Origin of the sequence: Pseudomonas caricapapayae, assembly GCF_001400735.1 — a bacterium.
Classification (GTDB): Bacteria; Pseudomonadota; Gammaproteobacteria; order Pseudomonadales; family Pseudomonadaceae; genus Aquipseudomonas; species Aquipseudomonas caricapapayae.
Genome location: NZ_LJPW01000188.1, coordinates 56,305 through 107,493, shown reverse-complemented (window position 1 = coordinate 107,493; position 51,189 = coordinate 56,305). Strand labels below are relative to the sequence as shown.

The 51,189-nt window shown below is 59.1% G+C and carries 38 protein-coding genes and 1 pseudogene (1 of these 39 only partly in view); 17 read left to right on the top strand and 22 right to left on the bottom strand.

Translation table 11 applies throughout. The features are described 5' to 3' along the window. Positions 1–79 precede the first annotated feature (79 nt). Positions 80–805, top strand: coding sequence for a 4'-phosphopantetheinyl transferase family protein (locus ALO80_RS28240; RefSeq protein WP_055011357.1), 726 nt, complete (start codon positions 80–82; stop codon positions 803–805). Here the strand turns inward: ALO80_RS28240 and fhuF are convergent, their stop codons facing one another. The 3 genes from fhuF to ALO80_RS28225 are packed head-to-tail and all read right to left on the bottom strand — an operon-like array spanning position 806 to position 3,868. Then, positions 806–1,552 carry a siderophore-iron reductase FhuF gene (gene fhuF / locus ALO80_RS28235; RefSeq protein ID WP_055011356.1) on the bottom strand — a complete coding sequence of 249 codons (747 nt, stop codon included), beginning with the start codon at positions 1,550–1,552 and terminating at the stop codon, positions 806–808. After that, positions 1,510–3,120 (bottom strand): ATP-binding protein, encoded by a 1,611-nt coding sequence (locus ALO80_RS28230; protein ID WP_055011355.1) that lies wholly within the window; start codon positions 3,118–3,120, stop codon positions 1,510–1,512. Before ALO80_RS28230 ends, fhuF begins: the two co-directional genes overlap by 43 nt. 4 nt (positions 3,121–3,124) lie before the next feature. Continuing rightward, positions 3,125–3,868, bottom strand: a complete 744-nt coding sequence (locus ALO80_RS28225; protein WP_083493443.1) for a response regulator — start codon at positions 3,866–3,868, stop codon at positions 3,125–3,127. Positions 3,869–4,577: 709 nt separating this feature from the next. On the opposite strand from ALO80_RS28225, the gene ALO80_RS28220 reads away from it, so the two are divergent. Both ALO80_RS28220 and ALO80_RS28215 read left to right on the top strand, forming a co-directional pair. After that, on the top strand, positions 4,578–7,490 hold the full coding sequence (locus tag ALO80_RS28220) for a ribonucleoside-diphosphate reductase subunit alpha (RefSeq protein ID WP_055011353.1): 2,913 nt from the start codon (positions 4,578–4,580) through the stop codon (positions 7,488–7,490). 264 nt (positions 7,491–7,754) lie between these two features. Then, complete coding sequence (locus ALO80_RS28215) at positions 7,755–9,002, top strand: ribonucleotide-diphosphate reductase subunit beta (protein WP_055011352.1); 1,248 nt, start codon at positions 7,755–7,757, stop codon at positions 9,000–9,002. 111 nt (positions 9,003–9,113) lie between these two features. Here the strand turns inward: ALO80_RS28215 and ALO80_RS28210 are convergent, their stop codons facing one another. The 3 genes from ALO80_RS28210 to ALO80_RS28200 all read right to left on the bottom strand — a co-directional run bounded on the left by ALO80_RS28210 (position 9,114) and on the right by ALO80_RS28200 (position 13,874). Then, positions 9,114–10,904, bottom strand: a complete 1,791-nt coding sequence (locus ALO80_RS28210; protein ID WP_055011351.1) for a hypothetical protein — start codon at positions 10,902–10,904, stop codon at positions 9,114–9,116. Between the two features lie 115 nt (positions 10,905–11,019). After that, entirely contained in the window at positions 11,020–12,324 is a 1,305-nt protein-coding gene (locus ALO80_RS28205) for an McrC family protein (RefSeq protein ID WP_055011350.1), read from the bottom strand. Positions 12,325–12,326: 2 nt separating this feature from the next. Further along, the gene (locus tag ALO80_RS28200) at positions 12,327–13,874 is read right to left on the bottom strand and encodes an McrB family protein (RefSeq protein ID WP_055011349.1); all 1,548 of its coding nucleotides are present in this window, start codon (positions 13,872–13,874) and stop codon (positions 12,327–12,329) included. Between the two features lie 656 nt (positions 13,875–14,530). On the opposite strand from ALO80_RS28200, the gene ALO80_RS28195 reads away from it, so the two are divergent. Then, complete coding sequence (locus tag ALO80_RS28195; protein WP_055011348.1) at positions 14,531–15,106, top strand: BRO-N domain-containing protein; 576 nt, start codon at positions 14,531–14,533, stop codon at positions 15,104–15,106. A gap of 51 nt (positions 15,107–15,157) precedes the next feature. Here ALO80_RS28195 and ALO80_RS28190 read toward each other — a convergent pair whose 3' ends face one another. The 5 genes and pseudogenes from ALO80_RS28190 to ALO80_RS32755 form a co-directional block, all read right to left on the bottom strand. Then, positions 15,158–15,448, bottom strand: a complete 291-nt coding sequence (locus ALO80_RS28190) for a DUF2059 domain-containing protein (RefSeq protein ID WP_055011347.1) — start codon at positions 15,446–15,448, stop codon at positions 15,158–15,160. A gap of 393 nt (positions 15,449–15,841) precedes the next feature. Beyond that, a complete protein-coding gene (locus tag ALO80_RS28185) occupies positions 15,842–18,958 on the bottom strand; it encodes an autotransporter serine protease (protein ID WP_055011346.1) in 3,117 nt (1,038 codons plus the stop codon). Between the two features lie 94 nt (positions 18,959–19,052). After that, the gene (gene eprS / locus ALO80_RS28180) at positions 19,053–22,058 is read right to left on the bottom strand and encodes an autotransporter serine peptidase EprS (protein WP_055011345.1); all 3,006 of its coding nucleotides are present in this window, start codon (positions 22,056–22,058) and stop codon (positions 19,053–19,055) included. A gap of 523 nt (positions 22,059–22,581) precedes the next feature. Beyond that, positions 22,582–23,616: a methyl-accepting chemotaxis protein gene (locus ALO80_RS28175; RefSeq protein ID WP_428842118.1), complete on the bottom strand. Its 1,035-nt coding sequence runs from the start codon at positions 23,614–23,616 to the stop codon at positions 22,582–22,584. A 249-nt stretch (positions 23,617–23,865) separates the two neighbouring features. Continuing rightward, positions 23,866–24,135, bottom strand: a pseudogene (locus ALO80_RS32755) (PAS domain-containing protein); the annotation flags it as partial. 260 nt (positions 24,136–24,395) lie between these two features. Here ALO80_RS32755 and ALO80_RS28170 point away from each other — a divergent pair. Then, positions 24,396–24,746: a topoisomerase DNA-binding C4 zinc finger domain-containing protein gene (locus tag ALO80_RS28170; protein WP_055011343.1), complete on the top strand. Its 351-nt coding sequence runs from the start codon at positions 24,396–24,398 to the stop codon at positions 24,744–24,746. Positions 24,747–24,782: 36 nt separating this feature from the next. Here ALO80_RS28170 and ALO80_RS28165 read toward each other — a convergent pair whose 3' ends face one another. The 3 genes from ALO80_RS28165 to recQ form a co-directional block, all read right to left on the bottom strand. Next, positions 24,783–26,981 (bottom strand): FimV/HubP family polar landmark protein, encoded by a 2,199-nt coding sequence (locus ALO80_RS28165; RefSeq protein WP_055011342.1) that lies wholly within the window; start codon positions 26,979–26,981, stop codon positions 24,783–24,785. A 95-nt stretch (positions 26,982–27,076) separates the two neighbouring features. Next, complete coding sequence (locus ALO80_RS28160; RefSeq protein WP_054984328.1) at positions 27,077–27,511, bottom strand: MarR family transcriptional regulator; 435 nt, start codon at positions 27,509–27,511, stop codon at positions 27,077–27,079. A 93-nt stretch (positions 27,512–27,604) separates the two neighbouring features. Next, the gene (gene recQ / locus ALO80_RS28155; protein ID WP_055004841.1) at positions 27,605–29,734 is read right to left on the bottom strand and encodes a DNA helicase RecQ; all 2,130 of its coding nucleotides are present in this window, start codon (positions 29,732–29,734) and stop codon (positions 27,605–27,607) included. A 176-nt stretch (positions 29,735–29,910) separates the two neighbouring features. On the opposite strand from recQ, the gene ALO80_RS28150 reads away from it, so the two are divergent. The 3 genes from ALO80_RS28150 (at position 29,911) to ALO80_RS28140 (ending at position 31,323) form a co-directional block, all read left to right on the top strand. Continuing rightward, positions 29,911–30,498: a UPF0149 family protein gene (locus tag ALO80_RS28150; RefSeq protein ID WP_055004842.1), complete on the top strand. Its 588-nt coding sequence runs from the start codon at positions 29,911–29,913 to the stop codon at positions 30,496–30,498. 10 nt (positions 30,499–30,508) lie between these two features. Beyond that, positions 30,509–30,910, top strand: coding sequence for a YbaN family protein (locus tag ALO80_RS28145; RefSeq protein ID WP_055004843.1), 402 nt, complete (start codon positions 30,509–30,511; stop codon positions 30,908–30,910). A gap of 170 nt (positions 30,911–31,080) precedes the next feature. Then, entirely contained in the window at positions 31,081–31,323 is a 243-nt protein-coding gene (locus ALO80_RS28140; RefSeq protein WP_144434260.1) for a hypothetical protein, read from the top strand. A gap of 52 nt (positions 31,324–31,375) precedes the next feature. Here the strand turns inward: ALO80_RS28140 and pap are convergent, their stop codons facing one another. Beyond that, the gene (gene pap, locus ALO80_RS28135; RefSeq protein WP_054984323.1) at positions 31,376–32,872 is read right to left on the bottom strand and encodes a polyphosphate:AMP phosphotransferase; all 1,497 of its coding nucleotides are present in this window, start codon (positions 32,870–32,872) and stop codon (positions 31,376–31,378) included. A 162-nt stretch (positions 32,873–33,034) separates the two neighbouring features. On the opposite strand from pap, the gene mnmC reads away from it, so the two are divergent. The 8 genes from mnmC to ALO80_RS28095 all read left to right on the top strand — a co-directional run bounded on the left by mnmC (position 33,035) and on the right by ALO80_RS28095 (position 44,943). Next, positions 33,035–35,032 (top strand): bifunctional tRNA (5-methylaminomethyl-2-thiouridine)(34)-methyltransferase MnmD/FAD-dependent 5-carboxymethylaminomethyl-2-thiouridine(34) oxidoreductase MnmC, encoded by a 1,998-nt coding sequence (mnmC, locus tag ALO80_RS28130; RefSeq protein ID WP_055011340.1) that lies wholly within the window; start codon positions 33,035–33,037, stop codon positions 35,030–35,032. 92 nt (positions 35,033–35,124) lie between these two features. Continuing rightward, complete coding sequence (locus tag ALO80_RS28125; RefSeq protein ID WP_054984321.1) at positions 35,125–35,793, top strand: ABC transporter ATP-binding protein; 669 nt, start codon at positions 35,125–35,127, stop codon at positions 35,791–35,793. Continuing rightward, complete coding sequence (locus tag ALO80_RS28120; protein ID WP_055011339.1) at positions 35,793–38,270, top strand: FtsX-like permease family protein; 2,478 nt, start codon at positions 35,793–35,795, stop codon at positions 38,268–38,270. The genes ALO80_RS28125 and ALO80_RS28120 overlap by 1 nt, the downstream gene beginning before the upstream one ends. Beyond that, positions 38,260–39,339, top strand: a complete 1,080-nt coding sequence (locus tag ALO80_RS28115) for a lipocalin-like domain-containing protein (RefSeq protein ID WP_055011338.1) — start codon at positions 38,260–38,262, stop codon at positions 39,337–39,339. The genes ALO80_RS28120 and ALO80_RS28115 overlap by 11 nt, the downstream gene beginning before the upstream one ends. Before the next feature lie 509 nt (positions 39,340–39,848). Continuing rightward, positions 39,849–41,621 carry an N-acetylglutaminylglutamine amidotransferase gene (locus ALO80_RS28110; RefSeq protein WP_055011337.1) on the top strand — a complete coding sequence of 591 codons (1,773 nt, stop codon included), beginning with the start codon at positions 39,849–39,851 and terminating at the stop codon, positions 41,619–41,621. Positions 41,622–41,624: 3 nt separating this feature from the next. Beyond that, positions 41,625–43,373 carry an N-acetylglutaminylglutamine synthetase gene (ngg, locus tag ALO80_RS28105; RefSeq protein WP_055011336.1) on the top strand — a complete coding sequence of 583 codons (1,749 nt, stop codon included), beginning with the start codon at positions 41,625–41,627 and terminating at the stop codon, positions 43,371–43,373. 78 nt (positions 43,374–43,451) lie between these two features. Further along, complete coding sequence (locus ALO80_RS28100; protein ID WP_002552559.1) at positions 43,452–44,648, top strand: osmoprotectant NAGGN system M42 family peptidase; 1,197 nt, start codon at positions 43,452–43,454, stop codon at positions 44,646–44,648. Positions 44,649–44,715: 67 nt separating this feature from the next. After that, positions 44,716–44,943, top strand: a complete 228-nt coding sequence (locus tag ALO80_RS28095) for a YheU family protein (protein WP_003314533.1) — start codon at positions 44,716–44,718, stop codon at positions 44,941–44,943. 43 nt (positions 44,944–44,986) lie between these two features. Here ALO80_RS28095 and csrA read toward each other — a convergent pair whose 3' ends face one another. The 4 genes from csrA to ALO80_RS28075 all read right to left on the bottom strand — a co-directional run bounded on the left by csrA (position 44,987) and on the right by ALO80_RS28075 (position 48,003). After that, a complete protein-coding gene (gene csrA, locus ALO80_RS28090; protein WP_055011335.1) occupies positions 44,987–45,181 on the bottom strand; it encodes a carbon storage regulator CsrA in 195 nt (64 codons plus the stop codon). Positions 45,182–45,350: 169 nt separating this feature from the next. Then, positions 45,351–45,683 (bottom strand): YnfA family protein, encoded by a 333-nt coding sequence (locus ALO80_RS28085; RefSeq protein WP_055011334.1) that lies wholly within the window; start codon positions 45,681–45,683, stop codon positions 45,351–45,353. A 1,023-nt stretch (positions 45,684–46,706) separates the two neighbouring features. Then, positions 46,707–47,522, bottom strand: coding sequence for an SDR family oxidoreductase (locus ALO80_RS28080; RefSeq protein WP_055011333.1), 816 nt, complete (start codon positions 47,520–47,522; stop codon positions 46,707–46,709). 103 nt (positions 47,523–47,625) lie between these two features. After that, complete coding sequence (locus tag ALO80_RS28075) at positions 47,626–48,003, bottom strand: DUF2784 domain-containing protein (RefSeq protein WP_055011332.1); 378 nt, start codon at positions 48,001–48,003, stop codon at positions 47,626–47,628. 317 nt (positions 48,004–48,320) lie between these two features. Between ALO80_RS28075 and ALO80_RS30265 the strand changes: the two genes are divergently transcribed. Continuing rightward, a complete protein-coding gene (locus tag ALO80_RS30265; RefSeq protein ID WP_002552554.1) occupies positions 48,321–48,479 on the top strand; it encodes a DUF3309 family protein in 159 nt (52 codons plus the stop codon). A gap of 115 nt (positions 48,480–48,594) precedes the next feature. On the opposite strand, the gene ALO80_RS28070 is transcribed toward ALO80_RS30265, so the two are convergent. From ALO80_RS28070 to ALO80_RS28060, 3 genes are all read right to left on the bottom strand, one after another. Then, positions 48,595–50,253, bottom strand: coding sequence for a cation acetate symporter (locus ALO80_RS28070; RefSeq protein ID WP_055011331.1), 1,659 nt, complete (start codon positions 50,251–50,253; stop codon positions 48,595–48,597). Beyond that, the gene (locus tag ALO80_RS28065) at positions 50,250–50,561 is read right to left on the bottom strand and encodes a DUF485 domain-containing protein (RefSeq protein WP_002552552.1); all 312 of its coding nucleotides are present in this window, start codon (positions 50,559–50,561) and stop codon (positions 50,250–50,252) included. Before ALO80_RS28065 ends, ALO80_RS28070 begins: the two co-directional genes overlap by 4 nt. 235 nt (positions 50,562–50,796) lie before the next feature. Then, positions 50,797–51,189: the end of a glycine betaine ABC transporter substrate-binding protein gene (locus tag ALO80_RS28060; protein ID WP_055011330.1), read on the bottom strand. Its footprint extends 462 nt past the window's final position; the window shows 393 of its 855 coding nt (coding positions 463–855); the start codon falls outside the window, past its right edge; the stop codon is at positions 50,797–50,799.

The window sequence follows — 51,189 nt, the reverse complement described above, 5'->3', positions numbered from 1 at the left end:
GCGTCGCACGATAGTTGATGAGGGCGCGGATGTTACCAGTGCCCTTCCCTCAAACCCGTTCCCCCGGCAAAATGCCGCCATGACTCAATTAGCCGATCTTCCCGCCTGTTGCCCCGAACTCGTCCAGCACTGGCCGTTACCGCATGCACTGCCGGGTGTGGTGCTGGTCAGTGGGCGTTTTGATCCGCACAAGCTGGTTGAGGGTGATTTTCAGCGCTGTGCGGTGCAAACGCCTGCGAGCATTCAGCGTTCTGTCGCCAAGCGCCAGGCTGAATTTCTCGCCGGTCGGCTCTGCGCTCGCAAAGCCCTGCGCCAGCTGGACGGGCGCCAACACACCCCGTCTCTGGGCGAAGACCGTGCGCCGGTATGGCCGACTGATGTCTGCGGGTCGATTACCCACAGCACCGGCTGGGCCGCCGCTGTGGTTGCGCACAAGCCACAATGGCGCGGGCTGGGGCTGGACACGGAGAACCTGCTGAGCCATGACCGCGCCTCGCGGCTGGCCGGGGAAATCCTGACGGCTGCCGAGCTGGCCGACATGGCAGCAGGCCCGCAGGATCAGGTGGCGTTACGTGTGACCCTGACCTTTTCGATCAAGGAGGCGCTGTTCAAGGCGCTCTACCCTATCGTGCAAAAGCGCTTCTACTTTGAAGATGCACAACTGCTGGGATGGTCCGCCGATGGCAGCGCCCGGCTACAGCTGCTGATCGACCTGTCCCGCGAATGGCATGCAGGCAAGAAACTCGACGGTCAGTTCAGTGTGCTGGGCGATCATCTGCTCAGCCTGATCGCCGTCGAAGGCTGATCAGCCGGGCAGCGGACAATGCTCGCACCGCCCGACCCACTCGACTCGATGACTCAGGCAGCACACACGTCGCTGCCTGCGCGGTTCGCCGCCCTGCGCCTTTGGGATATAACGCACTGCCTGAAACAGAGGATTGGCGCGTCCATCCGGTCTTTTTCTCTCGCTTAACAGCGCCAGCCCTGCGGCCAGTGGTACATCGCTGCAAGCGGCCAATTGAACAAGGCCCTTTTCCAGATAATCCCCGGCGCTGACCCACAACACCCTGTCGGCCAGCCCGCCATAAGCGCTCAATGCAGCAATAAACGGCTGCAGGTTGTGATCGAGCAACCCGGCAAACCGCTGAAACGGTTCCACCGGACTGTCTCGCCAGACCTCTCCCTGTTCCGTCAGCCTGACGCCGGTCGGCACGCCACGCTCATCCAGCGCCAGTGCTACCTGATCAAGCCGTAGCGGCCAATGCCAACCATGCACCAGGCTGCCAACCAGTACCGGAGGAATCAGTTGCATGAAATAAAACTTGGCCCACTGTGACACCAGCACCGGCAGTTGAGCGGGCATCAGTTGTGGCCCGTAAAGCGTCAGCAGCAATTGATCGAGGCGCTCGCGGCGCAGCAGATCGGGCAACGCCACGACCGGGCGTGGATCATCTACGGCCAGCAGCGTCTGCCCGAAGCGCTCGAACGGGCCACTGAACAGTTGCGCACTCAACGCGGCACCTGCGTACGCGGCCAGGACAGGCTGAAACACGCACCGCCCAGGCTCTCGCTGCGCCCGATCAGCGCGCGGCCTTCATGCCAATGGATAATCCGCCGCACAATCGACAGGCCCAGCCCGTGCCCACCCGAGGCTCGGGTGCGGCTGTCATCGATGCGCATGAACGGCGTGAAGATCTGCTCCCATGCGTCTTCCGGAACGCCGGGGCCGTCGTCGTCCACGTCGATACGGCACTGCTGCGCGTCCAGCCGGTAGCTGATACGCACCTCGTTCTCTGCGTGGCGCAGTGCATTGCTGACGAGGTTCTGCACCGCCCGGTGCAAGTATCGGGGCTCGGCCTCGACCCAGGCAGCCTCATCCTCTTCAGCGGCCAGGCATTCGCCCCGCGACACCCGCACATCGGCGCGCAAGGGTGCGAGCTCGGCGATTACCTGATCGATCAGCGCCTGCAGATCGACACGCTGGAAATTCAGGGTCGGCGCGCCTTGCTCCAGGCGCGCGTACGTGAGCATTTCATCGACCAGCTTGTCGAGGTCCTGAATATCGCTGTCCATACCGCGCATGTACTTGAGCCGCGCCTCGGGGGTGGTGGCGTCGCTGACCATCTCCAGACCGAAACGCAGGCGCGCCACCGGCGTGCGCAGCTCGTGAGACACCGCACGCACCAGTTCGCGCTGGATCATCAACGAACGCTGCAGGTTCTCGGCCATGCTGTTAAAGGCTGCCGCCACCCGCCCTACCGAGTCGGAACCCTCGGTGGGCACTCGGGTTTGCAGGCTGCCCTGAGCAATCTGCGTCGCGGCGGCCTCCAGCTCCAGCACCCGCCGTTCCAGACGGCGTACCAGCAAATACACCACCAGACCGATCAGGCACAGGCCCATAAAGGCAATCAACAGCAGCCAATGCAGTGGATAAGGGTTCATCTGGTACAGCGGACCGATCTCCAGCACCCAGTTGGTGTCGACAATCCCGGCCAGCACGCGGATCGAATCACCGCCCTTGCCCAGCGCCATCACCGTATCGCCTTCATAAATGCGGCGGCGCTGGTCATCGTCCAGATCGGCCTGATCCAGCGCCAGCAGATGCAGGTCGAAACCGAACCCTTTGTCGATGCGCAGGGCTTGCAGGCGCGCCGGTTGCTCATCGACCGGAAAGCGCACCAGCTCATCGATCAGCAGGTAGATAGTCGCTCGCGCCAGTTGCTCGGTGATCTGCTGCACTTCGCCGGTCAGCAACAGCGGCTCTTTGTCGCTCAACTGACGATAAACCCTGGCGGCGTGTGGGCCGATCTGTTCAACCACCACCTGCCCGCGCGCCAGCCGACCGCGCGCGCCGCTGTCCAGCCGGGCCTGCTCGATACGTTGCAAACTCAGGGGAATGCCCAACAATCGCTCCCAGATCGCCAAAGCGCGGCGGCGTTCGATGTCGTCGAGCGACAGCAGGTTATCGGCCATCACTGTAAAAGTGCCGTGGGCCAGACGCTCACGGTATTGCTCGCCGCGTGACTGATTGAGCACATGCAGGGCCAGCACGCCGAGCAGCGCGACCAGCACCAGCACGCCGAGCATGCCGCCGTAGATTCGCAGGAAGATCGAGTTCATCAGGTCAGCCGCTGAACACGTTGCCGCTCATGTCCTGCGCGGCTTCGGGCACAAACAGATAGCCCTTGCTGCGCACGGTCTTGATCAGACGCGGGTGGATGGGGTCGTCACCGATTTTCGGACGGATACGCGAGATACGTACATCGATAGAGCGGTCCTGGCCGTCGTAACCCACACCGCGCAGCGCAGTGAAGATCTCTTCGCGGGACAGCGTGCGCCCGGCGTTGGCCACCAACAGCCACAGCAGATCGAACTCGGCACCGGTCAGCTCGATGCTCTGCTCGCACAACCAGGCCTCGCGCAGTGCGTTGTCCACCACCAGCGGCCCGAACACCAGACGCCGCAGTTCTGCAGCCGGGACCTGCGGCGCCTCGCTCCGGCGCAGCAAGACATGAATGCGCGCCAGCAGCACGCGGGGATGCACCGGTTTGCAGACGAAGTCGTCAGCCCCGGTATCGAGGCCCTGAATGTGATCGGTGTCATCGGTGCGCGCGGTGAGCATCAGAATCGGCCCGTCGTAACGGTCACGCGCCGTGCGGCAAATGCTGAAACCGTCCTCGCCGGGCAGCATCAAGTCGAGAATCACCAAGTCCGGCTGCTCATCGACGATCCGCGCCGCCGCCAGCGCGCCATTGCCCTCAATGCTCACGCGCAGGCCGTTGTTGTGCAGGTAATCGCTGGTCAGTTCGGCCAGTCGCTGGTCGTCCTCGACAATCAGCACGTGCCAGGTGTGTGGCTCCAAAGCAATCTCCCCTTGTTGTCATCGCCCCCTTGTTGTTCTGAAAAGCAGGGGTTGCGGCACCGCGTCGCAGGCCAGTGTAGCAACCGTCGGGCGCATCGCACGACACGGATCGCGGCATAGCACATCACATGCCAGACAGGCCTTGTCGCAGCGTTTTTTTGTGATAGGGTTCGCGCCCTCAAAAATCAGCCACGTGCCGCCCGCCCCTACGGAAATCAGTGACAAACGGTCACAATCCAGTAGTTATGCGGCCTACACGCATGGTGTGCGATTCATACACAAACTACACACACTTTATCCACAGGCGGTGCGTTGCAATTCATGTCCAAAACGCATTATCTTGTAGCCCGGCGACGAGACACACCCTACATGTGGGGTTTTTCGCAGAAACACCAGCACAACTCAAATGGGAAATTCAAGCATTTTTGTTGCGTCTGAGGGGTTGAACTTCAAGCCCGTTTAGGCACCCAAACCGCTCGCGCTTGAGCCAGAGCCATCCCGTACACGCTTTGCAACATCGAAGCGGCATTCTTCACCAGATTTTCAAAGGATCGGGCCCAGCCCGGTCCTTTTTGGCTTCAAAACCTGGAAGCGGCAGCACACCCCGCTTCCACCTTCGTTTTGGAGCCCTTGAGTCGCCTTTTGCGACTTACTGCTCGAAACGAAACGGTGGGCAGCAATGCCCGAACAAACTTAAAGGAACGTGGAGTCACACATGCAAACAGACACAACTCGCGAGAACTCGCCGACCGGCGCGCCGCAGGCAAGCCAGGCCCCACAGGATCTGTCTGCCACCGCTCCCGGTCAACTGCGCGTGATCAAGCGTAACGGCACTGTCGTTCCTTACACGGATGACAAGATCACCGTTGCCATCACCAAGGCGTTTCTTGCAGTTGAGGGCGGCAATGCTGCTGCCTCGTCGCGCATCCACGACACCGTTGCACGCCTGACCGAACAGGTCAGCGCCACATTCAAGCGTCGCATGCCTTCGGGCGGCACCATTCACATCGAAGAAATCCAGGATCAGGTCGAACTGGCGCTGATGCGTGCCGGCGAGCAGAAAGTGGCTCGCGACTACGTCATCTACCGTGATTCGCGCGCCAAGGAACGTGCCGTTCGTGCGCCCGAAGAGCAGGTTCAGGCTCACCCGTCCATCCGCATCACCCTCGCCGACGGCAGCTTTGCGCCACTGGACATGGGTCGTCTGAACACCATCGTTACCGAAGCGTGTGAAGGGCTGGCTGAAGTCGACGCCAACCTGATCCAGACCGAAACCCTGAAAAACCTCTACGACGGCGTGGCGCTGAAAGACGTCAATACCGCACTGGTCATGACCGCCCGTACCCTGGTCGAGCGCGAGCCGAACTACTCGTTCGTTACCGCCCGCCTGTTGATGGACACCCTGCGCGCCGAGGGCCTGGGCTTCCTCGGTGTCGCCGAAAGCGCCACCCACCACGAAATGGCCGAGCTGTACGCCAAGGCGCTGCCTGCCTACGTCGCCACCGGTATCAAGTTCGAACTGCTCAACCCTGTGCTGGCCGACTTCGACCTCGAAAAACTCGGCAAGGCGATCAACCATGAGCGTGATCAGCAGTTCACCTACCTGGGCCTGCAAACCCTGTACGACCGTTACTTCATCCACAAGGATGGCGTGCGCTTCGAACTGCCGCAGATCTTCTTCATGCGCGTGGCCATGGGCCTGGCAATCGAAGAGAAAGCCCGTGAAGACCGCGCTATCGAGTTCTACAACCTGCTGTCGTCGTTCGACTACATGTCGTCGACCCCGACACTGTTCAACGCCGGCACCCTGCGTCCACAGCTGTCCAGCTGCTACCTGACCACCGTGCCGGATGACCTGTCGGGCATCTACCACGCGATCCACGACAACGCCATGCTGTCCAAATTCGCAGGCGGCCTGGGCAACGACTGGACGCCGGTTCGTGCGCTGGGCTCGTACATCAAGGGCACCAACGGCAAATCGCAAGGCGTCGTGCCGTTCCTGAAAGTGGTCAACGACACCGCCGTTGCGGTCAACCAGGGCGGCAAGCGCAAGGGCGCTGTCTGTGCCTACCTGGAAACCTGGCACATGGACATCGAAGAGTTCATCGAGCTGCGCAAGAACACCGGTGATGACCGCCGTCGTACCCACGACATGAACACCGCCAACTGGATCCCTGATCTGTTCATGAAGCGCGTCTTCGACGACGGCCCGTGGACCCTGTTCTCGCCCTCCGAAGTGCCGGACCTGCACGACCTGACCGGCAAGGCCTTCCAGGAGCGTTACGAGTACTACGAAGCGCTGACCGAATACCCAGGCAAGATCAAACTGTTCAAAACCATCCAGGCCAAGGATCTGTGGCGCAAGATGCTCTCGATGCTGTTCGAAACCGGCCACCCTTGGCTGACCTTCAAGGACCCGTGCAACCTGCGCAGCCCGCAGCAGCACGTGGGCGTGGTTCACAGTTCGAACCTGTGCACCGAGATCACCCTGAACACCAACAAGGACGAGATCGCGGTCTGCAACCTGGGCTCGATCAACCTGCCGAACCACATCGTCAACGGCAAGCTGGACACCGACAAGCTCAAGCGCACCGTCGATGTAGCAGTGCGCATGCTCGATAACGTTATCGACATCAACTACTACTCCGTGCCGCAAGCCAGGAACTCCAACCTGCGCCACCGTCCGGTCGGCCTGGGCATCATGGGCTTCCAGGACGCGCTGTACCTGCAACACATTCCGTACGGTTCGGATGCTGCCGTGCAGTTCGCCGACACGTCCATGGAGGCGGTCAGCTACTACGCCATCCAGGCGTCCTGCGACCTGGCCGACGAGCGTGGTGCCTACGAGACGTTCCAGGGTTCGCTGTGGTCCAAAGGCATCCTGCCACTGGATTCGCAACAGATCCTGATCGAGCAACGTGGCGAGAAGTACATCGATGTCGACCTGAAGGAAACCCTGGACTGGGCACCGGTTCGCGCCCGTGTGCAGAAAGGTATCCGTAACTCGAACATCATGGCCATCGCACCGACCGCCACCATCGCCAACATCACTGGCGTGTCGCAGTCGATCGAACCGACCTACCAGAACCTGTACGTGAAATCGAACCTTTCAGGCGAATTCACCGTGATCAACCCGTACCTGGTTCGCGACCTGAAGGCCCGCGACCTGTGGGACTCGGTCATGATCAACGACCTGAAGTACTACGACGGTTCGGTGCAGCAGATCGAGCGCATCCCGCAAGAGCTCAAAGAGCTTTACGCGACTGCTTTCGAAGTGGACACCAAGTGGATCGTCGACGCGGCAAGCCGTCGTCAGAAGTGGATCGATCAGGCTCAGTCGCTGAACCTGTACATCGCTGGTGCCTCGGGCAAGAAGCTGGACGTGACCTACCGCATGGCCTGGTACCGTGGTCTGAAAACCACCTACTACCTCCGTGCCCTGGCCGCGACCAGCACCGAGAAATCCACCGTCAACACCGGCAAGCTCAACGCAGTATCGAGCGGCGGCCACGGCCCGGACGACTCGGCGATCACCGCCCCGCGCCCTACCGAAGCCGCACCTGCCGGCCCGGCCCCGGTGCCAAAGGCGTGCGCAATCGACGAGCCGGATTGTGAGGCTTGCCAGTAAGGCAACCCACCTCGCCCCCACAGGAGAAATACTCCCCTGTGGGGGCGAGGGGCCAAAAAGCCTGACGCTGTACCTGTAGGAGCGGACTTGTCCGCGAAGAGGCCGGCAAGGACACACATCCCCTTGCCACCCTCCTCCTCACCCAAAGGCCTCAAAAGCCAAAAATTCATGTTCCTTGCGCGCCACACCTTAAAGCAAGCAACACCCCCTCTAGATCCAACAGGCCAGTCCACCCGACTGACCCTCAAGCAGGAGAATTACACCATGCTGAGCTGGGACGAATTCGATAAAGAAGAAGGCGAAGTAGTCGCCAAAGCGACCAACGCCGGTCATGCCAACGAAGCCAACATGGACCGCCTCGACAGCGCCGGTGGCCTCGCAGCCCAGGAAGCCCGCGCTGTGACTGCCGCCGACTCCGCTGCCCTGATCCGCGCCAAGAAAGCGCTGGATGCACTGGACGTCGCTGAAGGCCTGGCCGAACTCGAAGGCGCCAGCGCCCGCGTCGCCGTTGACGAAAAAATGATGATCAACTGCCGCGCCGACCTCAACCAGCTCGTGCCTTTCAAGTACGACTGGGCCTGGCAGAAGTACCTGGACGGTTGCGCAAACCACTGGATGCCGCAAGAAGTCAACATGACCGCCGACATCGCCCTCTGGAAAAACCCGGAAGGCCTGACCGACGACGAGCGCCGCATCGTCATGCGCAACCTGGGCTTCTTCTCCACCGCCGACTCGCTGGTTGCCAACAACCTGGTGCTGGCCGTGTACCGCCTGATTACCAACCCGGAGTGCCGCCAGTACATCCTGCGCCAGGCCTTCGAAGAGGCGATCCACACCCACGCCTACCAGTACTGCATCGAATCGCTGGCCATGGATGAAGGCGAGATCTTCAACATGTACCACGAGATCCCGTCGGTCGCCAAAAAGGCAGCCTGGGGCCTGAAATACACCCGTTCGATCTCCGATCCGAAGTTCGAAACCGGCACCGTCGAAACCGACAAGGAACTGCTGCGCAACCTGATCGCCTACTACTGCGTACTGGAAGGCATCTTCTTCTACTGCGGCTTCACCCAGATCCTCTCCATGGGCCGCCGCAACAAAATGACCGGCGTCGCCGAGCAGTTCCAGTACATCCTGCGCGACGAGTCCATGCACCTGAACTTCGGCATCGACGTGATCAACCAGATCAAAATCGAAAACCCGCACCTGTGGGATGCCGAGATGAAAGAAGAAGCCACGCAGATGATCCTGCAAGGCACCCAGCTTGAAATCGAATACGCCCGCGACACCATGCCCCGCGGCGTACTCGGTATGAACGCTGCGATGATGGAAGACTATTTGAAATTCATCGCTAACCGCCGTCTGAGCCAGATTGGCTTGAAGGAAGAGTATCCAGGAACGACGAATCCGTTTCCTTGGATGAGCGAGATCATGGACTTGAAGAAAGAGAAGAATTTCTTTGAGACTCGGGTTATTGAGTATCAGACGGGTGGGGCGTTGAGCTGGGATTGATGGGTTGGGGTTTTGACTCGTTAATTTGAAGAGGCCAGGGAGCGAGAGTTCCTTGGCCTTTTTCAATTACAGAAATTAAACCTGATCGTAAACACCATTAGCTTTTACAGATTAATTTGGCACCAATCCAGCCTCCAAAATCTTTATTCGCTCCCGCAAAATATTGTTTTCCGTTTCAAGCATGCTGAGCGACTTTCTTTCAGAATTAATATATCGAGGAATATCAAAGACCAACTCTAATTCATCCTTGTAAGGCATAACGGGCTGATACAATTGATAGAAAGCCCTACCAACTGCACCGCGAAACAACTCGAGCGCTGGCCTATTAAGGCCGACCGAAAGAACGTGATCAGTAGCAATTCCCGGATAAGGATCGATGTAGATTATCTTCTTTATACCCAACTGATAAGCTTTTTTCGCACACAATTCACAAGGGCTAGCAGTTGTGAACAATATACCACCCGACACTTTCTGCCCGCCATGCTTCGATATTTGCAAGAAAGCATTTTCTTCCGCATGCAAAGATCGAGTGTGGACTTGATTTTTTTCACCCTCAATTTCATTTTGAACACTTTTAAAACAAAACGAAAGATTGCGACCTGCATCCTTCGCAATCAAAATTAGATCCTTGTATTTATATTCAATAGCGTTATGAAAACTTTTGTTATTTAATTCATAACTACTAAAATCTTCCGGATTAGCTCGAGCAAGAAGATCACTTGCGCTCCGAAGCAGGCAGGGCGTTTGGCCTTGGGGAGTGCTATTCCATCCTACTGATTTTATACCATAGCTCGCATCAGTCACTACAGCGCCAACCTGCCTAGAAATACAACCAGAACTATGCTTAGCCGAATAAGCTATTTGCATACAGTTTTCTGCTGAGGTTGGCATAACCAAACCAGGATGGATCATTAACGTGATATACCAAGCCAACTGGCTAACTAGATCGTTATGAGAAAACTCACTGACTTTAGAGTTATGTATATGAATATCAGAATTTTCAATACATTCCTGAATATTCTGAGCGACAAATCTTTGCGCCCCCGACAGTTTATTTGGATATTCCTTTTTATCTAGCGCACCTATCTGATCATCAGATAATTTTCGAAAAGTACGTAAACTGAGTAATCGCTGAGAGTCGTTAGTATTTATAGAGACCAGATAAAAGTTGGCATACCTACGTTTTAAATAAAAAGCTTCGTACGGATTTCTAATTGCATCAATTACTATTCGACACTGAACACCTAATGATCTAGCATTTGAGCGCGCCACTTTTATTATTAAATTGATATGCTTGGGGAAATTAAATATCTCCCCAGCATCAAACCTATTATCGTCCGCACAACCCGAAGACCTTATATTATCTCCCGTACGCTGATAAAGACTGGTGAACTCCGACTCCGAAACAATACCCCTTAAGAATTTTGTAACAATTGGAATATCATTAAAATAGAGAGAGTGCCATCCAGCTGCTGCCTCAGACTTAAAATCATTCCCATGCTTAATTCTATCTAGTGCAGCGTGTCTTACAGCAGAAAACTCACCAAAAAAAGCAAGTACAACTTTATTTAAATCCTCATCAGAAGCTAATACACTTTTCAAATAGACTTCCAATTTCTCCTGAGGAAGCACTAACAAATGAAACGTTATTAATGCGCTAACTTCCAGCTTATAAAATGGCGACCAGCTGGCAGCATCAATGTATTTTTTTATTATTTTGTGCTTCTTTAATTCATTTACGGAAAGCCCCTCATAACCATCAGAAGGAATATCAAAAGTAGGAGATGCCAATTTATCAGCAGCGGTAGTGCATCCAGATCCCGTTCGACCAGTGAGCCCAATAATTAGAAATTCTTTAGTTTCTTTGTAAATGGTCGAGACTGCTAATTTTTGAGAAGTCATTTACCGTCCTTGAGTTTTAATGAAATTTATCACTTCAATGAGTGCATATCGCAACCATCAGTATCTACCAGTACGTATCGCTTTCATATACCTATTTGGAATTTTTGCAACGCACTCAAATCGGATTCTGTACTAACGAGACATTTCGCTTGAGATTGATGCCTGCCAAGTCTATAGATACTTGCGTATAACCAAACTCAAGATCAAACGGCACCACCCACAACCGCAACCTCTCCGAGAACTCAAAAACCGGCAGCGCCTCCTGAAACGCCCCGCGCTTCGGATAGATCAGCACCAAATCCCCCTGCCCGCCCAGATACTTCTGCCCATACGCAAACAGCTGATAAAAATCAGCCTGGCTCAGGCCGTAATTTTTGCTCCCCATCTCGCTGTCGAGCCGCTTCCATTTAGTGTCCAGAACCCAGCTCTTCTCTCCCTGCGTAATCATCAGATCAGGCCGTAGCAGAAAAGCCTTCTTGTCCTCATGAGTACACAGATACTCACTGCTGCGCTGGGTATGCAGGGTCGCATCTGGCGGCAGCGAATCTTTCAGGCACGCAGCCACGTAGCGTTCAAACAGCTTCTCCATCGGGAACAGTAAGCTCATGCCCTGCCATTCACCCGCAATCGCCAGTGGCGTTTGCTGTTGGATGATGAGTTCACACCACGGCTTTACCGGCTGGTAGTGAGCCATCAGCCGGTCGTGACGCCACTGTTTGAAATCTTGAGTGGTGTCTCGGCTGTATGGGATCTCTAGCAATACTGAGCGCAGTTCGTGGGAGAGGCGCCAGTTACCGGGGTCTTGAGTAGTTTTACAAACGATGTCTAACGCTGTTTTGAGAAGGCGGTTCTCGGGCCGGTCGGGCAGGAATACGTCGTGACGAATTTGGAAGTGGTGCTGTCGGCCAGGAGGTTGACGCATCTGGCTGGCGGTGTTGAGTTGACCGCGTAGATACCGCTGTTCTTCTTCCACGCGCTGGTAGTCGAAGCGAAGGCCGCGTTTGATGAGGTGGTCGAGGGCTTCTAGAAAGCTGCTCATCACCCATTCAGTCAAAGGTGCATCGAAGCGCTGCAACGCGGTTGCACCGACTTTGCGCGTTGGCAGGTCCAGTGACTTCTGAATCATGCGCCTGAGTAGAGCACGGCTCTGCTGGATACAGTCACCTTGTTCGAAATGCTTGGGCAGGATTTCGATTCGCGTGCCGCAGGGTGTTTCGAGCGCACCAACGTAATTGTCGAGTTTCAGCCAGCGACGGCCTTCAACTTGCACCAGCGCTGCGCCGGCTTTGCTAAAACGTGAACTGGTTTCGCAGAGCCAGTCGAAAGCCGAGGGCGACACTTGGGCTACATCGAGCGTCGGGTTGGGAATATTGCCGGTCGTCAGTCGGGCATATTCTCGGACCGTAACGGTAGTTTTCACCCCTACTGCTCGCTGAGAAACTTAACGATCTTGCGTCCGAGGCTTCGCGTATTCAGCTCGCTACCCGACGCGGACGTAATGGAGATGCCGTGCTTGCTCGCAAGTTCGCGCAACAGCGGCTTCGCGGGCTTAATGTGCTGACCTCCGCGATACACATCGATGCGACCATCGGCAGACTGCCTTATATCTACCCCATCCGTTCTAACGTCCTTAGCTTCCAGCGGCGCACCTACCTTTAGGTTGTGATCAATCACACCAAGATACGATTCAATCCTCTGGAACGCTGGCAGATTCAGCTCCCAACGTTCATTGCTCTGGCCAACCGTGACCGTATCCCCAAACAACGAAATGAGGTCTTGGCTCGGCTGAATCAGAAAACTATTTTCCGGAGCTTTGCGTTGGTCGTTGAGAACCCACTGGATGCGCTGCCAATCTTCGAAGAAATACTCCTGAAGCAGTGGCAGGATTTGTTCGCGGAAAATACCTTCCAACCGCGCCAACGTAGGCTCATCTTTGAGCGGCATAAAGTAAGCGTGGCCAAGGCAGTGGTCTCGATCAAGCAGGGCCGCTATGCGTTGATTCATCACGCTGAGCAATTCGTCGATGGCGATGCCATCAACTTCCACTTCATCAAGCAACTCTGGATTAGGCGGGACTTCGATGAAGGTGAAGCGACGACGCAGGGCGATGTCCAGCGCGGCCAAGGATCGGTCAGCCGTGTTCATGGTGCCGATCAAGTGGATATTGCCGGGGATGCTGAAGCGCTCCTTCGAGTAGGGCATCATGACCTCGAGAGCCTCTGATGCGCCCGCACGCTTGGAGGGTTCGATGAGGGTGATCAGCTCGCCGAAGATGCGCGAGACGTTGCCTCGGTTGATCTCATCAATGATGAGCACTTTTGGCCGTTCACTCTGAGCGACCTTTGACGTCCGGAAATCTTCATTTCGCTTGCCGAGCATGTGTTCAATCAATACGGGAACGATATTACGATAACCTTTGACCAAGTAAGGATCATGAGTAGAGTTCGGTAGTTTTTCCTCCCAATTACCTGTGCTCAAATCATTAACACTCAGTACTCCTTGAGAAACGTCATCAGCCAGAGCACTAAGTAAACTCATAGCAAGGCCAAATTTTTTGCCTTTTGGCTTTTCTAACTCAAGAATATCGTCATTTGCTCGAATTACCTTATAGCCCGTGCCGTAGCGATCACCGACCTTGAATGCACGGTACTTTCCGCTCAGTTCAGTCGCAACTGACTCGCAAAGGCTCTTGAAGACGCCAGATACCACTTCGTAACGGATCTGACCTTGCTCGTCAGTTGTAGCGCGTAGCCCTTCGACAAAATCTTCATAGCTAAAGCTCTGATGAAAGGTCACAAAGCGCACGTCGCCTGCTGCGAGCAGTTCGTCGAAACGAGCCTTCAGCGCTGATCGGCTACCAGCATTTTTAGCAAGAAAAGGCTGATCAAGGATCTGCAACGTCGCTTCGACTGTGGCGTAGGTTTTCCCCGTACCGGGCGGACCGAAGAAAATCTGATTGAGCGAAGGCATTGCCGAACGTCCTTGTAGGAAAAGTCCGACAACAGTATCTAGATTGCCAGCATGGGTAAAGCGAAGCGTCGGTGGCGTCGTGTTTATGTGGCTGCCTTGAGACTGCGACGCGGAGCGTCGCGAACTGTATTCCCACGCGGAGCGCTCATCGTTATACACAAGTCCGCTTTTGATTCTGGCCGAGGGCCGTAAGAGCGACCGGGGCGGCGATCCGCATTGTTCGCGAAAGGGCCGGATAGTCGCCGAAAATGCAGCGCCTAAAACATCGTCTTCGCGAACAAGTTCGCTCCCACGCCCTACGGGCAGAAGCCTGAATGTCCCCATTTGCGGGCTCTTCAGGACTTGTGTCTAACGATGAGCGCGGAGCGTTGGAACGATATGGGTTGCTGAGATCCGATGCACGCCTGAAAGATCGGAAACCCCTGACAGCCTCACCCTCCCCAGTCCGATATCTAAATATCGCTACCCCCCGTATCGTATGCGCCGGTGCCTAAGAAACGCCCAACGTAGACACAATGAGTTCAAGCATTAGCCACAGATTCCAGTCGTTCTGACTGAACGGGAATCTCGGCTTTGCTGAGCCACTCAGTTGGGATTTCTTACGCCCGCTCTACGTTGGTCTTTAACGTTATTTCAGCTCATACGTAGAGGTCAGCATGTTAAGCAATCTATTCCGGGGCAGTGCTCGTGAGGCACACGAGGATTTTACCGGTTTCACCCCACCCCCCTTCCACCGCCACAACCGCCCACTCCTCGCCCTCCTCCTCGAAAACCAACCCTGGTTCAGCGCCCGCGATCTGGGTCGCATGATTGGCTGGCCTTTGAACGAGCGGACGTTGCGCAAGCTGGACGCTGACCAGCACCGGATGATCACGCTCGATCTGCATGGCAAAGCAGAGCCGGAGTTGATGGTCAGTGAGTCGGGCGCGTACGCGATGATGGTGCATCACTATCACGCGGAGAATCGTGGGTTGCGGCAATGGCTTACCCATGAGGTGGTGCCTGCGTTGCGGGATGGGCAGGTGCCGTTCGATGACTGCACGCCGAACCTGAGCATGCTGCAGTGGCCGGGTTTGTCGGTGAGTATGTTGCACTGGCACAGCGAGCCGTGGATACGGTTGCGGGATATGCCGATGTTGCTGGCGCATCCGCAGATGCAGGTCGACACGCGGCCACGTAGTTTGGACAGGCCCTGGTGGCGGGCGGTTTTGCCCACCTCTCGGTTGAGTTGAATGCGGAGTGATGGCCGTGCCGTGTGGGTGACGGCCATTGCGTCTCGTCGATCAGTCTTTAAGGCGGCGCCGATAGTCGTTGATCATTTCTTTGGTAACGTCTTCCTTGTAGCAAGTCGGTTCCTCACCACCTTCACGGCTATACGCACTGCGCTTGCCGCATCTGCTGCCGTTGCGCGCAGTGTTGTAAGGGCAAGGACAGTTGCCGGAGTAGCTGTCGATGGACTCCTGGATGATGGCTTTGACGATTGAGGCGTCTGTGACCTGGGTTTCTCTGGCCTGTGCGGTGAACGCGCAGAGCAATGCGAGTATGGCGACGAAGCCTATCCCTGTCTTTTTCATGGCTATTCCTTAGCGAGTTCAGACGAGTGTCTGTTGCAAGGTTTTACCATGATGGTAATGAGCCATCAAATTTTGTTTTTTGAGGTGGTTGTTGGGGATTTGGGTTGTTTGAGGAGATATTTTTTAGAGATGTTTGAATAGCCCGATCTTGAGACTCGGTTTGCAGAGGATGTATCGCACGCATAGGTTTTACTGCCGATCCCCGGCAGATCGCGAACAAGTTCGCTCCTACGCCCTGCGGGCAGAAGCGTTGCCCGGTGCGCTTCACGGTATTTGGCCAAAAGCTTGGATTCGTGAGTTATCAGGCAGTGATGGCTTGGATTTGACGCGGAGCGGTGGGCACGCTAGGTGTCTAGAGCCTGCGGGGCGACTACACCCCGCAGGCATCACCCATCAGAACTGCCAATCCAGCGAGAGACCCACACCGTGGGTTTTATCTCGTGCGCCCAGCAAGCCGTTGTAGTCCAGGTTGATGCGTGCGTCCTTGCCCAGTGCCAGGCTGGCGCGGGCGCCGACGACGGCGGCGTCGCGGTCCATTGAGACGCTTTGCACGTTGAAGCTGTTGCCTGCGCTGGCGAAGGCTAGGTGTTGTTCGGACGAGGTGTCGCTCAGGTTGTGCTGCCAGCCGAGGCTGGCGGAGACGTCCAGTTTTTGTGTGTCGTTGAGGTTGAAGCGGTTTCCGGCGCGCATGCCCAGAGTCGAGAGCACGGTGTCGCGGGTGTCGTCACTGCCTTTGAGTGCGGTGGCACCGCCTTTTTCGGTGAAGCTGTCGCTGTCGAAGTGGACGTAAGCCAGGTTGGCGAAGGGCTCCAGTGCCAGCGGTTGCAGGTTCAGGCGGTAGGCGGCCTCGGTGAAGACCTGGCTGGACTGGGCGTCACGTTTGACCTTTTGACGGTCGGAAAACGCGCCGAATTGCAGGTCGCGTTTCACGTCGATGCGGTGCCAGCTGTGCGATGCGCCTGCGGTGAGGCGAAGTGCGCCCTGTTCGTGGCCGATGTAGGCACCCAAGTGGTAGCTGTCTGCCGAGGCCCGCGAGTGGGTGTCGTCGCCCAGGCTCAGCGAGGTGTCGCTGTAACCTGCCATCGCGCCCAAGCGGGTGTGCTCGCTGATCGGGCCGTCCACACCGGCAAGCAAGCCGCCCAACGATGAGATCGAGCTGGCGCTGTCGCTGCTGCCACTGTTTTTGCCCCAGGCACCCAGCGCTTTGACCCACACCGAGTTGTCTTCACTGCCCGGTGCCGGCTGGTCGTACAAACCTTCCACGCGCAAGCGGTCACCTACAGCGTCGCGCAGTTGGCGGCTGTCGTTGATCAATTGTGTGGCGATGGCCGGGTGCACTTCGCCCGATAGTTGGGTGAACGCACGGCGTGCGCTGGCAGTGTCCTGGCTGAGGATGATGCTCTCGTAGACCGAGTTGCCCGCATTCAGTTGCTCGATGGCCTGGGCCACGCTGCGTTGGTTGTCGGTTTGTGCGGCGCTGGCGAAGCTGTCGCCGTTACGGGCAAGGGCCAGTGTCACGCCGCTGCCGGTGTAAGCCAGGTTGCCGTCCAGAAAGGCATAGTTATCGGTCACCGAACCGAACTGACCCTGAATGCCACCCGCCGCTTGTAGCACGTTGAACTGCTGACCCAGAACGCTGCTGGTCTGGTTGTTACCAAGCAGTGCGACGTTGTCGTTTTCCAGAGACAGGGCCATGTTCGCGCCGCTCACGGTTGCAGTGCCGCCCGCCACGATGCGGTCGCTGGCGGTGGGTGAGAATTCGACCGCATAGGTCGAGCCCGGCGCCAGGTTGAGGTCGCCCGCCACTTGCAGGGTGCCGATGGAGTTGCCCGGCGCGACGGTGCCGCCCTGATTGGCGGTCAGCGATGCGACGCTGCCATTGCCCCCCAGGATGCCGCCGTTGTTGACGGTGACGGCCGAGGCCAGCGAGCCGTTGATGGCCAGGCGTCCTTGATTCACTAGAGTCGGACCGCTGTAGCTGTTGGCACCGCTCAACACCAGCGTGCCGATGCCTTGTTTGGTCAGGCCGCCGTGGCCGGAGATGTCGTTGCTCCACACATCAAGCCCGCATTGCGGCCCGGTGCAGGTGCGTTGGGTCGGTTTGCCGGCATCGACAATCGCACCGACGCCGGGCAAATCGGCAATGAACTGGCTGTCGCCATACGCGCCGTCGATACGAAACTCGGCAGGAATGTCGGCCTCGGTAACGAACATGCTCGGCCCGTTGACCGCTTTGCCGAGGTTGATCATGCCCCAACCATACAGCGCGTCGACGCCCGGTGCGCCGAGGTCAGTGGCGGTGGTTTTCAGTACCTCGGCGACCTGCGCGCCGGTCATGTAGGGGAAGCGCTCCATCAGCACTGCCATGCTGCCTGCGACGTGGGGCGCGGCCATCGAGGTGCCGTTCTTGTTGGCCCAGCCGACGGTCAGGTCTGCAAGGCTGGTGCCGTTGAGGACCGAGCTGTAGATGCGCGTGCCCGGTGCCGAGACGCAGAAGCTGGCGGTGTAGCCGCAGCGCGAGGAGAAGGTGCTCAGCGTATACGGCGTGGTCGCAGCGGCGGCAGTGTCGGGGTTTTGTTGCAGCGCAGCGACAGTCAGCCAGTTGGGGGCGATGTCCGGTACGAAATAGCCGAGCCCGGCCATCGCGTCGGGGTTGTTGAGGTTGTAGTCGTTACCTGCGGCGAAGAGGGTCACAACACCACTGCGCGCTGCGTCGATTGCGCCTTGATACGCGCCACCCGGACGCGTACCGAGGATCTGACTGATCTGATCGAACTGCACTTGTGCGTCCTGCACGGTGAAGTGCGGGAAGGCCGGGTCGCGACCGCCTTTGCTGAAACGGTCGGTGATGCCGATGCCCCAGCTGTTGTTGATGACCCGCGCGCCGCTGCTGACCAGCGCATTCCAGCCCGCTTGATACACCGCGCCGTCGTTGCCCAGCACAATGCCGTCTTCCGGGCCTGGGTCGCCGTTATCGGCGCTGATGATTTGCGCGTTGTAGGCCACGCCGTGCATCGGCCCGCCATCACGGTCGCCACCGGCGATGCCGCCCACGTGGGTGCCGTGGTTACCGAGTTTGCCACCGGAGTCCAGGGTCGGCGCGCCGTCGTAGCGGAAGGCGTCGCCCGCCTTCACCGGGATGTACGGGTCGGTGTATTCGCGAATGCCGCTGGTGACCAGATTGACCACCTTGTTGGCGCTGGAGAACTCCGGGTGCGGGGCATAGACCGGCTGGTCGAAGATGCCCAGTTTGATGCCTTTGCCACTGTAGCCAGCGGCGTAAGCCTGATCGGCGTTGATCGCGCCCAGGCCCCAGTCGGCGTTGAATTCGGCACTGCGCCAGCTGGCCGCATTGCCCGCCTGCCCTGCTTCCACATAAGGTGCGGCATGAGCCACGCCGAGTGTCGCCAGGTAGCAGGCGAGCGCGCCGCAGGAGGCACGGTTGATGGCCCGAATGGCCTGACCGAGGGGTTTGACAGAGGTGTGTCGGGTGGTGAATGCATCTTTCATCAAGCTACCGTCCTTAGTTAACGCGCACGAATCTCCGCGCGCATGCATCGGCATGCGCGTCGTTCTTTCGGTTGGGGGTTGGGTACTGCCGGGGTTAGAACTGCCAGTTAAGGCTCAGGCCGACGCCGTGACTGTTCTCACGACTGGCCAGTTGGCCGCTGTAATCGAGGCTGATCCTCGCGTCCTTGCTCAGCGCAACGCTGGCGTGGGCGCCGACCAGCGCGGCGTCACGGACCAGTGGCGAGCTTTCGATACCGAAACTGCCACCACCCGAGGCAAATGCCAGGTGCTGCTCGGAGTCGATGTCGCTCAGATTGTGCTGCCAGCCGAGGCTGCCCGACAGGTCGACCTTCTGCCGTTCGGTGATCGCGATGGTTTTCAACGCCCGTAAGCCGAGGGTGCTCAGCACCGCATCGCGGTTATCGCTACCGGCAGACAGCGCTGCCGCGTCGCCTTTCTCGGTGAAGCTGTCGGTATTGAGGTGGACGTAGGCCAGGTTGGCGAACGGCTCGAGGGTCGCAGGCTGCAAGTGGATGCGGTACGCCGCCTCGGTGAACACTTGCGTGCTCTGCGCGTCGTTTCTGGTTTTCTCCTTGCCCGCTGCGCCGCCGACCTGCACGTCGCGTTGCGCATCGATGCGATGCCAGCTGTGCGCGCCGCCGAGGGCCAGGCGCAGTGCGCCGATTTCGTGGCCGATGTAAGCACCCAGATGGTAGCTGTCCACCGAAGCCCGCGAATGCGTGCCCGAGCCCATGTTCAACGAGCTGTCGCTGTAACCCGCGACAACGCCCAGGCGCGTGTCGTCGGCAATGTTGCCATCGACCCCGGCAAGCAGCCCGCCAATCGAGGTGGTGTAACCGGCGGTATCGTCACGCGAGTCGGTTTTGCCCCAGGCACCCAATGCCTTGAGCCAGACATTGTCTTGGGCAGCGGTGTTGCCATCGGTGCCGAACACGCTCGACCCCAGACGCTCACCCACTGCATCACGGACCTGACGGCTGTCATTGATCAGCACACTGCCGATGGCCGGGTAGATCTCGCCGGACAGTTGCTGAAAGCTGTCTCGGGCAGCAGCTGCGTTCTGGGTGAGCAACAGGTTTTCATACACCGCATTGCCTGCGCCGAGTTGTTCGGCGGCAGTCGCCACAGCAGCCTGGTTGGGGGTTTGCGCCACGCTGTTGAAAGCGGACGTTTGCTCGACATTAAGCACGACGCCGGTGGCTGCGTAGTCGAGTCGACCACCCAGAAACGCGTAGTTTGAAGTCACTGAACCGAACTGGCCGTTCACACCACTGGCGGCTTGCAGCACGTTGTACTGCCGGTTTACGACGCTTTGTATCGGTGCAGAACTCAAGGCCACCGGCGTCGCGTTCTCCAGCGCCAGGGTCATGTTTGCGCCTGACACCGTTGCGCTGCCGGTGGCGACGATGCGGTCACTGGCCGTCGATGAAAGCTCCACGGCATAGGTCGACCCCGGCTCAAGGGCGACATCGCCATTGACCTGCAACGTACCGATGGAATTGCCCGGCGCGACGATACCGCCGCTGCCCGCCGTCAGTCCGCCGATCTGGCCATTGCCACCCAGTGTGCCGCCGGCGTTGACCTGCACGGCTGAGACCAGCGAGCCGTTGACTGACAGCACTCCGCCGTTGACCAGTGTGTCGCCCCGGTAGGTGTTGGTGCCTTCAAGAATCAGGCGGCCTGCACCTGACTTGATCAGGCTGCCCTGATACTGGCGTTGCGCAGCCGCGGCGGCACGAGCGGTGCCGGTGGCGTAATCGGCCTGATCCTGCTGGCTGGCGGTGCTGGCAACACCGTTCTGCCAGCCTTTGCTGATCAGCGTCTGCTGCCATGCGGCTTGCTCCACGGTGTCCTCGGCCTGACGCTGGATCAGCGCCTGATCGGAAATATTGTTACTCCACACATCAGTCAGACCCGCGCCCAGATTGGCGTCGAAGGTGCCGAGCAATTGGCCGGGACCGCGCATTGCCCGCTCAAGATCGGCCACGCCCCAGCCAACGCTGCTGGTCGGTGCCTGAGTAATCGAGCCATCGAGCTGGGTGGCGGTGGTCAGCAATACCTGCAGCGCCTGCTCGTTGTTCATATACGGGAAGCGCTCCATGACCAGCGCCAAGGCACCGGTAGCATGCGGTGCAGACATCGAAGTGCCTGACTTGATGCCGTAGCCGCCGCCAGGCACGGTGCCGTTGATCAACCGCCCCGGCATGGTGATGCACCAGTATCTGGACAGACCGCACTGGTTGTAACGCTGGCCGTTGCTGCTGTCGAGGCCCGACACGGCCAGCCAGTGGCCTTCGAGGTCTGGCTCGAAATACGGCAGCGACGCCCGGACGCTGGCATTGGCGTACCCGGTGTTACCTGCGCTGAACACGTTGATCACGCCCTTGCGCGAGACGTTCGCCGCTTCGTCCAGCCAGGTGCCGCGGTTGTAGTGCTGGGCATAAGCAGCGCGCACGCCCGCCTCGGTGGCGTAGGTGACGTCGGACGGCTGGCTGCCCCAGCTGTTGTTGATGGCGCGTACGCCGGCATCAGCCAGTGCGCCGTACACCGCCTTGAAATACTGCGGGTCCGGGCTCGGGCCGAACAGGAAACTGTCGTTCTGGTTGGTGTTGCCGACGTAGACCTGCGCGTTGTACGCCACACCGTGCACGCCGACACCGTCACGGGCCGCGCCCATGGTGCCGGTGACGTGGGTGCCGTGGGTATCGTTGTTCGGGTTGATGGCACCCGTGACGCTGAAGGGCGAACCGTCAACGTAGGTGCCGCTGGCAGTGACCGCGTGATAGCGGGACGGCGTGGCTTCCGGATGGGAAGGGTCGAAACCCGAGTCCAGCGCACCGATCCTGACGCCTGCGCCAGTGATACCGGCGGCATAAGCGTGGTCAGCCTGAATGCGACCCAGGCCCCAGTCACTCTGGAATTCTGCCGAGCGCCAACTGGCAGCATCGCCCGCTTTGCCTTGCTCGACATAGTCTGCGTATGCAGAACAGCCGACTGTAAAAGACAACGCACACAGCGCGCCGCTTGCTACAGGTTTAAACGAATAACGGACAGCACCCGAACGCTTGGACTTTCGCATCCCTGCACACCTGATAATGGTCGGCTCTTCATTGAGCGATTCCAGAACATAGTCCGCAGTTATGCACTTGGCAACCGTTTTATTTCAATTCTGATACAAGTTTAAGGACATAAGAATAATGCATCACTGGATATATAGCTCAGTGATATCCGATTGAATCTATTGAGTTTGTTTTGTTTTTTGATATGGAGAAAACTGAATTGAGTAGTGGCTATTTAGTTGCACTGCACCTTCTTTTATTCAGTTTTTAGCCGACACCTTCAGCAACTTCAGTTAAGAGACTTATTTATTCAGACAACAGAACAATTGTCCGACAATCACTGACAGTTACCTGAATGGAGTCTGCCTGACTGCAAACAGATGATGCAGAGCGTCATGAACTGCATGCCCACGCGGAGCGATGGGCACGCTAGGTGGTGGGGTCGGGATTTGTGTAAACACACGCAGGCTTAATACCCCGACTCTCGTTACCACGCTCCGCGTGGTAACGCCGCTCCGGACGCTCTGCGTCGCCTGCGCATGCTTAGCGACTGAATCGCTCGGCAAGGCTGTGCAGGTACTGCGCCATTTCTTCCAGTTCGCCACTGATCTGAGAGCCTTGTTGCGCCTGGCTGGCGCTCTCGTCGCAGAGTTGCGCGATACGGGTGATCTGCTGGCTGATGTTTTCCGCGACGTGGCTCTGCTCTTCGGACGCCGAGGCCATTTGCTGGCTCATGCCGGTGATGCGCGTCACCGACTGGCTGATGCCGTCCAGAGCCTTCTGCACCGCTTCGACGCTGGCAACGCTTTCCTGAGAGATCTGCTCACCTTTGCTGGCGGTCTGTACCGCACGGTCGGCACCGTCACGCAACGAGGTGATGATCTGCTGGATCTGCTCGGTCGAGGACTGTGTGCGAGAAGCCAGCGAGCGAACCTCGTCGGCCACCACTGCAAAGCCACGCCCCTGCTCACCGGCGCGCGCCGCTTCGATGGCTGCGTTGAGCGCCAGCAGATTGGTCTGTTGGGCGATGGAGGTGATCACGTCGACCACGCTGCCAATCGACTGAGTGGCGCTGGCCAGCTCACCCACAGCGTTGCCGATGTCAGTAACCGAGTTGGCCATGTGCCGAATCGCCAGCAGGCTTTCGTCGGCCAGACCACGGCCTTGTTGCGCCAGCTTGTCGGCTTCTTCGGCAGCGTGGGCGGTGTTCTGTACGTTGTGGGTCACTTCCTGAATGGTCGCTGCCATCTGATTGATGGCCGTGGCCGATTGATCCGCCTCGCTGCGCTGCTGATCCAGCGACTCGGCCTGACGCAGGGACAACTGCGCTGACCGCCCGGCATGCTGACGCACGCTTTCGCCGGTGTCCGCAAGACGCGTCAACGCGGTTTGCAGGCGCGCTTCTTCACTGAGCATGGCCAGGTCGAGCTGCGCCTGTGGGCCACGGTTGTCGCTATAGGTCAGTGCAACCAGCGCGCTGGTGAACGCCTTGGGGTGTTCTTCAAGGGTCTTGCGAATGCTGTTGCGATGACGCACTTCCAGAAAACCACCCAGCACAATCAATACAATCGGAATCATGATGATCGAGGCCAGGTCATCCAGCAGATAAACCCCGACCGCCAGCGCAAGCGCACACAGGATCATCGGCAACTGACGAATCAGGTGATAGGCCGCGGAGCGGGTTGTCGACACTGCCGATTTACCGGCACGCAATCGCGCATATAACGCTTCTGCCCGGCGAACCTGGTCGCGGGTCGGCAACGAGCGAACGGACTCGTAGCCAACGACACGGCCATTTTCGTACACCGCTGTCACGTAGGCACTGACCCAGTAATAGTCGCCCTGCTTGGAGCGGTTCTTGACCACGCCCATCCACGGCTTGCCCTGCTTGATGGTCTCCCACATATGGGCGAACACCGAAGCAGGCATGTCCGGATGGCGCACGAGGTTATGCGGCTGCCCGATCAGTTCTTCGCGGGTAAAGCCGCTCAGCGTGACGAAGGCGTCGTTGCAGTAAGTGATGTGGCTGTTCAGGTCGGTGGTGGAGATGAGGCGTTCAGATGCCGGAAAAGTCCGTTCAGTCTGCGTGATGGGCATGTTGACGCGCATTAAGAATTCACTCCGTGATAATGCTTGATATGCCGGGCGTGTATTGAAGGTGTAGCACACCTTTCAAGATGACATCCGGCAGTCCTCGTGCCCTGTTATCGCCCACAAAAGACAGGGCTTTAGCGTCAGGCGGGCGTTAAACCGATTGCGGCCCGGCAGGCGGGCATGATTGTGTGCAGGGATTTGCTTCGTAACCAGGATGTCTGCACCATGCCGCCCCTGAACGCGACACGACTCAAGGCATCCTGATGGCACGCAAAACGACCTCTGCTCTGGCGGCACTCATCCGCACCTTTCGCAGGCTATTGACGAGAGTTGCCGGCAAGGCAAGGGATCAGCAAGCGCAGACGCTGCCCGGCGAACCCGCAGCGCACTCGCCGCCGCTGCGAAAGCCTGTCGAGACCGGAGCCGTCAAACGCCCGGAAAAGCCTCGCAAACCTGCTCAACCGAAACCGGTAGCAAAGCCCACACCACCCGCGTGCCCGCACTGCAAGAAACCGATGGTGATCAAGGTTGCGCGCACCGGCAAGAATGCCGGTGAGTTCTGGGGTTGTGTGGCGTATCCGCAATGCCGCGGGATCCGACCGATCTTTCGTTAGCTAAACGCAAGACCGGTCCCCTTCAAAAACACCGGTTCAGCTGATACCCGCCAGCAGCTCACGCGCCATGCGCCGATGCTCTTCGTCGGACTCGGCAATGACCTGTTGCAGGATTTCACGAGCCGACTCGAGATCGCCCTCCTCGATCAGCACCTGCGCCTGATTGATCTGGCTGAGCGGTGGTTCTTCAAGGTCCAGCAGGTCGAACTCTGCGTCATCGCTCATGAAGCTGTCGAGGAAGTCGTCGCTCAGGTCGTCAACGGCCGCTGGCGCTACCACTTCGATCGGCTCAATGACATCGGGCTCGGAAAAATCGCTGAGGAACTGCTCATCCGAGAGTTCGAAGACTTCCGGCAGTTGAGTCAGGTCCGAAGAGAAACCGGGATCGACCTCGGCAGGCGCAGGCTCCGCAACCGCTGGCTTGGGCCGTGGCGGCGGACTGTCGAATGGATCGACCAGATCCCAGTCGGCGTCCATCGACAGGTCATCCAGGTTCAACTGAAACTCATCGGCGTGCTGCGGATTCAGTGCCGCTGCAGCCGTTTCATCCAGCTGCGCCGCGGGTTCAGGCTCCAGGTCGGGTTGCAGGTAGGCAGCCGGCTCAGGCTCGGTCTTCTCGAAAGACACCGCAGCAGCCGCAGCCGCAACCACCGGAATGACAGGCGTCGCAGGCGCAACTTCGGCGGCCTTGAGTTGTGGAAAACGGTCGCGGATGTCCTGAATGGTCTGCGGGTCGACACCATGCTCCAGCGCGGATTGCTCTTCACGCACGAAACCGCTGCCGTCCCCCTGCTCCGCCAGCAATTCCAGCAAACGGATGCGAATGTCATCGCGCTCGGGCTGCTTTTCCAGGGCGCTGCGCAGAATGCCCATCGCCTCGGTAAACCGTCCGTAAGCGATGTAAATACTGACGCCGTCCAGCGCATCCGGAACAGCACCAGCCGGACGTTGCGCAGCCGCTGCCTTGGCGGGTGCCGGTGTCGGTGGCGTCTGGGGCACAGGCTGCGGCGCGACGGCAGGCACTTCGAACACCGGAAGCATGGCCGCCTGAGCAGGCTTGATCAGTTGATCGTCCGCGGCAGAAGCGGCAAAAGCAGGCGCAGCGGACTGTTTGCGCTGGCGTCGTCTCGAATAAACCAACGCGGCAAGCAGAAGCATAATCAACACGACAGCGAGCAAGATCGGCAGGCTCAGGAATGAATCGCTACTCGGCGTAACAGCGACAGAGGGCTGCACAGGAGTGGCTGGCGGCGTTGCAGGTGCGGCAGGTCGGGCGGCGGATTGCGCAGCGGCAAGATCACTGCGCAACGCGGTAATCTGCTTGTCCTTGCCGCTCATCTGCTCTTGCAGTTCCTGAGTCTGGGCCTTGAGCGCTTCCAGCGATTGAACCAGTTGCTGGTTTTCGATGGCCGCCGCCGACAGCTGCTCGGCGGTGCGCTGCAGCTCGGCAGGCTGGGGTGGCGGAGCAGCCGGGCTGGCAGCCGCCGCCGCAGCGGTTGGCAAGACAGCGGAGTCGGGCAGCAACAGGTCCTGGCCGACTTTCAGCCCGGCACCGGCACCCGCTGCGAACACCTGCGGATTGAGCAGACGAATACCGTCTGCCAACTGGCTTGCCGAAACCTTGTTGCCTGGCCCCTGCAAACGGCTGGCAATTCCGTTCAGCGTATCGCCATTGGCGACTGTGTAATGCTTACCCTGCACGGCAGCCGGTGGCGCGACCGGCATGCGGCTTTCCTGTGCGGAAGTCGTCGTTCGCTGGGAATTGCGGCTGCGCGTAGCGGCCAGTCCCTGCGCCGACGTGGCAGGATCGAGCAGCAGGGTGTACTCGTGCAGCAAGTCGCCATTCGGACGCGTCAGCTGGACGAGAAAGCTCAGGTAAGGTTCGGTAACAGGTTTGCTGGAAACCACCCGGATGACGCCGCGATCACCTCGCAGCACAGGGGTGAAGCGCAGGTCATTGAGAAAGAACACCCGCTCTATGCCTGCCTTGGCAAAAGCCTCGGGTGAAGCGAGCCGGGCGACAACGTCTTCGTTGCTGAGACCGCCGGTCTCCAGCAGCTGGATCTCGGCATTCAACGGCTGATTAAGCGCTGAGTGCAAAGTGATTTCACCCAGGCCCAACGCTGACGCCAGCGTAGAGCAGGTCAGCAATGACGCCGCCATGACGCTTTTGCAAAAAACCGCGCACGCCCTGCGACCTGCACCTTCGACAGCAGCCAGTGAACTCTTCAGCATGCGAACCCTTATGGAAACCACAGCAGGCTTCTCACGTAATCAGATGGACTTCAGTATCCGTTGCACGATTATGGTTGAGAATGCCCGGCTTCGTCTCAGGATCTTTCCAGATTGGCCAGAATCTGCGAATGCACACGCATGCTGACGCGCAAATCTTCTTCGCTCACGCCCTCGAACAGCTCGATACGCAACACATTGGCGATGGTTTCAATCTTTTCGATCAGGGGCAATGCGGTCTCGCTAAGCAGGATCTTTTTTGCACGTCGGTCTTCGACCACTGCCTGACGCTGGACCAGGCCCTGTTTTTCAAGGCTGTCGAGCAAACGCGCCAGGGTCGGTCCTTCAACCCCCACACTCTGCGCCAGCTCGCGCTGGGTGGGCGGCTCGTTGAAGCGGGCAAGGTGCAACAGGACCAGCCAGCGAGCCTGGGACAGACCAAGGTCGGCCAGCCGACGATCCAGCTCGGCGCGCCAGCCCCGGGTGAGGTGTCCGAGTTGCATCCCGAAACGATGTTCATCAGTCAATGGCATAAGGAAACTCATGATTCAAACTAATTATTAGCGAGCTAAGCATGGTCCTTATGTTCAGGCAAGCAAGAGACGGTGACGTTTCGTCGCACGCTGTTATACCTCAAATTCCGATTGCAGCGCCGCTCGCACGCAATACAGAACGCCCTCCGGCACGCGCCCGGCAAACTGCTCGGCAATCGCCGACACCGGGGGCAGTTCTCCTTCGCCATCGAGAAAGGCATCCTGAACCTCGCCCAGCAGGTCTTCCGGCAAATCCAGTGCCTGCTCGATGGACAACTGCTGCTTGCCGATAGCCTCGGCCAGCAGGGTGTAGACGTTCTTTTCCGAGCACTGCAACTGACCGGCAATCTGCGTCGGTGTCATCCCCGCACGCGCCAGGCTGATCAGCTCGTGCCGCACGTCGGCCACCACCCGTGGTGCCTCGGCCTTCCCACTCAGCACTTCGAGAAAGGCCTCGCCGTAGCGTTCCAGCTTGCGCGCACCCACCCCTCCGACTCTGGCCATCTCGGCCATCGAACCGGGTTTGCTGCGCAGCATTTCCAGCAATGTCGAGTCCGGGAAAATAACGTATGGCGGCACGGCGTGCTCTTCGGCCAGCTTGCGCCGCAACGCGCGCAGGGCTTCCCACTGCTCGCGCTCTTCGCCGCGCACCAACTGGCTGGCCTGGCTGCCGGAACTGCTTCTCGAGGTGGTTTGTGGCTTGAGATCACGTCGCAGTTCCAGAGAAACCTCGCCACGCAACAAAGGGCGGCAGGTGTCGCTCAGCCGCAGGCCGCCATAGCCTTCAAGGTCGATGTCCGCCAGCCCGCGTGCCACCAGCTGGCGAAACAGCGAGCGCCATTCGGCCTCGGTGCGCGCCTTGCCGACGCCGAATACCGACAGATGCTGATGGCCGAAGCTTTCTACCTTGTCGTTGGATTTGCCGAGCAGCACGTCAACCAGATGACCGACCCCATAGCGCTGACCGGTGCGGTAGATGGCAGACAACGCCTGGCGTGCTGGTTCGGTGGCATCCCAGGTCTGCACGCCGTCGACACAGTTGTCGCAATGGCCGCACGGGTTGGGCATGTCTTCGTCGAAATAGGCCAGCAGGGTCTGCCGACGGCAGCGGGTTTCTTCACACAGGGCCAGCATGGCATCGAGCTTGTGCTGCTCCAGCCGCTTGTGACGCTCGTCGCCTTCGGAGTTCTGCAGCATCTGCTTGAGCATCAGCACGTCTTGCAGACCGTAAGCCATCCAGGCATCGGCAGGCAGACCATCACGCCCTGCCCGGCCGGTTTCCTGATAATAGGCCTCAAGCGATTTGGGCAGGTCCATGTGTGCAACAAAGCGCACGTTGGGTTTGTCGATGCCCATGCCGAACGCGATGGTTGCCACCATGATCAGCCCTTCTTCGTTAAGAAAGCGTTTCTGGTTGGCAGCACGGGTTTCGGACGGCAGGCCGGCATGATAGGGCAGCGCCGGATAGCCGTTGTCACTGAGAAATACGGCCACCTCATCGACTTTCTTGCGTGACAGGCAATAGACGATACCCGCATCGCTGCGCCGCTCCGACAGGAATGCCAGCAACTGTTTGCGTGGCTGTTCCTTGGGCACGATGCGGTAGAAGATGTTGGGCCGGTCGAAGCTGGACAGAAAACGCTCGGCGTTTTGCAGGTGCAGCCGAGTGACGATCTCTTCGCGGGTACGCTTGTCGGCAGTGGCCGTCAGCGCGATGCGTGGCACATCCGGGAACAGCTCGGCCAATTGCCCCAGTTGCAGGTATTCGGGGCGGAAGTCATGACCCCATTGCGACACGCAGTGCGCTTCGTCGATGGCAAACAGGGCGATCTTGAGGTTTTGCAGGAACGACAGCATGCGCGGCTGGACAAGACGCTCGGGGGCCAGGTAAAGCATTTTGACTTCACCCAGACGAATGCGGTTGGCCAGATCGCGCTGCTGCTCGGCGCTGAGGGTCGAGTTGAGTGCAGCCGCAGATACGCCCAGTTCATCCAGCGTGGCCACCTGATCGTCCATCAGCGCAATAAGCGGCGACACGACCACACATAGACCGTCGCGCAACAGCCCGGGCACCTGGAAACACAGGGACTTGCCACCACCGGTCGGCATCAGCACCAGTGCATCGCCACCGTTGGCTACACGCTCAATAATGGCACCCTGGCGACCACGAAAGCTGTCGTAACCGAAGATGTCTTTAAGTACGCGTTGTGCCTGCTCAAGCATAAAAACCCCGGAATATCCTGCTGCACTGCAAAACGAGGGAGTATACCCGAGCGCTCGGGAGCAATGGATGACTCGGACATGAGCGGTCGAAATTAACTGCAATTGGCCTGCGCGCTGGCGCCACGGACGCTCAGGGCCTAGAATCCAGCATCGTTTATTTTCAAGGTAGCGCTTCCATGTCCTTCGCTGAGCAACTGACCCGCCTGCAAGTCTTCCTCGATGCAGATGAACTGCACGAAGAAGCACTGGACTACGTGGCCGCTCATGGCTACCTGACCGCCCTGTCCATCTGCTCCGAAGACGTGCCGGAGCGCGAGTGGATCGACGCGCTGTTTTCCGAGCCGCCGCAGTACAGCAGTGAGGCGCAGCAGACAGAAGTCGAAGCCACCCTGATTGCACTGAAGGCGCATATTGCTCGCCAGCTGGCCTCGGACGAAGAGTTCGAGCTGCCGTGCGATCTGGACCTGGGCGACGATCCGGACGACTCGGACCTGCGTGGCTGGTGCATCGGCTTCATGGAAGGCGTGTTCCTGCGTGAAAACGCCTGGTTCGAAAGTGCCGAGGAAGAAGTCAGCGAAATGCTCCTGCCCATCATGGTCGGCTCGGGGCTGTTCGACGAACAGCCGGAATTTGCCGACATCGCTCAGGACGCCAACCTGATGGACGACATGATCGTGCAAATCCCGGAAGCGCTGACCGCCCTGTACCTGCTCTGCCAGGCGCCGGACGAAAAGCCGGCGATCCTCAAGCCCCGTCACCACTGAGCCAGCGCCTATGGCGCAAGACTCACCGCGCACCAGCCGTCATCGCTCGGTGCGCTATCTGCTGATAGCCGTTGGCTGGTTGAGCGTGGTATTGGGCGTCATCGGCATATTCCTGCCTGTGCTGCCCACCACGCCGTTTCTTCTGCTGGCCGCCGCCTGCTTCGCGCGCAGCTCTCCACGCTTCTACGACTGGCTGGTCAATCACCCGCGGCTCGGTCCGTGGATCCGTGACTACCTTGAAGGCAACGGTATCCCGCTCAAGGGCAAGGTATGCGCAATCGGGCTGATGTGGATCAGCATCTCCGTGTCGTGTTACCTGGTGCAACAGCCGTGGGCACGCGCCTTCATGCTGACCAGCGCAGTGCTGGTCAGCGTTTATATTCTCAGGCAAAAGACGCTGCGCAAGCGTTGACCGCGATTGCTGTATCCCGCCTGAAACACGTGTTCTTTTTGCATAACGCCTATGCGAAAACTGTCTGAGGCTTTGTAGAAACTCGCTTAGGCTTCAGTGAAATGCCCTGAATGGATCAAGGCAGATGGTGCGCCATTGTCTGGCTGCTCAGCCTCTTCAGGGAGAAAGTCATGCGTGATCTGAACCCGCTCTACAGCGCAGTCCTTCAGGCAGTGGAAGCCATGTCGCCCGTTGCCGAAGACGCCCGGCAGCCGGACAAGGTGACCCACTCCGGTCAGGACGTACCGGCCCCACATTGCACATCACGCTTGCATCAATGGGTGAATGGTAATTTCCAGGCACCTGATGAGCCGGCAGTCTCTGAAGTGTCCGACGAACCGGCTGCCAGCAGCCCTGCAGATGAGCCGCAATAGGCCTTTCACCCCGCAGTGCATTCAGGAGCCGTCAGCGCGGTTTTGCAATCGATCACTTCTTCTTGTCCCTGGCAAACGCCGCTTCCAGCGCGTCGTTGAGGGTGCGCAGAACCTTGACTCTGGCCCAGCGCTTGTCGTTGGCCTCGATCAATGTCCACGGCGCGATTTCAGTGCTGGTGCGATCCACCATGTCGCCCACCGCCTGGCGGTAGTCTGGCCACTTCTTGCGGTTGCGCCAGTCATCTTCGGTGATCTTGTAGCGCTTGAACGGTATTTTTTCGCGCTCTTGAAAGCGCTCCAGCTGAGTCTGCTGGTCGATGGCCAGCCAGAACTTGACGACCACAATGCCCGCGTCAGTGAGCTGCTCTTCGAAATCGTTGATTTCTGCATACGCGCGCTTCCAGTCGGACTCGCTGCAAAAGCCCTCGACCCGCTCGACCAGCACGCGTCCGTACCAGGAGCGATCGAAGATGGTGAATTTGCCGCGCGCCGGTATCTGTCGCCAGAACCGCCACAGGTAAGGCTGCGCGCGCTCATCCTGTGTAGGAGCAGCGATGGGTACGATAGCGTACTGGCGCGGGTCGAGCGCCGCAGCAACACGGCGTATCGCGCCGCCCTTGCCAGCAGCGTCGTTGCCTTCGAACACTGCTACCAGTGCATGCCTTTTCATGCGTTTGTCACGCATGTTGCCGGACAGACGCGCCTGCTCGGTAATCAGTTGCTGCTGATAGTCATCCTTGCTCAGGTGCAGGCTGAGGTCGAGACTGTCCAGCAATGTCAGTTCGTTGTCGTGAATCGCCAACGGGCCGACTGTCAGCGCGCCGGGTTCAGGCTCGACCTTGTTGATTGCAGCCTGCATGCCTTCCAGCAGCAGGCGTCCGACTGTCAGGCTGCGGTAGTTGGCGTCCACACCCTCAATCACATGCCAGGGCGCATATTCGCGGCTGGTGCGGCGCAACACCCGCTCACCGAAGCGCACGAACTTGTCGTAAGTCCTGGATTGCTGCCAGTCCAGCGGGCTGATGCGCCAGCTGTGCAGCGGATCGTCCTTGAGGGTCTTGAGGCGCAGCTTCATCTGTTTTTTGGACAGGTGAAACCAGAATTTGAAAATCAGCGCGCCTTCATCACACAGCATTTTTTCCAGGCGCTCGGCGCCACTGATGGCCTGATCGAGCACAGCGTCCTTGAAACGGCCGTGGATCCTGCCCTGCAGCATCTGGCTGTACCAGTTGCCAAAGAAAATGCCCATGCGGCCTTTGGCAGGCAGTTGTCGCCAGTAACGCCAGGCGGGTGGATGAGCCAGTTCTTCATCGGTCTGCTGATCGAAAGTGCGTACCTCGATCAGCCGCGGGTCCATCCATTCGTTGAGCAGTTTGACGGTTTCGCCCTTGCCTGCGCCTTCTATGCCGTTGATCAGCACGATGATCTGTCGACCGGCCTGCTCGTGCAGGTCTATCTGCGCCTCGAGCAAGGCCTCGCGCAATTCCGGCAACGCAGCCTCGTAGGTCTCGTCGTCGATGGCGTGACCGATTTCAGCGGATTCAAACATGCACAACTCCTGATTGGGGATGGCTCAGAGAACGCCCGATGGACAACCTTCAGTGAACATTCTGACCACCGATTACGGGCATCGGTCAATCCGCGCGCCAGTGATCGCACTTTTATCCTCGCAGATGGCTAAAATGCGCCCTCTGCCACCGCTGAGCCTGACATGACCATGACCCGCCACGCCCGGATAGACTGGGACGAACAAGGCAACCCGCGCTCCCGCGATTTTTCCGACGTGTACTTTTCCACCGAGTCCGGTCTGGACGAGACGCGCCATGTGTTTCTGGTGCAGAACGACCTGCGTCGGCGTTTCACCGAACTGTCCGAAGGCGGCAGGTTGATCATTGGCGAAACCGGCTTCGGCACCGGGCTCAATTTTCTCTGTGCCTGGCAACTGTTCGATGAGTGCGCGCCTGCCGGCGCGCGCCTGCATTTCGTCAGCGTCGAAAAATACCCGTTGAGCCGCGACGACCTGCAGCGTGCCCTGGCCCTGTGGCCGGAGCTGTCGACGTTCGCTCAGCCGTTGCTCGACCAGTACGTAGCGCTGCATGAAGGCTTTCAGCGCCTGCTATTCGCTGACGGCCGCGTGACCCTGACACTGCTGATCGGCGATGCGCTGCACATGCTGCCACAGCTGGACGGGCAGATTGATGCGTGGTTTCTCGACGGGTTTGCGCCGGCGAAAAACCCGGAAATGTGGACGCCCGAGCTGTTTGCCGAATTGGCGCGCCTGTCCACGTCCACCACCACGATCGGCACCTTCACCAGCACCGGCTGGGTGCGGCGCTCGCTCAACGCAGCAGGCTTCAAGATGAAGCGGGTGCCGGGTATCGGCCATAAATGGGAGGTGCTGCGCGGCACTTTTATCGCCTGGCCGGAAGGTATTGCGCCTTCTGTTGTCGTTAAACCCTGGTTTGCCCGTCCTGCGCCAGCGAGTGGCGAGCGCAAGGCGCTGGTGATTGGCGCAGGGCTGGCAGGATGTGCCACGGCGCAAAGCCTGGCGCAGCGGGGCTGGCAGGTAAGCCTGCTGGAGCGCCATGCCGCACCGGCACAGGAAGCCTCGGGCAATCCGCAGGGCGTGCTGTACCTGAAACTGTCGGCGCACGGCACGGCGCTGTCACAGTTGATCCTCAGCGGCTTTGGCCACACACGAAGGCTGCTTGAGCGATTGCAGCGTGGCATCGACTGGGACGCTTGTGGCGTGCTGCAACTGGCTTTCGACGACAAGGAAGCGCTGCGCCAGAAACAGCTGGCCGATGCCTTCCCCGAATCACTCCTGCACCTGCTGGACCAGCCTGCGGCCGAAGCGCAGAGCGGCGTTGCGCTGAACAGTGGCGGGCTGTTTTACCCCGAAGGCGGCTGGGTTCATCCGCCTGCGTTGTGTCACGCACAGGCCGGGCACGAAAATATCCGCCTGATCACTCATCAACAGGCACTGGAACTGAGGCGTGTCGATGATCAGTGGCAGGCCTGGAGTAACGAACGGTTGATCGACAGCGCCCCGGTCGTGGTGCTGGCCGGGGCAGCTGATATCCAGCAGTTCGCACAGACGGCCGATTTGCCGCTCAAGCGCATTCGCGGGCAGATCACCCGTTTGCCGCAGACTCAGGCCAGCGCGGCATTGCGCAGCGTGGTATGCGCCGAGGGTTATGTGGCTCCGGCACGTCTGGGCGAGCATACGCTCGGGGCGAGTTTCGACTTCAACAGCACTGATCTGACGCCCAACCTGACCGATCATCTGGACAATCTGGAGCTGTTGCGGGAGATTTCGCAAGACCTCACTGCACGCCTTGAGGCCGCCGATTTGGCAGCCGAACAATTACAGGGGCGCGCAGCGTTTCGTTGTACCAGTCCGGATTATTTGCCGATCGTCGGTCCGCTGGCCGATCGCGAGGCGTTCATGCAGGCCTATGCAGCACTGGCCAAGGATGCGCGCCAGGTGCCGGACATCGCCTGCCCGTGGCTGGATGGTCTGTACGTCAACAGCGGTCACGGTTCGCGCGGGCTGATTACAGCACCACTGTGTGGCGAGCTGATCGCCGCCTGGCTCGACAACGAGCCTCTGCCCTTGCCACGCAGCGTGGCCGAAGCCTGTCACCCCAACCGTTTTGTCCTGCGCGGGCTGATTCGCGGCAAGGGGAAGCAGCCTGCTGGTCACTGAAATCCGCAGATGCTGCCAGCTCGCACGATATTCCCTACAAGCACGCGCTCAGGCGCTACTCTTTAGCGTCTGTCAGAACAATTGGACCGCTCATGCTGCACGTGCAAAACGTATTCAAGCGCTACACCACGGCACAGGGACCGCTGGATGTCCTGCGTGGTGTCGATCTGCACCTGGCACAGGGCGAAAGCCTGGCATTGATGGGTGAATCCGGCAGCGGCAAGAGCACGTTGCTGCATCTGGTGGCGGGTCTTGATCAGGTCGATGACGGCAGCATCGACGTCGCAGGGCAACGCCTGGACCTGATGAACGAAAACCGGCTGGCGAACTGGCGACGCACCGAAATCGGTCTGGTGTTTCAGCAGTTCAACCTGATCGGCAGCTTGAAAATAGCAGACAACCTGGCGTTTCAGGCACGACTGGCAGGGCGATTCGATGCGGCCTGGCAGGCGCACCTGATCGAACGTCTGGGTCTTGGGGCGTTGCTGGATCGTTATCCCGAGCAACTGTCCGGCGGACAACAGCAACGGGTGGCGATCGGTCGCGCGCTTGCGGCACGGCCCAGCCTGCTGCTGGCAGACGAGCCCACCGGCAATCTAGATGAAACGACCAGCGACGAAGTGCTGCAATTGTTGCTGGATGTGCTCGCCGACAGTCCCACCAGCCTGCTGATGGTCACTCACAGCCCGCGGGTGGCTGACCGACTGGCGCGCAAAGTGGTACTGCATCTGGGTCGCCTGGCTGTCGAAGGCGAGCGCTGATGCCGGTTTTCTACTGGACCCTGCGCGCCTTGCTGAGCCACTGGCGACGCCATCCCGTGCAGTTTTTCAGTGTGCTGACCGGCTTGTGGCTGGCCACCGCGTTGCTGACCGGCGTTCAGGCGCTCAACAGTCAGGCACGGGAAAGCTATCAGCGGGCCAGCGAACTGATCGGCGGTGAACCGCAAACCAGCATCGCGGCACCTGGCGGGGCCTTGTTCGCTCAGGATCTGTTCGTCCAGTTGCGCCGTGAAGGCTGGCCGGTTTCGCCCGTCCTGCGCGGGCGAATAACGCTCAAGGGTCTGGAGAACCAACGGCTGCAACTGGTCGGCATCGAGCCGCTGACGCTGCCGAACAGCATGCTGGCCGGACAGACGCTGGACTCCGGTCAGATCGTCGACTTCCTCACCCCGCCCGGAGCGACGTGGATATCGGCGCAGACCCTCCAGGCACTGGGGTTTGAAGAAGGTCAGCAACCCTTGGCCGAAAATGGCGCTGCCATGCCGCCGCTGCGTGTCAAACCGGACATGGCCCCCGGCGTGCTGCTTACCGATATCGGTTTTGCTCAATCGTTGCTCGGCTTGACCGATCAATTGTCCAGCCTGCTGCTGCGAAAGGATTTCGCGGCTCGCGACCCGCAATTGCCGGCAGCCCTCAGAGGCCAACTGGCAATCAGCAAGACAGGGGAAGAAAACAACCTGCAACGCCTGACCGAAAGCTTTCACCTGAACCTGAGCGCACTGGGTGTTCTGTCGTTCGGAGTGGGATTGTTCATCGTGCACGCAGCCATTGGCCTGGCACTGGAGCAACGTCGAGGCCTGTTGCGCAACCTGCGTGCCTGTGGTGTCAGCGCACGCCTGCTGATCACTGCCTTGAGCATCGAACTGGGCGCACTGGCCCTGGTGGGCGGTGTGCTGGGGGTGATCAGCGGCTACCTGCTCGCCAGCCTCCTGTTGCCGGACGTTGTAGCCAGTTTGCGGGGGCTTTACGGTGCCGAGGTCGCCGGTCAATTGAACCTCAGCCTGTGGTGGTGGCTCAGTGGGATTGGACTGAGCCTGCTGGGCGCACTGCTGGCCGGTGTCAACAGCCTGTTGCGTGCGGCGCGCCTGCCCTTGCTGGCATTGGCCGATGCCCAAGCGTGGCAGCAGGCCCATGCACGATGGCTGCGGCGTCAAGCCTGGGTGGCAGCAGCCGGAGCACTCGTCGCCCTGGCAGCGCTGTTGTTCGGCAACAGCCTGTTGTTGGGTTTCGTACTGATGTCCGCCCTGCTGTTCAGTGCCGGGCTCGGCCTTCCGGTGCTGCTGGATGCCATGCTCGGAGGCCTGCTGACCCGCAGTCGTTCGGTGCTGGGGCAATGGTTTCTGGCCGATTGCCGACAGCAACTGCCCGCGCTCAGCCTGGCACTGATGGCCTTGCTGCTCGCGATGGCCGCCAATGTCGGCGTGGGCAGCATGACCTCGGGCTTTCGCCAGACGTTCAATAGCTGGCTGGAACAGCGGCTGACTGCCGAACTTTACGTCAGCCCGCAGGACCCGGCACAGGCCGGGCCATTGCACACCTGGCTGAACCAGCAAACGCAAATCAGCGCAGTGCTGCCCAACTGGCAAGTGGCGCTGCAAGTTCAGGGGTGGCCTGCCGATCTGTTCGGTGTGGTCGATCACACTACCTACCGCCAGCACTGGGAACTGCTTGAAGCGGTAGAAGGTGATGCATGGAGTCTGCTACGTGACGAAGATACCGTGATGCTCAGCGAACAACTGGCGCGTCGTCTCAAGCTGACGCTGAACGACACGCTGAGCATCCCGGTGCCTGCCGGCCAGTGGACTGCGCGCATCGTCGGGATCTACGCCGACTATGGCAATCCCAAAGGCCATCTGCTGGTCAACGAAAAACACCTGCTCGCCCACTGGCCAGGATTGAACCCGTTTCGTTTCAATCTGAGGGTCGATCAGGCCGCGATTCCTCCTCTGGTGAAGCAACTGCAGGAGCGCTTCACGCTCGACGACAATCACATCATCGATCAGAGCCAGATCAAGCGTTGGTCAACCCAGATTTTCGAACGCACGTTTTCCGCGACCGCCGCCCTCAACAGCCTGACACTGGGGGTAGCGGGCGTCGCGTTGTTCATCAGCCTGCTGACCCAGAGCCAGAGCCGGCTCGGACAGCTTGCCCCGTTGTGGGCGCTTGGGGTGACGCGACGGCAGTTGATGCTGCTGAACCTGGGACAGACCTGGCTGCTGGCGATTCTGACATTGCTGTTCTCCATGCCGCTGGGCTTGATGATTGCGTGGTGTCTGGATGCGGTGATCAATGTCCAGGCGTTTGGCTGGCGCCTGCCGCTGCAAGTCTACCCGCTGCAATTGCTGCAACTGATGGCGCTGGCAATGCTGGCGACCCTGCTGGCCTCGGCCTGGCCGCTGCTGAAGCTATACCGCAGCCGTCCAGCGGATTTGCTGAGGACCTTTGCCAATGACCATTAAGTGGCCGATGCCATTGGCGCTGGTACTGCTGCTGGGTGCCTGCGATGAAACACCGAAGCCTGAAAGCGGCTTTGCCGGGCTTGGAAATGACGCGAACGCCTACACCCAGGTCAAACCGGGGCGGGTATTTTCCTTCCCCGACGACCATGGCCAGCACCCCGGCTTTCGTATCGAATGGTGGTACATCACGGCGACGCTGAAGGATGACACCGGCCAGCCGTTCGGCGTGCAATGGACCTTGTTCCGCAGCGCCTTGCGACCCGGCGTGCAGGCCGGCAGCGGCTGGAACGAAGGCACTGTCTGGCTGGGCCATGCGGCGGCGACCTCCAGTAGCGGCCATTACGTGGCAGAGCGTTTCGCACGTGGCGGTATCGGACAGGCGAACGTGACGCAAGCCCCCTTCTCGGCGTGGATCGACGACTGGACGTTCACCAGTAGCGCCAGAACAGGAGATCCGCTGACCAGCATGCAATTAAAAGCCAGCGGCCAGGATTTTCGCTATGACCTGAACCTCACGTCCAGCAAGCCTCTGGTGTTACAGGGTGAACAAGGCTACAGCCAGAAATCGGAGGCGGGCCAGGCGTCGTATTACTACAGCCAGCCATTTTTCGACGCCAAAGGCAGCGTGGAAATACAGGGCAAGTCCTATCAGGTCACCGGCAATGCCTGGCTGGACCGGGAATGGAGCAGCCAGCCACTGACCGCCAACCAGAGCGGCTGGGACTGGTTTTCGCTGCAACTGGCAGACGGCGACCGCTTGATGCTCTACCGCATCCGTCACAAGAACGGCGAACCCTACCTGACCGGCAACTGGATCAGCGCTGACGGTACCACTCGATTGCTGCAGGCCAACGAGATCAGTCTGGAGCCATTGAAAGAAACCTTGATCGGCGAGCATAAAGTGCCCACCCGCTGGAGAGTCAGGGTCACTGACAGAAATCTGGACATTACCACCGATGCACTGAACCCCGCGGCCTGGATGGGCGTGAGCATTCCCTACTGGGAGGGCCCGGTGAGGTTCAGCGGGAGTCAGGAAGGCGTGGGGTATCTGGAGATGACCGGGTATTGAGCGGGTCTGCTGGCAGTTGCGCCTTCAATTCGAAATGTCCTTGCGATCAACCTTGGAGCAAGACAACAGCAAATCCTCCATCGGCGACTGGGCATCCTGCATGGCGGCGATGCGCGCAGTTACCCAACTGCAACTGTTCATCCCGTCGGCCCCTGGATAACAGGTCTTCGGTCTGTTTCTTCTTCGCAGCCGCCAGCACCCTGAACCCCTTTATGCCTGCCGAGTGAATTGACGTGCTTTTATGTGCCCCAAACCAGCGTGCTGCAAACATCACCGTCAATGAGCCAAATCCGCTTTACATGTCAGAAAAATCCGCCCTGAAGCGGATGCGGTAAGCACGACAGCAACCCCGACCCGGTGAAAGCATCAACTCCAGAAGCACGCATCCAACCAGCTGAAAACAAAAGCTTATAACTTTTTGATCTAAAACTACCATGCCCTCACTGGGTCAGTTTCTGGGTGACTGCACTTTCTCAGTCACCTCCCCAACGGAAACCCGGTAAGGACTTATGTGCGGATTAGCAGGTGAACTTCGTTTCGATCATCAACCAGCGGACCTTGCCGCTGTTGAACGTATTACCCATGAGCTGGCGCCTCGCGGCCCGGATGCGTGGGGGTTCCATAGCCAGGGGCCGGTTGCCCTCGGTCATCGCCGTCTGAAAATCATGGACCTGTCGGATGGATCGGCGCAGCCGATGATCGACAGTCACCTGGGCCTGTCCATGGCCTTCAACGGTGCTATATACAATTTTCCCGAACTGCGAGCCGAGTTGGAAAGCCTTGGCTATCAGTTCCACTCCGGCGGAGACACCGAAGTCCTGCTCAAGGGCTACCACGCGTGGGGCGCAGACATGCTGCCCAAGCTCAACGGCATGTTCGCCTTTGCCATCTGGGAGCGTGACAGCAAGCAGCTGTTCATTGCCCGTGACCGCCTCGGCGTAAAGCCGTTGTACCTGTCGAAAACCGACAAGCGCCTGCGCTTCGCGTCCTCGCTGCCTGCCCTGCTCAAGGGCGGTGATATCAGCGGGATGCTTGATCCGGTGGCGCTCAATCATTACCTCAACTTCCATGCCGTCGTACCTGCGCCGCGCACGCTGCTGGCCGGTGTCGAAAAACTTCCGCCGGCCAGCTGGATGCGTATCGACGCCAGTGGCAAGGTCGAGCAAAAAGTCTGGTGGACGCTGCCTTACGGCCCTCACGACGACGAGAAAAACCTCACCCTTGAAGATTGGCGCGATCGCGTACTGGACAGTACCCGTGAGGCAGTGGCGATTCGTCAGCGTGCAGCGGTCGATGTCGGCGTGCTGCTTTCCGGTGGCGTCGACTCCAGCATGCTGGTTGGCTTGTTGCGTGAAGTGGGTGTCGAGGACCTGTCGACTTTCTCTATCGGTTTCCAGGATGCCGGTGGCGAGCGTGGCGACGAATTCCAGTATTCCGATCTGATCGCCAAGCATTACGGCACACGCCATCACCAATTGCGCATTCAGGAAAGCGAGATCATCGAGCAGTTGCCTGCGGCGTTTCGCGCCATGAGCGAGCCGATGGTCAGCCACGATTGCATCGCCTTCTACCTGCTGTCACGTGAAGTGTCCAAACACTGCAAAGTGGTACAGAGCGGCCAGGGCGCTGACGAACTGTTCGCCGGCTACCACTGGTACCCTCAGGTGGATGGCGCGAGCGACCCGGTTGCGGCTTATCGCGATGCATTTGTGGACCGTAGCTACGCCGAATACGCCGAAACGGTACAGCCGAAGTGGCGCACGCCCAACGACGCAGCCGGTGATTTCGTTCGCGATCATTTCGCCCAGCCCGGTGCCAGCGCTGCAGTCGACAAGGCTCTGCGCCTCGACAGTACGGTGATGCTGGTCGATGACCCGGTCAAGCGCGTCGACAACATGACGATGGCCTGGGGCCTGGAAGCACGTACGCCGTTTCTCGACTACCGCCTGGTCGAACTGTCGGCCCGTATCCCCGGCAAGTTCAAACTGCCGGACGGTGGCAAGCAGGTCCTGAAAGAAGCTGCACGCCTGGTCATTCCTTCGGAAGTGATCGACCGCAAGAAGGGCTACTTCCCGGTTCCCGGCCTCAAGCATCTGCAGGGTGACACCCTCAATTGGGTGCGTGAACTGCTGACCGACTCCAGCCAGGATCGCGGCCTGGTCAACCCGGCCATGGTCGATAAATTGCTGACCAATCCCGAGGGCCAGCTCACGCCATTGCGCGGCTCCAAGCTGTGGCAACTGGCAGCGCTGAACCTGTGGCTCAGCGAACAAGGACTGTGATTGATGAAACAGAACGCGACGACTTATAGCCAGCGCCTGCTGCGCGGCCAGTCGCCCTCGTACGAACGTCTGCAGGCGCGCCTCGCCGAAGATGGCAGTCAGATAGAGGCGGAGCCGTTGGCCCTGCACTGCGGCTGGGGACGCTTGCTGATCGGTCACACCTACCCTGATCCAGCAGCGCTGGCTCAGGATCTGCTCAACGAAAAGCCCGGTGAGCGCGATATTGCCCTGTACGTGGCTGCGCCGCAGCAAGTCCTGGCGCAATCGCCGCAACAGCTGTTTCTCGACCCTTCCGACACGCTCCGTCTGTGGTTCAGTGATTATCGACCGGCGCATCGGGTGTTCCGCGGGTATCGAATCCGCAGGGCGCACAACGAAGCAGACTGGCAGGCCATCAACAACCTGTATCTGGCACGCGGCATGCTGCCCATCGACCCTGAACTGCTTACGCCGCGTCATGAGGGTGGCCCTGTCTATTGGGTGGCCGAGGACGAAGGCAGCAACACGATCATTGGCAGCGTAATGGGCCTCAACCACCAGAAAGCCTTCAATGATCCGGAAAAAGGCAGCAGCCTCTGGTGTCTGGCGGTCGATCCGCAATGCACGCGGCCTGGTGTGGGCGAAGTGCTGGTGCGGCATTTGATCGAGCATTTCATGAGTCGCGGCCTGAGTTACCTGGATTTGTCGGTGCTGCACGACAATGACCAGGCGAAGGCGCTGTACGCCAAACTGAATTTTCGCAACCTGCCGACCTTCGCCATCAAGCGCAAAAACGGTATCAACGAGTCATTGTTCCTCGGCCCCGGTCCGCAGGCGGACTTCAATCCGTATGCGCGGATCATTGTCGAGGAGGCGCATCGCCGCGGCATTGACGTCCAGGTGGACGACGCAGACGCCGGGTTGTTTACCCTCAGCTACGGCGGTCGTCGTATCCGCTGCCGCGAGTCGTTGAGTGATCTGACCAGCGCGGTGAGCATGACTCTGTGTCAGGATAAAAGTCTGACCCATCGTGCGTTGAAGGCTGCCGGCCTGCGCTTGCCCGCACAGCAACGGGCAGGCAGTGCAGATGATAATCTGGCATTTCTTGAAGAGCACGGGCAGATCGTGGTCAAGCCGCTGGATGGCGAGCAAGGGCAAGGCGTTGCGGTTGATCTGCGCACTATCGATGACGTGCAAACCGCCATCGAACAGGCTCGTCAGTTCGATACTCGCGTGATTCTGGAAAGCTTTCATGAAGGCCTGGACCTGCGCATCGTGGTGATCGGCTTCCAGGTGGTGGCTGCAGCGATCCGTCGCCCAGCCGAAATCATCGGTGATGGCCGCCACACGATCAAACAGTTGATCGAAGCACAGAGCCGTCGTCGTGCGGCGGCGACCGACGGCGAAAGCCGTATTCCGATGGATCAGGAGACCGAGCGCACCGTGCGCGAGGCCGGTTTTGACTACGCCGATATCCTGCCGATGGATCAGCGTCTGGCTGTGCGCCGCGCTGCCAACCTGCACACGGGCGGCTGCCTGGAAGATGTCACGGCGATTCTGCACCCGGTGCTCAGCGATGCAGCAGTACGCGCGGCGCGGGCCCTGGACATCCCGGTGGTCGGCCTGGACCTGATGGTGCCTGCCGCCGACCAGCCCGAGTACGTGTTCATCGAAGCCAATGAACGCGTGGGCCTTGCCAACCACGAACCGCAACCCACCGCCGAACGTTTCGTCGATCTGTTGTTTCCGCACAGTCTGCCTGTGCATATCTGATCGCAGTTGCGGGCACAGGCTGCAAACGGCTATCAGCCCTCGCAGCCTGTGGCCTGCACTGTTCCATAAGGAGCATCCATGACCCCTGCAAATATCCCCGATCCGGATCTGAAATACCTGCAGAAAGTTCTGTTGGAAATGCTCGCGATTCCAAGCCCGACCGGTTTCACAGACACCATCGTGCGTTACGTGGCCGAGCGTCTTGAAGAACTGGGCATCCCGTTCGAGCTGACCCGCCGCGGTACCATCCGCGCCACGCTCAAGGGCAAGCAAAACAGCCCTGACCGTGCAGTATCGGCGCACCTGGACACCATCGGTGCAAGCGTTCGGGAAGTCAAAGACAACGGCCGTCTGGCGCTGGCCGCCGTTGGTTGCTGGTCAAGCCGGTTTGCCGAGGGCAGCCGGGTCAGCGTGTTTACCGATACCGGTGTGATCCGCGGCAGTGTTCTGCCATTAATGGCTTCCGGTCATGCATTCAACACTGCTGTGGACGAGATGCCGATCAGCTGGGACCACGTCGAGCTGCGGCTGGATGCATATTGCACCACGCGCGCCGACTGCGAGTCGCTGGGCATCGGCATCGGCGACTTTGTGGCATTCGACCCGCTGCCGGAATTCACCGAGAGCGGGCATATCAGTGCCCGCCACCTGGATGACAAGGCCGGCGTTGCGGCGCTGCTTGCGGCGCTGAAATCCATTGTCGACAGCGGTGCCGAGCCATTGATCGATTGCCATCCACTGTTCACCATCACCGAAGAAACCGGTACGGGCGCAGCAGGCGTGCTGCCTTGGGACGTGAGCGAGTTTGTCGGCATTGACATCGCACCGGTCGCACCTGGCCAGCACTCCAGTGAACACGCGGTGAGTGTGGCCATGCAGGACTCGGGCGGCCCGTACGACTACCACCTGTCCCGCCATTTGCTGCGTCTGGGCGTGGAGAACGAGTTGCCGGTACGCCGTGACCTGTTCCGCTATTACTACAGCGATGCGCATTCGGCTGTGACCTCGGGGCACGACATCCGTACGGCGCTGCTGGCCTTCGGCTGCGACGCGACTCACGGTTACGAGCGCACGCATATCGACAGCCTGGCAGCACTGAGCAAATTGCTGGGGGCTTATATCCTCAGCCCGCCGGTATTCGCCAGCGATGCCAAACCGGCGCAGAGTTCACTGGAGCGGTTCAGCCATCAGATCGAACATGACGCACAGATGGAATCCGACACCCGCGTCCCCCCGGTCGACAGTCTGATCGGACAGAATCGCGAGGAGAGTTGAGGCCTTGTGAATTGCGGTGCCTGGCACCGCAGTTCTATCATCGCAGCTCATCGACACGAGAACCGCCATGCTGATCCCTTATGACCAACTGGAACCTGACACCCTCACTCGCCTGATAGAGGATTTCGTCACCCGTGAGGGCACCGACAATGGCGACGAGACGCCACTGCAAACCCGCGTGTTGCGTGTGCGGCATGCGTTGACCAAGGGCCAGGCGGTGATCTTTTTCGATCTTGAGAGCCAGCAGTGTCAGTTGATGCTCAAGCACGATGTGCCCAAGGAGTTTTTTGAATAATCCTTCGGACCTGAACAGGGTTCGACAAGGCGAACCATGTCACCTAGTGAGGCTGCGTGGTTGCCTGCTGCGAAAGCTTGTTGGCGATTCGCTTGTAGACCTCGGCACGGTGAATCTTGATGTCTTTCGGGGCATTGATTCCGAGCCTGACCTGATTGCCGTTGATGCCCAGAATCTGCACGGTGATGTCATCACCAATGGAGAACGTTTCGCCAATTTCCCGCGTCAGTACCAGCATTTTTCCCACCCTTTCATTGCGCAAAGGAGGCAGGGTGCATCGCGAAACAGGGCGCTTCAATGCGCTGATGGCAAATCAGTAAGGTCCTGCAATCCCGCCGGAAAAGGCTGAAGGAAACGCCTTACTTCCTAGCGAAATCTGTAGGAAATTTCGTTTAAGACTGGGGTTCTCACGACGCAGACCAACGGGGCCCAAGCAGAATGATCGTCGCGCCGGTGACACAGAAAGCCAGACCCAGCCAGTCCGTCCCCAGCGGTCTGACCCGCTCGACCAGCCCCAGCCAGGCAATCGACGCCACGATGTAAATCCCGCCATATGCCGCATAGGCCCGCCCGGCATAAGCTGCCTCGACACGCGTCAGCAACAGTGCAAAGAACGTCAGGCTGATCAGCGCAGGAATGACCCACAGCGCGCTCTTGCCTTGGCGCAACCATAGCCAGAAAGCATAGCAGCCGGCTATCTCGAACAGGGCCGCGAGGAAGAACCACAGATAATTGAGCACAAAAGGTTCTCTGAAAAGGGGCAGGAAAGATGGGCGCAACCCTATCAGAAAAGAATGCGCTCATGATCGTGATGACAGTGGGCATGGAGCGCGACAACTGTCCGTCACGCATCGAAATGCAGTTCAGGAGTATATGCGTCCTCGAGACGACGCAGAGCGTCGAGAACTGCATTCCCACGCAGGAGCGCGGGAACGATCATCGCAACTATCGTACGACGCTCTGCGTCGCATGCCGTTCCGGACGCTCCGCGTCCTCTTGGCGACGCAGAGCGTCGAGAACTGCATTCCCATGCTGGAGCGCGGGAACGATCACCACAACTATCGTGCGACGCTCCGTTCCGGACGCTCCGCGTCCTCTTGGCGACGCAGAGCGTCGAGAACTGCATTCCCACGCAGGAGCGCGGGAACGATCACCACAACCATCGTGCGACGCTCTGCGTCGCATGCCGTTCCGGACGCTCCGCGTCCTATTGGCGACGCAGAGCGTCAAGAACTGCATTCCCATGCTGGAGCGCGGGAACGATCACCACAACCATCGTGCGACGCTCTGCGTCGCATGCCGTTCCAGACGCTCCGCGTCCTATTGGCGACGCAGAGCGTCAAGAACCGCATTCCCACGCTGGAGCGCTGGAACGATCATCGCAACTATCGTGCGATGCTCTGCGTCGCATGCCGTTCCGGACGCTCCGCGTCCTATTGGCGACGCAGAGCGTCAAGAACCGCATTCCCATGCTGGAGCGCGGGAACGATCACCACAACCATCGTGCGACGCTCTGCGTCGCATGCCGTTCCGGACGCTCCGCGTCCTCTTGGCGACGCAGAGCGTCAAGAACCGCATTCCACGCTGGAGCGCGGGAACGATCATCGCAACTATCGTGCGACGCTCTGCGTCGCATGCCGTTCCGGACGCTCCGCGTCCTTTTGGCGACGCAGAGCGTCGAGAACTGCATTCCCACGCAGGAGCGCGGGAACGATCATCGCAACTATCGTGCGATGCTCTGCGTCCGGTCTTGATGCAGGGCTTCAGGCATGCCCTTTCTGTGCCTTGGCGCGCATCTTCGCACACATGACCGTCATTTCGTCATACATCGCTTGTGGCTGTTTGCGCTTCATGTCCCAAGCCATTCGACCTTCTTCGTGGGGCAGGATCATGAACTCGCCTTCGGCGATCTGCCTGAAGATGTGATCGGCAATATCCGCTGCAGTGATCGGCGACTTCTCCAATAGTCGGCCGATCTGCGCTTTCATTGCTGGCGTCGGACCGCGGAAGGAATCCAGCAGGTTGGTCTGAAAAAATGACGGGCAGACCACATGCACATCAACACCCTGGTCGTGCAGCTCGACCAACAGGCTTTCGGAAAGCGCTACGACCCCTGCCTTGGCGACATTGTAATTACTCATCGCCGGGGCCTGCATCAATGCAGCCATCGACGCAATGTTGATGATTTTGCCTTTGCTGGCCTGCAACATCGGCAGGAACGCCTTGCAGCCTTTGACCACCCCCATCAGGTTGATCGCGATCTGCCAGTCCCAGTCTTCCAGTGACAACTCGTTGAAAAAGCCACCCGACGCCACACCCGCATTGTTGACGATGATGTCGATGCCGCCGAAGCGCTCTTCACATGCCTGAGCAAATGCGGTGAGCTGACTGTAATCGCGAACGTCGCAGCGCTGAACAAAACCGTCACCACCCGCCTCGCGCACCAGCGCCAGGGTCTCCTGCAGACCGGCATCGTTGATGTCCGACAGCGCCAGTCGCCAGCCTTCGCGCGCCCAGCGCAGTGCAATTTCACGGCCCAGACCCGAGCCGGCGCCAGTAATCATGATGCGGTTTTGCATAGCGAGTGCCTTGTGATGTGCAGGAGTTGCCTGAGTGTAATCACAGCCAGGGCTCGGCAACCCCACCATCAAGGCGCTGAATGCCAAGAGCAAACCCGCAGCTTCATGAGCGTCGCACACGCGACACAAAACGCAGCAGTAACAGGCCGTACACCACCACATTGACCAGTAAAACGATGCCGCCCAGCCAAAGCTGTATGCCCGGTGTAAGCCCGGCCGGATAGATCAGCGGAACAAGATAATGCTCAACGAACCCACCGCTGTAACCCTGTTCACCCGCTACGCTGCGCAGTGTGTTTTCCAGCGGTGTCAGCGGGCAATACAGGTGCAGAAACTCGACGGCGCTCCCCCACACGGCTGCCGGAACGTGTAGTAACGCCAGCCACGGCCTGCTCAATACCAGCAGACCGCCGAACAGGACGAACACGATGAACAATAGATGAAACATAACCACGGCATCTGCCGCCACCCGATACACCATTTGCACGCCCTCTCGCGGGGTCATTGATTACGCTCACCGGCGCGAATCAGACGAGACTTTTCACCGCCGTTAGTTCAATATTTTTTAAGACCGTTTCAAGCACTTTCCGCCAACTAAAGCTGAAACATTGTCGGACAAAAATTCATCAAACCCTTGATTTTAATGATTTTTTAAATATGTAAGAAATTATTTAAAATAGATGAAACCTTTCCTGAACGGCCGCAGTCGGATGAGTCAAGCAGGTAAATTCCATACCCTCGGGTATGAAAGCTTCAACTGCATTCGTTAACTAACTTAAATGAAAGAGGGAACTCATCATGGGCATCGGCACTATTCTTATCATCGTTCTGATTCTGTTGCTGGTCGGCGGTCTGCCGGTATTCCCGCACTCGCGCAGCTGGGGCTACGGTCCATCGGGCATCATCGGTACTATCCTGGTGATCCTGCTGATTCTGGTGTTGCTCGGCAAGATATGACCTGCTGATTCACGCAATCGGTAGCCGTCAGTAAAAAACCCCGCTTTCTCAAGCGGGGTTTTTATGGCTCGTGAAAAAGCAGCCCGAAGGCTGCTTCGTTCACTGCACCTGCGCCTTAGTGCGAAACCGCACCGCTGGCACCCAGTCCCGTTTGCGAGCGGACGAACTGCGGATAGAACAAGGCGCGCTCGCCCTCCGCCGCTTTTGACTTGTCGGTGATGGAGAAGAACCAGATACCCACGAAGGCGATGGCGATGGAAAACAGCGCCGGGTATTCGTAAGGGAAAATGGCTTTGGGGTTGTGCAGGATCTGCACCCAGATGGTCGGCCCCAGGATCATCAGTACCACGGCGCTGATCAGACCCATCCAGCCGCCAATCATGGCCCCACGAGTGGTCAGATTTTTCCAGTACATGGAAAGCAACAGGATCGGGAAGTTGCAGCTCGCAGCGACCGAGAACGCCAGGCCCACCATGAACGCGATGTTCTGGCTTTCGAAGGCGATACCCAACAGGATAGCCACAACGGCCAGCGCAATGGTGGTGATTTTCGAGATGCGGATCTCGTCTTTCTCGTTGGCTTTGCCCGCCTTGATCACACTGGCGTACAGATCGTGGGAGACCGCCGAGGCACCTGCCAGGGTCAGGCCGGCAACCATTGCCAGAATGGTGGCGAACGCTACTGCAGAGATGAAGCCCAGGAACAGGCTGCCGCCGACCGCATCGGCCAGGTGAACCGCTGCCATGTTGTTACCGCCCAACAAGGCACCCGCTGCATCCTTGAACGCCGGGTTGGTGCTGACCAGCAGGATCGCGCCAAAACCGATGATGAAGGTCAGGATGTAGAAGTAGCCGATAAAGCCGGTTGCGTAGAGCACGGACTTGCGGGCCTCCTTGGCATCGCTCACGGTGAAGAAGCGCATCAGGATGTGTGGCAAGCCTGCAGTACCGAACATCAAGGCCAGACCCAGCGAGAATGCCGAGATCGGGTCTTTCACCAGACCGCCAGGGCTCATGATCGCTTCACCTTTGGGGTGAACCTTGATCGCCTCGGAGAACAGCATGTTGAAGTCGAAGTTGACGTGCTTCATGACCATCAGTGCCATGAACGACGCACCGGACAGCAGCATTACCGCCTTGATGATCTGCACCCAGGTGGTTGCCAGCATGCCGCCGAACAGCACATAAAGGCACATCAGAATACCAACCAGCACCACCGCAACGGTGTAGTCCAGACCGAACAGCAACTGGATCAGCTTGCCGGCACCGACCATCTGCGCGATCAGATAAAACGCCACCACCACCAGCGAACCGCAGGCAGACAGGGTGCGGATTTCCTTTTGCTTGAGGCGATACGAGGCAACGTCGGCAAAGGTGTATTTACCTAGATTACGCAGGCGCTCGGCGATCAGGAACAGAATGATCGGCCAGCCCACCAGGAAGCCGATCGAGTAGATCAGACCATCGTAGCCAGAGGTGTAGACCAGTGCGGAGATACCCAGAAAGGACGCTGCCGACATGTAGTCACCGGCAATCGCCAGACCGTTCTGGAAGCCGGTGATTTTGCCACCCGCTGAATAGTAGTCCGACGCGGTCTTGTTCTTTTTCGACGCCCAGTAGGTGATGTACAGGGTGAAGGCAACGAACACCACGAACATGATGATCGCGGCGACGTTCAGAGGTTGCTTCTGCACTGCGCCAGTCAATGCATCTGCCGCCCAGAGAGTCGGCGCGAATGCGGCCAGGCCAAGTGCTGCTGATAGGCGCCGGATCATTGCTGAGCCTCCTTCAGGATGGCATTGTTCAGGTCATCGAATTCGCCATTGGCACGGCGAACATAGATGGCGGTCAGCACAAACGCAGAGAGGATCAGCCCTACGCCGATCGGCATTCCCCAGGTAATGGTTGAAGTCGGGCTCAACTTGGCCCCCAGAATATGGGGTCCGTACGCAATCAAAAGAATAAAGGCCGCATACAGGCCAAGCATGATCGCCGAGAGAATCCAGGCGAACCGCTCTCTTTTGGATACCAGCTCCTTGAAACGCGGGCTGTTTTGAATCGAGAGGTAAATGCTGTCGTTCATTGTTTTTGTCCTCGCAGCACAGATGAGATGTCACGTAACGCACTTTAGTCCGGTCCGGCGCGCACTCCAGACGACCTTAGTATTAGAACGACACTAGCCGTAGATCGACCGCTTTCCACAGCGTCGATCCGCCGTCAGTCAGCCCGTGCAGAAAATGCCATGATCCAGAAATGCCAAAGGCCGTCTGGCAATGGCACCAGACGGCCTTGAAACGGCGTTGTCAGCAGGTTACAGACTATTTGGCGGTCCATGCAGCAACACGGTCCGGGTGTTTGGCTACCCATTCCTTGGCAGCGGCTTCAGGTTTGGCACCGTCCTGAATCGCCAGCATTACTTCACCGATCTCATCCTTGGAGGCCCACTGGAATTTTTTCAGGAAGGCCACCACCTCGGGGGCTTTTTTCTCCAGGCCCAGACTGGCAACGTTGTCGACGGTTTCAGCTGCACCGTAGACACCTTTAGGGTCTTCCAGGAAACGCAGTTTCCACTTGGCGAACATCCAGTGCGGTACCCAGCCGGTGACGACGATGGATTTCTTTGCCTTCTCGGCACGGGTCAGTTCGGCAATCATGCCGGCGCCGGAGCTGGCCTGCAGTTTGTAACCGTCCAGACCGTAATCCTTGATGGC

Coding starts and splice junctions, on each gene's coding strand:
- ALO80_RS28240 (WP_055011357.1), top strand. CDS start 80: ATGACTCAATTAGCCGATCTTCCCGCCTGTTGCCCCGAACTCGTCCAG.
- ALO80_RS28230 (WP_055011355.1), bottom strand. CDS start 3,120: ATGAACTCGATCTTCCTGCGAATCTACGGCGGCATGCTCGGCGTGCTG.
- ALO80_RS28220 (WP_055011353.1), top strand. CDS start 4,578: ATGCAAACAGACACAACTCGCGAGAACTCGCCGACCGGCGCGCCGCAG.
- ALO80_RS28215 (WP_055011352.1), top strand. CDS start 7,755: ATGCTGAGCTGGGACGAATTCGATAAAGAAGAAGGCGAAGTAGTCGCC.
- ALO80_RS28210 (WP_055011351.1), bottom strand. CDS start 10,904: ATGACTTCTCAAAAATTAGCAGTCTCGACCATTTACAAAGAAACTAAA.
- ALO80_RS28200 (WP_055011349.1), bottom strand. CDS start 13,874: ATGCCTTCGCTCAATCAGATTTTCTTCGGTCCGCCCGGTACGGGGAAA.
- ALO80_RS28195 (WP_055011348.1), top strand. CDS start 14,531: ATGTTAAGCAATCTATTCCGGGGCAGTGCTCGTGAGGCACACGAGGAT.
- ALO80_RS28190 (WP_055011347.1), bottom strand. CDS start 15,448: ATGAAAAAGACAGGGATAGGCTTCGTCGCCATACTCGCATTGCTCTGC.
- ALO80_RS28185 (WP_055011346.1), bottom strand. CDS start 18,958: ATGAAAGATGCATTCACCACCCGACACACCTCTGTCAAACCCCTCGGT.
- eprS (WP_055011345.1), bottom strand. CDS start 22,058: ATGCGAAAGTCCAAGCGTTCGGGTGCTGTCCGTTATTCGTTTAAACCT.
- ALO80_RS28175 (WP_428842118.1), bottom strand. CDS start 23,616: ATGATTCCGATTGTATTGATTGTGCTGGGTGGTTTTCTGGAAGTGCGT.
- ALO80_RS28170 (WP_055011343.1), top strand. CDS start 24,396: ATGGCACGCAAAACGACCTCTGCTCTGGCGGCACTCATCCGCACCTTT.
- ALO80_RS28165 (WP_055011342.1), bottom strand. CDS start 26,981: ATGCTGAAGAGTTCACTGGCTGCTGTCGAAGGTGCAGGTCGCAGGGCG.
- ALO80_RS28160 (WP_054984328.1), bottom strand. CDS start 27,511: ATGCCATTGACTGATGAACATCGTTTCGGGATGCAACTCGGACACCTC.
- recQ (WP_055004841.1), bottom strand. CDS start 29,734: ATGCTTGAGCAGGCACAACGCGTACTTAAAGACATCTTCGGTTACGAC.
- ALO80_RS28150 (WP_055004842.1), top strand. CDS start 29,911: ATGTCCTTCGCTGAGCAACTGACCCGCCTGCAAGTCTTCCTCGATGCA.
- ALO80_RS28145 (WP_055004843.1), top strand. CDS start 30,509: ATGGCGCAAGACTCACCGCGCACCAGCCGTCATCGCTCGGTGCGCTAT.
- ALO80_RS28140 (WP_144434260.1), top strand. CDS start 31,081: ATGCGTGATCTGAACCCGCTCTACAGCGCAGTCCTTCAGGCAGTGGAA.
- pap (WP_054984323.1), bottom strand. CDS start 32,872: ATGTTTGAATCCGCTGAAATCGGTCACGCCATCGACGACGAGACCTAC.
- mnmC (WP_055011340.1), top strand. CDS start 33,035: ATGACCATGACCCGCCACGCCCGGATAGACTGGGACGAACAAGGCAAC.
- ALO80_RS28125 (WP_054984321.1), top strand. CDS start 35,125: ATGCTGCACGTGCAAAACGTATTCAAGCGCTACACCACGGCACAGGGA.
- ALO80_RS28120 (WP_055011339.1), top strand. CDS start 35,793: ATGCCGGTTTTCTACTGGACCCTGCGCGCCTTGCTGAGCCACTGGCGA.
- ALO80_RS28115 (WP_055011338.1), top strand. CDS start 38,260: ATGACCATTAAGTGGCCGATGCCATTGGCGCTGGTACTGCTGCTGGGT.
- ALO80_RS28110 (WP_055011337.1), top strand. CDS start 39,849: ATGTGCGGATTAGCAGGTGAACTTCGTTTCGATCATCAACCAGCGGAC.
- ngg (WP_055011336.1), top strand. CDS start 41,625: ATGAAACAGAACGCGACGACTTATAGCCAGCGCCTGCTGCGCGGCCAG.
- ALO80_RS28100 (WP_002552559.1), top strand. CDS start 43,452: ATGACCCCTGCAAATATCCCCGATCCGGATCTGAAATACCTGCAGAAA.
- ALO80_RS28095 (WP_003314533.1), top strand. CDS start 44,716: ATGCTGATCCCTTATGACCAACTGGAACCTGACACCCTCACTCGCCTG.
- csrA (WP_055011335.1), bottom strand. CDS start 45,181: ATGCTGGTACTGACGCGGGAAATTGGCGAAACGTTCTCCATTGGTGAT.
- ALO80_RS28080 (WP_055011333.1), bottom strand. CDS start 47,522: ATGCAAAACCGCATCATGATTACTGGCGCCGGCTCGGGTCTGGGCCGT.
- ALO80_RS28075 (WP_055011332.1), bottom strand. CDS start 48,003: ATGGTGTATCGGGTGGCGGCAGATGCCGTGGTTATGTTTCATCTATTG.
- ALO80_RS30265 (WP_002552554.1), top strand. CDS start 48,321: ATGGGCATCGGCACTATTCTTATCATCGTTCTGATTCTGTTGCTGGTC.
- ALO80_RS28070 (WP_055011331.1), bottom strand. CDS start 50,253: ATGATCCGGCGCCTATCAGCAGCACTTGGCCTGGCCGCATTCGCGCCG.
- ALO80_RS28065 (WP_002552552.1), bottom strand. CDS start 50,561: ATGAACGACAGCATTTACCTCTCGATTCAAAACAGCCCGCGTTTCAAG.